The organism is Winogradskyella poriferorum, assembly GCF_036553625.1.
Taxonomy (GTDB): Bacteria; Bacteroidota; Bacteroidia; order Flavobacteriales; family Flavobacteriaceae; genus Winogradskyella; species Winogradskyella poriferorum.
On sequence record NZ_JAZHOU010000002.1, the window covers coordinates 519,043 to 576,713 of the forward strand.

Annotated in this window: 48 protein-coding genes (1 of these 48 running past the window's edge); 18 read left to right on the plus strand and 30 right to left on the minus strand. The window is 32.1% G+C overall.

Annotated elements, in window-relative coordinates; translation table 11 throughout:
• Both V1468_RS08520 and V1468_RS08525 read left to right on the plus strand, forming a co-directional pair.
• Positions 1-433 carry the 3' portion of a DUF3667 domain-containing protein gene (locus V1468_RS08520; RefSeq protein WP_331809817.1) on the plus strand. It extends 638 nt beyond the left edge of the window, so the window shows 433 of its 1,071 coding nt (coding positions 639-1,071); its start codon lies off the left edge, out of view; its stop codon occupies positions 431-433.
• 59 nt (positions 434-492) lie between these two features.
• Positions 493-873 carry a hypothetical protein gene (locus tag V1468_RS08525; protein ID WP_331809818.1) on the plus strand — a complete coding sequence of 127 codons (381 nt, stop codon included), beginning with the start codon at positions 493-495 and terminating at the stop codon, positions 871-873.
• 59 nt (positions 874-932) lie between these two features.
• Here the strand turns inward: V1468_RS08525 and V1468_RS08530 are convergent, their stop codons facing one another.
• Both V1468_RS08530 and uvrA read right to left on the minus strand, forming a co-directional pair.
• On the minus strand, positions 933-1,592 hold the full coding sequence (locus V1468_RS08530; protein ID WP_331809819.1) for a hypothetical protein: 660 nt from the start codon (positions 1,590-1,592) through the stop codon (positions 933-935).
• A 1-nt stretch (position 1,593) separates the two neighbouring features.
• Positions 1,594-4,383, minus strand: coding sequence for an excinuclease ABC subunit UvrA (gene uvrA, locus V1468_RS08535; protein WP_331809820.1), 2,790 nt, complete (start codon positions 4,381-4,383; stop codon positions 1,594-1,596).
• A 230-nt stretch (positions 4,384-4,613) separates the two neighbouring features.
• On the opposite strand from uvrA, the gene V1468_RS08540 reads away from it, so the two are divergent.
• Both V1468_RS08540 and V1468_RS08545 read left to right on the plus strand, forming a co-directional pair.
• Positions 4,614-5,198, plus strand: coding sequence for an RNA polymerase sigma factor (locus V1468_RS08540; protein WP_304140873.1), 585 nt, complete (start codon positions 4,614-4,616; stop codon positions 5,196-5,198).
• A 57-nt stretch (positions 5,199-5,255) separates the two neighbouring features.
• Complete coding sequence (locus V1468_RS08545; RefSeq protein WP_171032501.1) at positions 5,256-5,402, plus strand: hypothetical protein; 147 nt, start codon at positions 5,256-5,258, stop codon at positions 5,400-5,402.
• Between the two features lie 25 nt (positions 5,403-5,427).
• Here the strand turns inward: V1468_RS08545 and V1468_RS08550 are convergent, their stop codons facing one another.
• Together V1468_RS08550 and V1468_RS08555 are read right to left on the minus strand one after the other, a co-directional pair.
• Positions 5,428-5,982 carry a hypothetical protein gene (locus tag V1468_RS08550; RefSeq protein ID WP_331809821.1) on the minus strand — a complete coding sequence of 185 codons (555 nt, stop codon included), beginning with the start codon at positions 5,980-5,982 and terminating at the stop codon, positions 5,428-5,430.
• A gap of 47 nt (positions 5,983-6,029) precedes the next feature.
• The gene (locus tag V1468_RS08555) at positions 6,030-6,686 is read right to left on the minus strand and encodes an endonuclease III domain-containing protein (protein WP_331809822.1); all 657 of its coding nucleotides are present in this window, start codon (positions 6,684-6,686) and stop codon (positions 6,030-6,032) included.
• Positions 6,687-6,889: 203 nt separating this feature from the next.
• Here V1468_RS08555 and V1468_RS08560 point away from each other — a divergent pair, with 203 nt between their 5' ends.
• Positions 6,890-8,005, plus strand: coding sequence for a glycosyltransferase (locus V1468_RS08560; RefSeq protein ID WP_331809823.1), 1,116 nt, complete (start codon positions 6,890-6,892; stop codon positions 8,003-8,005).
• 79 nt (positions 8,006-8,084) lie between these two features.
• Complete coding sequence (gene bcp / locus V1468_RS08565; RefSeq protein WP_331809824.1) at positions 8,085-8,540, plus strand: thioredoxin-dependent thiol peroxidase; 456 nt, start codon at positions 8,085-8,087, stop codon at positions 8,538-8,540.
• Between the two features lie 81 nt (positions 8,541-8,621).
• Here the strand turns inward: bcp and V1468_RS08570 are convergent, their stop codons facing one another.
• Complete coding sequence (locus V1468_RS08570) at positions 8,622-10,073, minus strand: TonB-dependent receptor (RefSeq protein WP_331809825.1); 1,452 nt, start codon at positions 10,071-10,073, stop codon at positions 8,622-8,624.
• Positions 10,074-10,164: 91 nt separating this feature from the next.
• Between V1468_RS08570 and V1468_RS08575 the strand changes: the two genes are divergently transcribed.
• Complete coding sequence (locus tag V1468_RS08575; protein ID WP_331809826.1) at positions 10,165-10,926, plus strand: MBL fold metallo-hydrolase; 762 nt, start codon at positions 10,165-10,167, stop codon at positions 10,924-10,926.
• An 8-nt stretch (positions 10,927-10,934) separates the two neighbouring features.
• Positions 10,935-11,441: a hydrolase gene (locus V1468_RS08580; protein WP_331809827.1), complete on the plus strand. Its 507-nt coding sequence runs from the start codon at positions 10,935-10,937 to the stop codon at positions 11,439-11,441.
• On the opposite strand, the gene V1468_RS08585 is transcribed toward V1468_RS08580, so the two are convergent.
• From V1468_RS08585 to V1468_RS08610, 6 genes are all read right to left on the minus strand, one after another.
• Entirely contained in the window at positions 11,438-12,085 is a 648-nt protein-coding gene (locus V1468_RS08585) for an alpha/beta hydrolase (protein ID WP_331809828.1), read from the minus strand. The genes V1468_RS08580 and V1468_RS08585 overlap by 4 nt on opposite strands.
• Positions 12,086-12,092: 7 nt before the next feature.
• The gene (locus V1468_RS08590; RefSeq protein WP_331809829.1) at positions 12,093-12,419 is read right to left on the minus strand and encodes a hypothetical protein; all 327 of its coding nucleotides are present in this window, start codon (positions 12,417-12,419) and stop codon (positions 12,093-12,095) included.
• Positions 12,419-13,672 carry a dihydroorotase gene (locus V1468_RS08595; protein WP_331809830.1) on the minus strand — a complete coding sequence of 418 codons (1,254 nt, stop codon included), beginning with the start codon at positions 13,670-13,672 and terminating at the stop codon, positions 12,419-12,421. The genes V1468_RS08590 and V1468_RS08595 overlap by 1 nt, the downstream gene beginning before the upstream one ends.
• Positions 13,669-15,594 (minus strand): BatA domain-containing protein, encoded by a 1,926-nt coding sequence (locus tag V1468_RS08600; protein WP_331809831.1) that lies wholly within the window; start codon positions 15,592-15,594, stop codon positions 13,669-13,671. Before V1468_RS08600 ends, V1468_RS08595 begins: the two co-directional genes overlap by 4 nt.
• Positions 15,595-15,621: 27 nt before the next feature.
• Complete coding sequence (locus V1468_RS08605) at positions 15,622-16,368, minus strand: hypothetical protein (RefSeq protein ID WP_331809832.1); 747 nt, start codon at positions 16,366-16,368, stop codon at positions 15,622-15,624.
• Between the two features lie 67 nt (positions 16,369-16,435).
• Positions 16,436-17,443, minus strand: coding sequence for a glycosyltransferase family 2 protein (locus V1468_RS08610; protein ID WP_331809833.1), 1,008 nt, complete (start codon positions 17,441-17,443; stop codon positions 16,436-16,438).
• A gap of 85 nt (positions 17,444-17,528) precedes the next feature.
• Between V1468_RS08610 and V1468_RS08615 the strand changes: the two genes are divergently transcribed.
• Positions 17,529-19,418, plus strand: coding sequence for a M61 family metallopeptidase (locus V1468_RS08615; RefSeq protein WP_331809834.1), 1,890 nt, complete (start codon positions 17,529-17,531; stop codon positions 19,416-19,418).
• 176 nt (positions 19,419-19,594) lie between these two features.
• On the opposite strand, the gene V1468_RS08620 is transcribed toward V1468_RS08615, so the two are convergent.
• Positions 19,595-20,365: a TIGR02757 family protein gene (locus tag V1468_RS08620; protein ID WP_331809835.1), complete on the minus strand. Its 771-nt coding sequence runs from the start codon at positions 20,363-20,365 to the stop codon at positions 19,595-19,597.
• 148 nt (positions 20,366-20,513) lie between these two features.
• Here V1468_RS08620 and V1468_RS08625 point away from each other — a divergent pair, with 148 nt between their 5' ends.
• The 5 genes from V1468_RS08625 to V1468_RS08645 all read left to right on the plus strand — a co-directional run bounded on the left by V1468_RS08625 (position 20,514) and on the right by V1468_RS08645 (position 29,034).
• Positions 20,514-21,992 (plus strand): hypothetical protein, encoded by a 1,479-nt coding sequence (locus tag V1468_RS08625; RefSeq protein ID WP_331809836.1) that lies wholly within the window; start codon positions 20,514-20,516, stop codon positions 21,990-21,992.
• Positions 21,993-22,296: 304 nt separating this feature from the next.
• Entirely contained in the window at positions 22,297-23,391 is a 1,095-nt protein-coding gene (ychF, locus tag V1468_RS08630) for a redox-regulated ATPase YchF (RefSeq protein WP_331810012.1), read from the plus strand.
• 315 nt (positions 23,392-23,706) lie between these two features.
• On the plus strand, positions 23,707-24,168 hold the full coding sequence (locus V1468_RS08635; protein ID WP_331809837.1) for an SRPBCC family protein: 462 nt from the start codon (positions 23,707-23,709) through the stop codon (positions 24,166-24,168).
• 123 nt (positions 24,169-24,291) lie between these two features.
• Complete coding sequence (locus V1468_RS08640; RefSeq protein ID WP_331809838.1) at positions 24,292-26,142, plus strand: DNA topoisomerase IV subunit B; 1,851 nt, start codon at positions 24,292-24,294, stop codon at positions 26,140-26,142.
• Positions 26,143-26,346: 204 nt separating this feature from the next.
• The gene (locus V1468_RS08645) at positions 26,347-29,034 is read left to right on the plus strand and encodes a DNA gyrase/topoisomerase IV subunit A (RefSeq protein WP_331809839.1); all 2,688 of its coding nucleotides are present in this window, start codon (positions 26,347-26,349) and stop codon (positions 29,032-29,034) included.
• Between the two features lie 14 nt (positions 29,035-29,048).
• Here V1468_RS08645 and V1468_RS08650 read toward each other — a convergent pair whose 3' ends face one another.
• Genes V1468_RS08650 through V1468_RS08660 form a run of 3 tightly spaced genes read right to left on the minus strand, consistent with a single transcriptional unit; the run spans position 29,049 to position 30,646 of the window.
• On the minus strand, positions 29,049-29,843 hold the full coding sequence (locus V1468_RS08650; RefSeq protein ID WP_331809840.1) for a TerC family protein: 795 nt from the start codon (positions 29,841-29,843) through the stop codon (positions 29,049-29,051).
• Between the two features lie 5 nt (positions 29,844-29,848).
• Positions 29,849-30,238 carry a hypothetical protein gene (locus tag V1468_RS08655; protein ID WP_331809841.1) on the minus strand — a complete coding sequence of 130 codons (390 nt, stop codon included), beginning with the start codon at positions 30,236-30,238 and terminating at the stop codon, positions 29,849-29,851.
• Between the two features lie 39 nt (positions 30,239-30,277).
• Complete coding sequence (locus V1468_RS08660) at positions 30,278-30,646, minus strand: helix-turn-helix transcriptional regulator (RefSeq protein WP_331809842.1); 369 nt, start codon at positions 30,644-30,646, stop codon at positions 30,278-30,280.
• 304 nt (positions 30,647-30,950) lie between these two features.
• On the opposite strand from V1468_RS08660, the gene V1468_RS08665 reads away from it, so the two are divergent.
• Entirely contained in the window at positions 30,951-32,096 is a 1,146-nt protein-coding gene (locus tag V1468_RS08665) for a M14 family metallopeptidase (RefSeq protein WP_331809843.1), read from the plus strand.
• A 74-nt stretch (positions 32,097-32,170) separates the two neighbouring features.
• Positions 32,171-32,650, plus strand: a complete 480-nt coding sequence (locus V1468_RS08670; protein ID WP_278005086.1) for an Lrp/AsnC family transcriptional regulator — start codon at positions 32,171-32,173, stop codon at positions 32,648-32,650.
• Positions 32,651-32,714: 64 nt separating this feature from the next.
• On the opposite strand, the gene aroB is transcribed toward V1468_RS08670, so the two are convergent.
• On the minus strand, positions 32,715-33,785 hold the full coding sequence (gene aroB / locus V1468_RS08675; RefSeq protein WP_331809844.1) for a 3-dehydroquinate synthase: 1,071 nt from the start codon (positions 33,783-33,785) through the stop codon (positions 32,715-32,717).
• Between the two features lie 99 nt (positions 33,786-33,884).
• On the opposite strand from aroB, the gene V1468_RS08680 reads away from it, so the two are divergent.
• The gene (locus V1468_RS08680; protein ID WP_331809845.1) at positions 33,885-35,057 is read left to right on the plus strand and encodes a proline dehydrogenase family protein; all 1,173 of its coding nucleotides are present in this window, start codon (positions 33,885-33,887) and stop codon (positions 35,055-35,057) included.
• Positions 35,058-35,097: 40 nt separating this feature from the next.
• On the opposite strand, the gene V1468_RS08685 is transcribed toward V1468_RS08680, so the two are convergent.
• From V1468_RS08685 to V1468_RS08745, 13 genes are all read right to left on the minus strand, one after another.
• Complete coding sequence (locus V1468_RS08685; RefSeq protein WP_331809846.1) at positions 35,098-37,458, minus strand: GumC family protein; 2,361 nt, start codon at positions 37,456-37,458, stop codon at positions 35,098-35,100.
• 17 nt (positions 37,459-37,475) lie between these two features.
• Entirely contained in the window at positions 37,476-38,255 is a 780-nt protein-coding gene (locus tag V1468_RS08690) for a polysaccharide biosynthesis/export family protein (RefSeq protein ID WP_331809847.1), read from the minus strand.
• A 37-nt stretch (positions 38,256-38,292) separates the two neighbouring features.
• Complete coding sequence (locus V1468_RS08695; protein ID WP_331809848.1) at positions 38,293-40,188, minus strand: polysaccharide biosynthesis protein; 1,896 nt, start codon at positions 40,186-40,188, stop codon at positions 38,293-38,295.
• Positions 40,182-41,309 (minus strand): DegT/DnrJ/EryC1/StrS family aminotransferase, encoded by a 1,128-nt coding sequence (locus V1468_RS08700; protein WP_331809849.1) that lies wholly within the window; start codon positions 41,307-41,309, stop codon positions 40,182-40,184. The genes V1468_RS08695 and V1468_RS08700 overlap by 7 nt, the downstream gene beginning before the upstream one ends.
• A 220-nt stretch (positions 41,310-41,529) precedes the next feature.
• Positions 41,530-42,144 carry a sugar transferase gene (locus V1468_RS08705; protein ID WP_331809850.1) on the minus strand — a complete coding sequence of 205 codons (615 nt, stop codon included), beginning with the start codon at positions 42,142-42,144 and terminating at the stop codon, positions 41,530-41,532.
• A 71-nt stretch (positions 42,145-42,215) separates the two neighbouring features.
• Positions 42,216-43,346, minus strand: a complete 1,131-nt coding sequence (locus V1468_RS08710; protein WP_331809851.1) for a glycosyltransferase family 4 protein — start codon at positions 43,344-43,346, stop codon at positions 42,216-42,218.
• A gap of 4 nt (positions 43,347-43,350) precedes the next feature.
• Positions 43,351-45,255 (minus strand): asparagine synthase (glutamine-hydrolyzing), encoded by a 1,905-nt coding sequence (gene asnB, locus V1468_RS08715; RefSeq protein ID WP_331809852.1) that lies wholly within the window; start codon positions 45,253-45,255, stop codon positions 43,351-43,353.
• 5 nt (positions 45,256-45,260) lie between these two features.
• Positions 45,261-46,412, minus strand: coding sequence for a glycosyltransferase (locus V1468_RS08720; protein WP_331809853.1), 1,152 nt, complete (start codon positions 46,410-46,412; stop codon positions 45,261-45,263).
• Between the two features lie 114 nt (positions 46,413-46,526).
• Positions 46,527-47,606, minus strand: a complete 1,080-nt coding sequence (locus V1468_RS08725; RefSeq protein WP_331809854.1) for a glycosyltransferase — start codon at positions 47,604-47,606, stop codon at positions 46,527-46,529.
• 9 nt (positions 47,607-47,615) lie between these two features.
• Positions 47,616-48,197, minus strand: coding sequence for a serine O-acetyltransferase (locus V1468_RS08730; RefSeq protein ID WP_331809855.1), 582 nt, complete (start codon positions 48,195-48,197; stop codon positions 47,616-47,618).
• Positions 48,190-49,140, minus strand: a complete 951-nt coding sequence (locus tag V1468_RS08735) for a hypothetical protein (protein ID WP_331809856.1) — start codon at positions 49,138-49,140, stop codon at positions 48,190-48,192. Before V1468_RS08735 ends, V1468_RS08730 begins: the two co-directional genes overlap by 8 nt.
• A gap of 5 nt (positions 49,141-49,145) precedes the next feature.
• Positions 49,146-50,579 (minus strand): MBOAT family O-acyltransferase, encoded by a 1,434-nt coding sequence (locus V1468_RS08740; protein ID WP_331809857.1) that lies wholly within the window; start codon positions 50,577-50,579, stop codon positions 49,146-49,148.
• Between the two features lie 107 nt (positions 50,580-50,686).
• Entirely contained in the window at positions 50,687-52,237 is a 1,551-nt protein-coding gene (locus tag V1468_RS08745; protein WP_331809858.1) for a lipopolysaccharide biosynthesis protein, read from the minus strand.
• Positions 52,238-52,736: 499 nt separating this feature from the next.
• Here V1468_RS08745 and V1468_RS08750 point away from each other — a divergent pair, with 499 nt between their 5' ends.
• A complete protein-coding gene (locus V1468_RS08750; RefSeq protein ID WP_331809859.1) occupies positions 52,737-56,444 on the plus strand; it encodes an Ig-like domain-containing protein in 3,708 nt (1,235 codons plus the stop codon).
• A gap of 56 nt (positions 56,445-56,500) precedes the next feature.
• Here the strand turns inward: V1468_RS08750 and V1468_RS08755 are convergent, their stop codons facing one another.
• Positions 56,501-57,628: an O-antigen ligase family protein gene (locus V1468_RS08755; RefSeq protein WP_331809860.1), complete on the minus strand. Its 1,128-nt coding sequence runs from the start codon at positions 57,626-57,628 to the stop codon at positions 56,501-56,503.
• Positions 57,629-57,671: the final 43 nt, after the last annotated feature.

Below are 57,671 nucleotides of genomic sequence, written 5' to 3' on the forward strand. Positions count from 1 at the left end.
AAAATTTTATGCTCAAGGTTTAAAGTTTTATAAAAACATGGGATTAGGGCAAGTCTATCAAACATTTATAGATAGTATACCTCTGGCTATGTTTTTCTTGTTACCAATTTTTGCTTTTTTATTGAAGATTTTCTTCTTCAGAAAAGGACGATACGCACATCATTTGGTGTTTAGTTTCTATTACTTTTCGTTTCTTTTTGTGGTCTTTACTATCATTTTTGGTGTAAATAGATTTTGGCCAATACCAGATGTTATAGATTGGTTAATTGCGCTCTCTACATTTTTCTATTTGTTGGTAGCAATTATTAAATTTTATGGGCAAAATTGGTTTTTAAGTTTTATAAAGAGTGGTGTGGTAAGCTTTTTGTTTTTACTATTTGTACTACCCTTATCTTTTACCATTTTAGGGTTTATTTCATTCTTTTTTTATTAACTAAATAACCCTATTTCCTTGTTGTACACAATCATTATGATACATTAAGAACAAAAATTATGCTGAATTTAATTCTAATATTGTTACCACTGATTTCATTTGGGCAGCATTTGAAATGTTGTAAATCTGTAAATGAAGTTGAATTATATTTAAATGGAAATTGGATAGAGAAAAAAGCTGAAGCTAATACGGTTTATGAGTTTTGGTTTGAAAATGGTAAAGGTCATTTGTCGGAAAAGGAAATTACCGAAAATGGTGATGAATTAATTGAACTAGAAATTCAACCTTATGTTGAAGTAATTAAATATGAAGGTGGGTTTAAAATAAAATTTACTTACCCTTATGAAAGCTGGACTTCGGAATTGAAATATTTAAATTCCAATAAACTAATTTTAATAAGGGATGGTAAAGAAACGGAATATTATAGGTACAAGAAATAAAACTCTAAATATCATATCTTTTCTTCAGAAAGAAATATAATTGAAGTTTAGAAAAACATTTAAGTCTTGTTTGATTCTGCATGCCAAATAGGTACATTTAAAAACTCACTTACAATATGCGCATCATCAATAATAGTTTTAAGGTTGCCATGATCTACAACGTTTCGTCTTGTGCCATCTTCTAAAACTAAATTTAATTCGTAACTACCATAACAACCATCACTATCTCTAATGGTTTCACCTATAATTTGAACAGCAGCAATAGTATTTAGCTTAAACTGGTGTTCTAATTCTCGTTCGTTAGGTTTAAAATTATAGCCTTTGTAATAATAGCCTGATTGTTTATCAAAAACACGTGGCTTGTATAAATGATAAAGTATATAACCTCCTGCAAAGGCAAATATTAGCCCAAAAGCTAGACCAAACAAATTAAATAAAGATGGATTATACATAAGCCCATCTTCAAAAATCATGTTAAAGATTACAAACCCTAAACCAACTCCAAAAAATAAAAATCCAAAAAGTGCTCCTCCAACCGATGGTCTGTACCTCAATTGAGAAGAAGAGCTTTCAACAATTGCATGTGTTTTAAAATTAGACCCACCAGGTTTTAGAGGTGTGATTTCAACATTATTTTTTATAGAAGTTTCTGTAAAATCAACAGAATCAATATCTCTTTTGTCGATATCTTTTTGATTGAATCCGTTTGATTGATTCATCTTATAATTTTTCTTTAAGATAGTTTCCTGTAACAGAATTTTTATTGGCAACAATTTCTTCAGGCGTACCAAAAGCTACCAGTTGTCCACCTTGTTTTCCACCCTCAGGGCCTAAGTCTATAATGTGGTCAGCACATTTTATAAGATCTATATTATGCTCAATAACTATTATAGAGTGGCCTTTTGCTATTAATGCTCTAAAAGATTTTAATAACTTCTGAATGTCATGAAAATGAAGTCCTGTGGTTGGTTCATCAAAAATGAATAATGCGTTATCACTTTTGCTACCTTTTCCTAAAAACGTTGCTAATTTTATACGCTGTGCTTCGCCACCAGAAAGGGTAGAAGAGGACTGACCTAAGGTAACATAACCTAAGCCAACATCTTGTAGTGGTTGCAATTTACCTTGTATTTTGGTTTCGTTGTGTGATTGGAAAAATGCTATGGCATCATCAATCGTCATATTTAGAATATCATCGATTGATTTCCCTTCAAACTGAACTTCTAAAACTTCTTTCTTAAAACGTTTACCTCCACAAGTATCACAAGTGAGGTGCACATCTGCCATAAACTGCATTTCAATAGTAACTTCTCCTTCACCTTTACAGGTTTCACAACGTCCACCATCAACATTAAAACTAAAATGCTTGGCTTTGTAGTTTCTAATTTTACTTAGCTTTTGCGAGGCATATAGTGCTCTAATATCATCGTAAGCCTTAACATAAGTTACAGGATTAGAGCGGGATGAACGACCAATAGGATTTTGGTCTACAAACTCAATATGCTTTATATTGCTGAAATTTCCTTTCATCTCACTAAACTGACCAGCTTTATCACTAAAGCCTGTGAGTTTCTTTTGTATTGCAGGAAATAAAATTTTCTTTACCAATGTACTTTTTCCACTACCAGAAACACCAGTAACAACGGTAAGCATTTCTAATGGAAAAGTAACATCAATATTTTTTAAGTTATTTTCTCTGGCACCAACAATATCTACATGGTATTTTGATGTTTTACGCTTTTCAGGAACTTTAATTTCTAATTGTCCATTAAGATACTGCGCTGTTAATGAGTTTGAGGTTAAGATGTCTTTAAACGTTCCTGTAGCTACAACTTCACCACCAAACGTTCCTGCTTCTGGACCAATATCAATGATTTCGTCAGCAGCTTTCATGATGTCTTCATCGTGTTCTACCACAATTACGGTATTACCAAGATCACGTAAGGCTTTTAAAACATTAATTAGGCGTTCAGTGTCTTTTGGGTGTAAGCCAATACTCGGCTCATCGAGTATGTACATAGATCCTACAAGGCTACTTCCTAAAGATGTTGCCAAGTTAATACGCTGGCTTTCTCCACCAGATAAGGTATTTGATCTTCGGTTTAGAGTTAAGTAACTTAATCCAACGTTAGTTAAGAACTCTAAACGTGTGTTAATTTCGGTTAGTAGACGCTTGGCAATTTTTTCTTCGTATTCGTTTAATTTTAAATCCTTGAAAAATACAGTTAACTCATTAAGCGGTAAGTCTACTAAATCTGTAATGGTTGCTCCATTAATCTTTACATAGTTCGCTTCTTCACGTAAGCGCTTACCTTTACAAACATTACATTTTGTTTTTCCTCTGTAACGCGATAGCATTACACGATTCTGAATTTTATAAGCTTTTGATTCTAACTCGGCAAAGAAGCTGTCTAATCCTTCAAAGTATTTGTTGCCCTTCCAGATTAAATCTTTTTGCTCATCACTCAGTTCAAAATAAGGTTTGTGTATTGGAAAATCAAATTTATGTGAATTATTCACCAACTGATCTCTGTACCAACTCATGCTTTCGCCTCTCCATGGAAAAATAGCATTTTCGTAGATAGAAAGTGCTGTGTTAGGTATCACTAAATCCTCATCCAAGCCTATAACATCACCATAACCTTCACATTTTGGGCATGCTCCATAAGGATTGTTAAAACTGAATAGATGCACATTAGGTTCTAAAAACGTCATACCATCTATTTCAAACTTGTTATTAAAAACAGTTTGCTTGTTATCTGAAAGCGATTCTATAATACAAGTGCCTACACCTTCAAAAAAAGCAGTGTCTATGGCATCTGCAAGTCTGTTTAGAAAGTCTTCATCGTCTTTGTAAACAATTCTATCGACCACAAGGTACAGATCTTTGGAAGAGGCTATGTTTTCTTTTAAAGCATCATCAATTCTAAGCACATCGTCTTTGTACTTTATCCTTGCATATCCTTGTTGTAATAAGGTTTGAAGTTTGTTTTCAACAGTTCTACCTTCTTCTAAAATAATAGGTGAGAGCAGTAGTAGCTTAGCGCGCTCTTCAAACGTTTTTATAAATTCTATAACATCTGTAACGGTATGTTTTTTTACTTCATTACCAGAAATAGGTGAGTAGGTTTTGCCAATTCTGGCAAATAACAACTTTAAATAATCATAAATCTCTGTAGTTGTACCAACAGTTGAACGCGGATTTGTAGAGTTTACTTTTTGCTCAATGGCAATAGCAGGCGCAATACCTTTTATGTAATCTACTTTTGGTTTGTTTAATCTTCCCAAAAACTGACGTGCATAACTCGATAAACTTTCTACGTAACGACGTTGACCCTCAGCGTATAAGGTGTCGAAAGCTAAACTAGACTTACCAGAGCCAGATAGTCCTGTAATAACAACCAATTTGTTTCTAGGAATGACAACATCAATATTTTTTAGGTTGTGCAGTTTTGCACCTTTTATGATGATGTTTTCTTTTGGATTAACGTCTAAAACTGTAGTGTTCATAGGATTATTGAGCATATAACTTTGCAAAGATACGTTATCTATTTAAGCTGATAAAATGCATTATTGTTAGATGAAATGTTAAAATTTGGTGGAAAATTTTGTTTTTTCGGAATGATTGTTGTTATATTTACCACATAATCACTTAAAAACGACTGCGTATAGCATAATATTACTTTAACAAATTTAACCCCTTGCACAGAAGTTAGCTTCTGGCTACTAAGAGTAATATTATGAAAAGAGAACTTATCCAAGACGCAGAGTTGGTCAGCAACTATATTAGAGGAGACGAAAGTGCACTTTCGGTATTGATAGAAAGGCACAAGCAGAAAATCTACAGTTTTATTTATTCAAAAGTTTATGATAGAGACATTACTGAAGATATTTTTCAGGATACCTTTATTAAAGTCATTAGAACGTTAAAACGCGGAAAATATAACGAAGAAGGTAAATTTTTACCTTGGGTAATGCGAATTGCGCACAACCTTGTTATTGATCATTTTAGAAAAAACAGTCGTATGCCTAAGTTTGACAATGCAGGTGAGTTTAGTATTTTCTCGGTATTAAGTGACTCTAGTCTCAATGCTGAAAAAAGTATGATTAAAGACCAAGTAGAGTCAGACGTTAGACGTGTTATTGAAGAATTACCAGAAGATCAAAAACAAGTACTTTTAATGCGTATGTATCAAGATATGAGTTTTAAAGAAATATCTGAGCGTACAGGTGTAAGCATTAATACTGCGTTAGGAAGAATGCGTTATGCACTTATTAACATGCGTAAAGTAATAGAGCAGAACAATATTATTTTAACAAATTAATACAATAAAGTATTTTAAGTTGCGTTTTAGTCATATATAAACCCTAAAATTGGTAATATGGCAAACATTTACTTTAACGCTTCCCCAAAAAAGAATAATAACCTAAAACCAAAAGATGAAACGATAAGTTTCCTTTTGAATTACTCAAAGGCTTTAAGTGTTATACATTATAATAAATTGAAGTTTGAAGCACTTCAGAATTAAGTTGGAAGAAATCCTGATTGAAAAATCAGGATTTTTTTGTGAATAACAGTTCTTCGTAGTTGTGAGTTTTTAGATACTCCTGTTGCATATCTTTTAAATATTGAAGCACTTCTGCTTTGTTAGGATGTCGGTCTAGTAAGCAGTTTTTTAAATTTTGGTCATAAACTGTAATAACTATATACCAATGCCCTTTTCTGCTAGAATAGTTGTTTTCAAATGCTTTAACACCTAGTTTTTCATCTAAAACTAAATCTGTAACCACTAGACCAATATTTGCGGTTTGGTCTGATCGCTCAACTTCATGATAAGTAAAGAAGTATGTTTTGCCATTAATTTGAATAGGTGAGTTTAGCCCAACATTATTATGGTCTAAACTATATTTTGTGTTTATGTAATTATAAAATTCATAAGCGTCTTTTGGATCTTTAAAAATGAATGAAGTTTCTTTAGCAAGTTTTCTCTGAAACTTTTTAGCTTTCATTACCTTGTAATCTTCATTTTTAAATTTAGGCGCAAATTTATAAGGTATACAAGAAGTAGTAATTAGTAATGCTAAAGCAATGAGTAACCCTTTTTTCATTGATTGATAGTTTCAAAAAACGTATCAATAATTATACCAATCAACACCTATTTCTTCTTTTTGTAATAATCATCTAAAACTGATTTTCTGCCAATAGTTTTTGTGATGATATCTTTTTCTAAATCCCAACCACGTGCAGGCGAATATTCTCTGCCATACCAAATAATTTGAAGATGGAGGTTGTTCCACAATTCTTTAGGGAATAATCGTTTGGCGTCTTTTTCGGTTTGCACTACGTTTTTACCATTTGTTAAATTCCAGCGATACATTAATCTGTGAATGTGCGTATCAACAGGAAATGCAGGTATACCAAAAGCTTGCGATAATACTACAGCAGCCGTTTTATGACCAACTGCAGGCAATGCCTCAAGTTCTTCATAGGTTTTAGGGACTTCACCATTATGTTTGTCAATAAGAATTTGGGATAAACCATAAATACCCTTGCTCTTCATAGGAGATAAACCAACAGGTTTTATAATCTCTCTAATTTCTTCTACACTGAGCTTTACCATATCGTATGGATTATCAGCCTTTTCGAATAGAAGTGGTGTAATTTGATTAACACGTACATCTGTACTTTGTGCAGACATAAGTACAGCTATTAATAAAGTATATGGATCTTTATGGTCTAACGGAATAGGAATTTCAGGATAAAGTTTGTTCAATGTTTTTATAACAAAATCTACCTTTTCTTGTTTAGTCATTTGTAATTGGGTTAAGAATAACAAATTTAAATAAATGGTTTTGAAATCTTATGAAAACTAAAAATCAGGAAGCGTTTTAGTAATAATTAAACCCGGTTAATCCTTAATATTTCACTCTTTAACAAGTAATTAGATTATTATTTTGATAGTAATATCAAAATAATAAAATTTAATTGCAATTAGTTGAGTATTGAATAATTAAAGTGAAACTAGCCTATATAGTAAATAAAATCAATGGTACATCTGGTATTCAAAGGATGGTTGCATTTCAGATTAACTATTTTATAAAGAATTATAATTATAACGTTGATTTAATTCTTTTAAATCAGAATAAAAATGAGAAAAAAAGCTTTTATGAAGTTGATAGTGCTGTCAATTTTCATTTTCTAAAATCTTCTTCAAGTATTGTCAAAGACTATTATAATAAGATATTAGCTATTAATAAAGCCCTTAAAACTATAAATCCTGATATAGTTATGGTTTGTGAAAGTGATATCTTCAGTTTGTATTTACCATTATTTACAAAAGGGAAGTATAAAATGATTTACCAAAGACATGATCTAAAAGAGTTAAATCTAATAACAGGTGGAAAATCACTAAAAACAAAAGTTAAAAATCAAATAAAGAAACTATTCCTTTCTGGAGCAGGAAAGCATTATGACAAGTTTGTATTACTGTCCAAAGCACATCGTGTAGATTGGAAAGGGCTCAAAAATATTCATATTATAAGCAATCCTATTATAATTGACTCAAAGGGAAATAAAGCAAACTTAGACAGTAAAATTGTGTTAGCTGTTGGCAGACATGATCCAATTAAAGGGTTTGATATGCTGTTGAAAAGTTGGCAAAATGTTGTAGAACAGCATCCTGATTGGATACTGAAAATGGTAGGAAAGCAAACACATGATACTGATCTTAAAATTTTAGCCAAAAAACTAAATATTTCTAAATATGTAGATTTTAAAGAGTATGTTAGAGATATGTCTCCTATCTATCTGGAGTCATCAATTTTTGTATGTAGTTCTAGGGTAGAAGCTTTTCCATTAGTAGTTATAGAGGCAATGTCTTTTGGTATTCCGGTTGTGTCTTTTGATTGTGATTATGGTCCAAGAGAAATAATTAAGAATTCGGTTGATGGTATTCTTGTGTCACCGAATGATATCGATTTTTTAGCTGAATCAATATGTAGTTTAATTGAAAATGAAAATATCCGAAAGGAAATGGGTGAAAGAGCGAGTGAAAATATTAAGCGATACTCAGTAGATAAAATAATGAATCAATGGAAGTTATTATTTGAAGAAGTTACTTCAGATGCCTAGTTTAACGTATTTATAACAAAATCTACCTTTTCTTGCTTAGTCAATCATTGTATTTTTACAAAAAGAAATTTAAGCAATTATGACGCATTTAAAAGTAGGTGATAAAGCACCAGAATTTTCGGCAAAAGATCAAGATGGAAATATGATCTCATTATCAGATTATAAAGGAAAGAAATTAGTGGTATTCTTTTATCCAAAGGCAAGTACTCCAGGTTGTACTGCAGAAGCTTGTAATCTTAATGATAACTATGACAGGTTTAAAGCTCAAGGTTATGAGATTTTAGGTGTAAGTGCAGATAGTGCTAAACGTCAATCTAATTTTAAGAATAAGTACGGTTTTCAGTATCCTTTATTAGCAGATGAAGATAAAGCTGTTATTGAAGCATTTGGTGTTTGGGGACCAAAAAAGTTTATGGGTAGAGAATATGATGGTATTCATAGAACCACTTTTGTTATTGATGAAGAAGGTGTAATAGAAGATGTTATTACCAAAGTAAAAACCAAAGAACATACAGCTCAAATTTTAAGTGAGTAGTTACTAGAGTATAAAAAAAAAGCGACCTTTCGGTTACTGAGCGTAGTCGAAGTAGGTCGCTTTTTTTATGTGTGTTTTGTTTTACTTGTGAATTATTTCTTCAGATTCACATCCAAATAAGCTCTTTTCTTTTATAAGTTTAGCAACACCTTCTGGTAACATTTCCTCCCAATCATTATCTCCATTAGCAATTTTCTTAAGTACTTTTCTTGAGAAAACAGAGAGGTTTGACGCGTCAAAATCAGTAATGTCAACCACTTTACCATTGTATTTAAAGAACTTATAAAGCTCTTTCATTCGAGGATGAACTTTTAAGTTTTCACTTGTAGTTAAGCTACCATCTTCATTTTGCATTGGGTATAAGTACACTCTTAAATCCTTGTAGAAAAGTTTTCCAAAAGCTTCTAATATTCCTCCACTTAAATGACGATAGTATTTTTCATCAAAAATGTCTACCAAATTACTTACTCCCATGGTAAGACCCATTCTGTTTTTAGAATATTGAGAGAAGTACTCTACTAGTTTATAATACTCTTGGAAATTAGATATAAGTACAGTTTGACCAAGTGAGCAAAGAAGTTTAGCTCTATCCATAAAGTCTTGCTCGTCAATTTCTCCTTCTGCTCTAAGATTAGAAAGTGTAATTTCAAAAATAACCTGAGTTTTCTCTTTTTCTACCTTATTTTCCTTAATAAACATTTCGTATGATTTCTCATACATATCCATGTTTACCTTTGTAACAGGTCTAAAACTACCTCTTAAAGCTAAAATATTTTTTTTGTAGAGAACACGAGCTGGTAATACGTTATTTCCGTCAGGTGCAAACATTACAGCATCTGTCATTCCGTTTTTAACAAGTTGTAAACTCATTAATCGGTTATCAACATCTTTAAAAACTGGACCAGAGAAATTTATTGTATCAATTTCTAATTGGTCTTTATCTAAATGGTCATATAGGTATCTAAGTAATTTTCTAGGTTGATTGTATTTGTAAAAAGCACCATAAATTAAGTTAGTTCCTAACTTACCTAATGTTTCTTGTTGTAATCTGGCATCATTCTCCTTAAAACGAATATGTAAAACAATTTCACTGTATTCGCCTTCTGGCTCCACCTGAAACTTAATCCCAACCCAACCATGACCTTTGTATTTTTTGGCAAAGTCGATGGTAGCAACTGTATTGGCATAAGAAAAGAAAATCTTGTTAGGATTATCGTCTCTTGGTATACGTTGCTCCATGAGATTTACTTCGTGTATTAACATTTTACGAAGTCTAGCCTCTGTTACATAACGTTTATCATCCTCAATACCATAAATAGCATCACTAAAATGCTTATCGTATGCAGACATTGCTTTTGCTATGGTACCAGATGCACCACCAGCTCTAAAAAATTGACGTACAGTTTCTTGTCCAGCTCCAATTTCTGAAAAAGTGCCGTAGATGTCTTTATTAAGGTTAATACGTAAGGCCTTGTCTTTCAACGAAGGAATATTTTCTATTTCAAAGTCGCCCTTATACGTTATTTCTTCCATGGATATTGGGATTACATCGTTTTCGCAAAGGTATTAATTTACTATTGCAAACAAAAAAATAACCTTATTTTTGTTTCAAACTTAACACCGTTTGAAAGTAACATTTTTAGGCACTGGAACATCGCAAGGTATACCAATTATTGGTAGCACACATCCTGTTTGTTTAAGTGATAATCCAAAGGACAAACGTTTGCGTGTTTCTGTTTTGGTAGAGTGGGATGAATTCACCTATGTAGTAGATTGTGGCCCAGATTTTAGACAGCAAATGTTAAACGCCAATGTATCTAAAATTGATGGGATTATTTTTACTCATGAGCATGCGGATCATACTATGGGTTTAGATGACATTAGACCATTTTTCTTTAAGCAAGGCGATATAGATTTGTACGCTCATAAAAGAGTTTTTAAGTCATTAAAAAAGCGATTCGATTATATTTTTACTTCAAAGGAAAAATATCCAGGTGTCCCAAGTGTAACCGAACACGTTATAGATAACAAGCCATTTCAATTAGGAAACCTCAAAGTTGTACCAATAGATGGATTGCACTATAAGCTACAGGTTTTTGGGTTTAGATTTAAAGATTTTGCTTATTTAACAGATATGAAAACTGTTGATGATAAAGAGATAGAAAAACTAAAAAATCTTGATGTATTAGTTGTAAATGCACTAAGGGAGGAGCCACATATGTCTCATTTTAATCTGACTGAAGCACTTAGTTTTATAGAAAAAGTAAAACCGAAAAGAGCATTTTTAACACATATAAGCCATCATATGGGTTTTCATGATGAAGTACAACAAAAATTACCGGAAAACGTTTTTTTGGCATACGATAATTTAAAAATTACCATTTAAGATTTAATATGAAGAGTAGAATTTTTATGTATTTGTTTATTTTTTCAGCTTTAGCATTCATATTTCAATATGTGAACTCTAAAAATATACTAGACAAATATGAAAAGGATATAAAAAAGTTTAAAGCTACTATTGAGACTCAAGAAAAAACTATAGCCGATTTAGAGGACCAGAATTTTGATCTTAATTATTTTAATATAGACAGAAATGATAATGCTTTAGATTATTTTGTTGCCCAAGGCTATGATACAGATAAGCTTATCGATGCAATTACAGAAGGCTTATATGAAATGAATAATTATGAAGGGGATAATCATCCAATTGTGCCTTTTGTATCTATGACAGATTCTAAGTTAATCATCAATAAGATTCGAATTGTAAATCATAAGTGGATTTTAGCCAATTTTACAGATGGTGTATATTGGGGAGAAATTTTCGTAAAATATGATATTGACGAAAATAACGACCTTAAGTATAACTTGGTTGAATACTTTTTGTATCCTAAAATAGGCTAGAGGTAATTCTTAAGCCAATCTCTAAAATCATAAAAGTTTTGAGGTGCCACACCATGTCCAACAGGATATTCTTTATAGGTGTGGTTAATGTTTAAATTCTTAAGGTATTCTGGTGTTTTTCTGGCCCATTCTACAGGTATTACTTGGTCTGCGTAGCCATGAGAGCTGAAAATGTTTAAGTGAGAAACTTTGTTTTTATCAATACTCTCAGGTAAAATATCTTCATTAAGATAACCACTAAGGGCAACAACATTTTTTAGTTTTTCAGGATAATTCATTGCCACAGATAAACTTAAAATAGTTCCTTGACTAAAGCCTAAAAGCGTTACGTTATCTTTGTTTACAGGATAAATGTCACAAGCATAATCTATAAAATTAGCAATTAAATCTACCGATTGCCTTGCTTGTACGTTGTCGCTCCACTTTCCTTTTTCTGCATCAAAATTTATAGCATACCAGGCATTTCCGTAGGGTTGCATGGCATATGGTGCTCTCAAAGAAATAACAAAAAGTTCTTCTGGTAATTCTGAAGCAAAAGAGAACAAATCGTTTTCATCGCTTCCATAACCATGGCACATAATAAGTAAAGGTGCATTTTCTTTTAAAGTGCTTGGTCTTTTTATGTAATGTAGATCTGTGGTCATTTTTCTGTTATTTTAGGTTTTTAAACCAATCTTGAAAATACTGTCCTAATACAGGAAGTAATTTATACTCTCCAATAATAGCATATATTAAACAATAGAGCCAGGAAACAAAAGTTACAAACCATAGCGCTGTTCCAAACCAAGAGTTAACGTGCTTTTCGCATACATTAGAAAAAATCAGCATTATAATTAAGCCAATCATTTGTCTGGCATGAAAAAAGATATAAGGATTCTTTTTTTCTAGATTCAGAGAAATAGCAATAATTAAACCAAGTGGAGTTATATAAGCGACGGTTGCTAATGTTTTACCGTCTTTAATATCTGCGTTCTCCATTATTTAATAACTACTTTATTATTTGCAACAATACCGTAAACCTTTCCTTTTAATTCCATGCCAAGAAATGCACTGTTTTTGGATTTTGAAGTAATGTTTTCTTTGCTAAACTGGTATTTGCCTTCAGGATTAAACAAACTTAAATTAGCAACTTCACCAATGTTTATTGAACTTTCAGGCACACCAAATCTAGCTTTACCTTGCGTAAGTAAACTAACCGCTTTTTTTGTTGTAAATACAGTTTGTAAAGCACCAAAAGCTGACTCTAAACCTATGGTACCGTATTTTGCGTGGTCAAACTCTACCTTTTTATCTTCTATATCAATTGGGTTGTGGTCTGTGGTAACCATATCTATTGTTCCGTCCTTTAGTCCTTCAACTAAAGCATCACAATCGTTTTGGGTTCTTAGAGGAGGTAGAACCTTGTATCTTGTATCAAATCCCTCCAGACTTTCATCTGTTAACACTAAATTATGTATCGCAACACTACAAGTCACATTAAGTTTTTTAGCCTTTGCTTCTCTAATAAGTTCTACAGATTTAGCAGTAGATATCGTTGGTATATGTAGTTTGCCTTCGGTATATTCTAATAGGAATAAATCTCTGGCAACTTGCAATTCTTCTGCTAAACCAGGATTTCCTTTTAAGCCTAAACGTGTACTGTTTATATTTTCGTTTACCACACCAAGACCTGAAATCTTTGATTCTTGAGGAAAAGACAATACTAAGCCATCAAAATTACTCGCATATTGTAAGGCAATCTTTATAAGGTTTGGGTTGGAAATAGGTTTCTGATAATCATAGAATGCTACTGCTCCTGCGTTTTTCATATCAAACAACTCTGCCAAATCTGTACTATTGCTAGCTTTTGTTAAAGCACCAATAGGATAGAGGCTAGTTGCTTTGTTTTGGGCTTTTGCTTTAACTAGCGTAATATCTGCAAAACTATCGATTACAGGATTAGAATTTGCGTTTAGTGCTATGGCTGTAAAACCAGATTCCGCAGCTGTTTTAAGTCCGTTTTCTATGGTTTCGCGCTCTTCGTAACCTGGTTCTCCAAAAGAAACACTACTGTCAAACCAACCTTGAGAAACATGGAGGTTATCTAGTTTAATTTCTTTGTAATTATCAGGGTTAGAAATGCGTTTAGAAATCTTAGAAATGCGACCTTTTTCAATTAAAATATCTACTGTTTCGTTGTGAGATTCACTTTTAGAATCAACGATGGTGGCAGATTTTATGAGTGCGTTCATTTAAGATATTTTAGTAGAAGTATCTCTATTATTAAAAATACTAGTGCAAAAATAACAAACCATTTCCATAGTGCATTAATAGTTGAGCTACTTTTTATGTCGTTTATTGTTGTGGCTAAACTTTCGTTTACTGAAACATTAGTGTTGTTCTTTATGTCTAAATAACTTAAGTTGCTTTCTTCTCTATTATAGTTAAAGCTTAGATTTTGCAATACTTCAGATTCGTTTTTAACATTAAAGATACCAGCATTTACAGGGTAATCAGTAGTTTCTAAAACCACAGTTTTGCTAAACGTTTTTTGTAGCGGAATTACAGTATTCTCATCTGTGCCAAGGGTTAAGATGTCATCTTGTCCAAGCACAGCATTTATAGCAATTGTGTTTGGTTGACCTATAGAATAATAGAGTTGTGGCAGCTTTAAGCTTTGCTTGCCTATATTGTAAAGTACAGGAACTATTAAAGGTGAATTTTTAAAGTTAGAATTCTCATCATTTAAGGCACTAGAAAACGCATAAAATCCATTGGATCCAACTAAAAAAGCGTTGCCGTCTTCATATGATAAAACACTATTTGCATTGGAAGAAAAACTATATGAAGTTTCTACTTTTGGATACTGAAAATTACTAACTTTAGAATAAAATGCGTTAGCCAAAAGCGGATGATTATAGTTAATGGTTGTGATACGTTTTTGTTGACTGCTTAGAGAATTGTATTGAGGTGTATTAGAATTATTAAATATCTGATTATAAGTATTTAAATTTATTTCTTTTGAAGGAATAGTTAAGATGTATCCTCCGTCGTTTTTAAACGACACAAGAGTTGTTCTTAGAGCATCGGATATGCTTTCTAATTCATTTAAAACAATTAGATTTTGATCTGGAATAATATTGAAATTAAGATTGTTTATTTTAAAAGAATTATACTCAAATTCATCATCTGTATAGATGCGTTTTAAGAAATTGTCATCAGTATTTTCGTTTATGGCAAGAACCTTAATTTTTGGTTTAGAATTAATATTGAAATAAAAGCTATTATCGTATTGCAAACCTGCATCTTCAATTACTAATTTTCCATTAATTACAGCTTCGTTAGAAACGGAAAATGTAGCTTCAGAACTTTCAGTTATGTCAACAGCATTTTTTGCTAATAAAACGTCATCATTAAATAAGGAAACTGTAATATTCTCAATAGCTTCACCTTGATTAGACAGTTTTACATTTAAGTCTAAAGTTTCGGAATTAGAATTAGCAACATAAACACTATCAATACTCACATTAGAAACTAATGCAGATTTTGGTTGAACCAATTTAAGGTTAATCGTACTGTCGGTTTCAAACGTAACAGGATTATCTTTTTGTTGAAAATCTGAAATTAGAATAAGGTTTTTGGAAGACGATTTATCTTTAGAAAACAATTCTTTTCCCTTAATAAAAAGCGCATCATAATTTAGTTGCGTAGGTGAGTGCTCTAATTGAATTAAATCATTTTTTAAAGCCTTTAAACTTGTGTTTCTAAAAGTTTGTGTGTTTGTAAACAGACTTATCTTTTCATCCTCAGGAAAGTTGTTTATCATATCCTGAATGGCTTCATTTAACAGACTGCCGTTTTTGCCTGTGGCTTGCATACTGTATGAATTATCCAGATACACAACGGTTTCTTGTGTTTCATTAAAATCTTCAGTATTTGGTATAAATGGTTGTGCAAACGCAATAATGGCGCAAGCTAACAACAACATTCTGGTAAGTAATGTCAGCCACTTTTTTAGTTGAGAGCTTTTGCGGGTTTGTAGTTTTACGGCTTTTAGGAATTTGACGTTAGTAAACTGTACTTTCTGAAAACGACGTAACTGAAATAGATGAATAAGTATAGGAACTATCAGTAAAAAAAGTGCGTAAAGTAATTCGGGATGTTTAAACTGCATTCCTAGTGTTTAATTTTTTAAGTTAAATTATTTCTGGAGAACAAATTTATCATTTTCTAATAACCAGATTCTTATATTTCCTGTAGGTTTATAAAAGCCAACAGATGCGTCATATTCGTAATAATTATGTGATAGTTCCTTGGTTTCATAATTGTATTGTAAATCAATTCTACCAACTCTAGGAGCACCAACATGTAAATATTTCTCACCATCAAAAAAAGAATCACATAAGACGACTTCTTCATCTTTAATCTTATAAACTCTGGCTAAGCTATGATGAAGTCCTCCACCATGAGTTCCCCAACCTAGTAGCAAATAATAAGATTCATCTTTTATTCTAATATTGTGAATATCATAGATAATAACATCAGTAGGTTCTCCGGTTTCTCGTTCAATACCAGAGTCTAATCTTTTATATTTTATCTTTCCAGATTTGGTTTTAAATTGAAGATAAGACGCATTATCATGCCAGCTTCCACCACTAATTCTATCCCAACTGTAGGTTTTTACTAAGCTATCAGAAGATGTTTCTATAGAAATGTATTGTGATAATTTTTTAAAAGGGTTGTAAAAACTTGATGAGTCAGCCAAATCGGAGACTAGTCTTTCTTCAACAATTGGTGCAATACAATAGGCCATCTCAGTATCAACAGAATATAAAGTTTCAAAGATTGAAGAAAAATAGTCATCCGTAAAGTTAGATTCACTTTCTTGTCCGTAAGAAATATTTGCAAAAGCAAATAAAAGCATAATTAAGAGTGGAGCTTGTTTCATTTTCTTCATGTATGAGTAACAAATATAGATAACGAAGTCTTATTACTAGAGTTGGCTTTTGAGAAATTTAACAAAAGAAAAAATAATCAGTCATAGACTGCATTTTTAGCGTTTTATAATACTGTTTTATGTCTTTTTGTGCGTCTTCATTAGCCACAGTAATAATACTTTGAGGCTGATTGAGTTGTTCTATGTGATTGTATTTTAATAGCTCTTGTCCGTAAATTTCTTTGCCTATTTTCTTTTTGTTATTGCAAATCCAATGAAAAGGAATATCGTTTTTAATTAACAGTTTTGCTACTGTTTTGCCCTTATTTCCGGCTCCCCAAATGGCTAATGGTCTGTTTTTATCATAATCCAATTCTAAGAAGTAATGCACTTTAATATCCAAAAAGTAATTTATCGCATAATGCTCGTGTGTTCTTGAAGTTCGTGTACTGTAATCGCGCCAATGGAGTAGCACTTTATCACAAGGAATACATTTGTATTTTGCTCTGTAAAATCTAAACGTTAAATCATAATCTTCAGGATAACGATTAGGCTCAAAACCTTCACAGGCTACAAAATCATCACGATGTAGCATCCAACAAGGTGAAGGGATTACACACTCTTTGTAAATTTCAGAATAGTTATTGCCTTTTTCGGTAAGCTTATTAAGCCAACTTTCGTAGCGTGCATAACCATTGCTAATGCCGTCAGTTCTAAAATACTTTACTTGCCCAACAGCAAGATGATGTTTGCCGTGCTTTAAAAGACTATTCAGCATGACTTCAAGTCTGTTTTCGACCATTATATCATCGCTGTCCATTCTGGTGATATAAGTGCCTTTACAGTAGCTAAAGGCTGTTTGAAGTGCTGAAATTATACCTTTGTGTTTGTTGTTATAAAGTTGAATTCGGTCATCATTTTCTGAAAATTTTTCAACAATAGTGTAAGATGTATCATCAGAATGATCATCTACAAAAATGGCTTCCCAATTGGTGTAAGTCTGATCAATTATAGAAGTAACACATTCAGAAATAAAGGCTTCGGTATTTTTAAAAGGAATTAAAATGCTGATTAATGGCTGAGACATGCTACGAATTTAACAAAACCTTTAGACTTAAAGTGGTAACAGATTGTAGATTTGTGCGTCTCGTAAAAAAATTAAATAATTATTCATGAAGAACTATTTAGCCGTTTTGGGCTTAAGTGTAATTTTGGTAGGTTGTGGTTCAGCCAAGCCAAAAGTAGATGATTTAGCAGTTAATAATCCTATCGAAACTGCTTTAGATTTAACAGCAGTGGTAGATGATAAAGTGCCAGTAACTATTAATCCTGGTCGTTTTACCACAGAAATGGTAACGTACAGATTGCCTCGAGTAGTACAAGGAACATATTCTGTTAGTGATTTCGGAAAGTACATTGAAGGTATGAAAGCTTTAGACTATAAAGGGAATGAGCTCGAAGTAACTAAAGTAGATACCAACACTTGGACGGTTGCAGATGCTACCAATTTAGATAAATTAACCTACTACGTTAACGATACTTTTGATATTGAATCTACAGGAGGTATAGGTGGTGAAAATCCGTTTTCTCCAGCAGGTACTAACATCGAAGAAGACAACTATGTATTAAATCTTCATGGATTTATTGGTTATTTCGATTCTTTAAAAAACAATCAATACGCTTTAGATGTTACTGCACCAGCAACCTTTGTAAGAACTTCGGCTTTAGAAGACAGAGGAATGAAATCTAGCGCAGACGGAAAGTCTATAACCAGCAGTTATTTTGCACAACGTTATTTTGAAATTACCGACAATCCAATGATGTATGGTAAGCTAGATGTCGAAGAGTTTATGGTTGGTGACATTAAAATTGTACTGAGTGTATATTCACCAAACAAAGTGCATACTGCAGCGAGCCAAAAAGAAACGGTATATAAAATGATGCAGGCACAAAAGAAATATTTAGGTGATATTAACAGTACTGCACGTTACGACATCTATTTATACTTATCTGATGGTTCTGATACAGCACCAAAAGGTATGGGAGCTTTAGAACATCACACATCCACAGTGGTTGTATTACCAGAATCGTCTAGCAAAGAAGGTTTAGCGGCTTCGATTATAGATGTTGTCGCACATGAGTTCTTTCATATTGTAACTCCATTATCTGTACACTCAGAAGATGTACATTATTTCGATTATAACAAGCCAACATTCTCTAAGCATTTATGGATGTACGAAGGTGTAACGGAGTATTTTGCACAACACTTTCAGGTTTATGAAGGTTTAATTGAGCCAACAGATTTTTACAATACTATAATGACTAAAATAGCAACATCTAAAAATTTAGATGATGCAATGAGTTTCACAGTAATGAGTGAAAATGTATTAGAAGAGCCATATGCACACAATTACTATAATGTATATATGAAAGGTGCTTTAATTGGTATGTGCATCGATATTTTAATGCGAAAAGAAAGCGATGGTAACAGAAGTATGTTGTCTTTAATGAAAGAATTATCTGCTAAGTACGGTAAAGAAAAACCTTTTGATGATGATAAAATCATCGCAGAAATTACTGAAATGACTTACCCAACTGTTGGCGAGTTCTTAAAAACACATGTAGAAGGTGATGTGCCTATTAACTACAACGCGTTTTTTGAAATGGTTGGTTTAACAATGGGTGAAACTGAAGTACCAACAAACTACATTTTTGCAGGTGGACAAAACATCATTTTTGATGGTGATCCTAACAAAGGTATTTTCTTTTCGCCAATGGCATTACAGAATTCGTTCTGGGCATCTCAAGGAGTGCAAGCAGGTGATATCATTAAGAAAGTAAACGGAAAAGATTTAACGCTAGAAAACGCGCAGCAAGTTATTGGTGGCATGTATGGTTGGCAAGAAGGCCAGGAGTACAGCTTAGATTTAGAGCGTAATGGCGAAGCTGTTGTTTTAAAAGGAACTTTAGGTAAAGCAACTGCTAAAAGTGAATCTTTAGTAGAAGATGAAAACGCTACAGAAGCGCAAAAAGCTTTAAGACAAGCTTGGTTAAAAGGGTAACCCAAATTCCTGCGAAAGCAGGAATCTCATAATATAAAAAAAGGCTTCCAATTAGGAAGCCTTTTTTAATTATACGGTTTTGTCATTCTGAACTTGCCTGTGCTGAACTTGTTTCAGTATTTCAGAATCTAGTTGATTTAACTTTATATTTAAGAGATTCCTGCTTTCGCAGGAATTTAAAACCCCTCAAAAACACCCAAACCAAACAGTGCAAAATCATACTTCACAGGATCGTTAGGGTCTAACTTACGTAAGTTTGCATCCAATTCCGCTAAGGCTTTAGCATCATTCTGTTTACGCTTTAGCAAGCCTAATTTCCTGGCAACATTACCAGAATGCACATCCAACGGACAACTCAGTTGAGCAGGAGAGAGGCTATCCCAAATGCCAAAGTCTACACCTGCATTATCATTGCGTACCATCCAACGCAAATACATATTAATACGTTTTGCAGCAGACTTTTTAAGAGGATCGCTCACATGCTTTTTGGTACGCTCTAAATGCGGAATCTCAAAAAATAGTTTTTTAAACTCGTGGATACTTTGTTGTAATGAGTTAGGCTCAGCATGTTTTGAAAACACAGCTTCTAAACCATAATGCGCTTTATAAATATGTTGCAGACTTTTTATAAACTGTATAAAATCATCACCATTAAATGTTCTGTGTACAAACGACTGTAAAGCCTCTACATCTGAGTCTTGGTGTTGGGTCACAAACTCATAAGGAGCATGGTCTAACAGCACCATCATTTTATTGGCATTGTTAATAATGCTTTTACGATTTCCCCAAGCAATGGTAGCGGTTAAAAACCCAGCAATCTCAATATCCTCTTTTTTAGAAAATTGATGTGGCACTTGTATTGGGTCGCTCTCAATAAATTTTGGGTTATGGTATAGGTGGACTTTCTCGTCTAAAAAGGTTTTAAGTTCTGATGTTTTAAGTTTCAAAAAGCTAAGATTTAGACTGCAAAAATAAGGCTTTGTTAAAAATACGTAACGTTACGTATTGACTTCTTGGTTTAAAAATGCGAAATTGGCGGATAAAGTAATTACGACTTTTAACAAGATAAATCATAACATATAATCATACTTGAAAATGAAAAAAAAAATCACCTTTCTTTTGTTACTAACATGCCTAACATTAACTTATGGTCAGACAGAGTTTATCAAAGGTGAAGATAATGACGCCAAACAAAAAATAAACTATGTGTCAAATACAGCAATACTTGAAAATGGGGATATTATAGTTCTGACGATTGGGAAAAAACAAAGTCAATTATCCTTTAAACAATATCATGCTTTAAGTCATTATGATAAGGATATGAAGCTCATTAAACAAAAGGATATTTCAAAGGATTTTAAAGGTTCTGTTATGGGTTTCTCAGTAAAGAATAATAAAGTAAATATAATTGTAGCAAGTCCTCATGAATTAAGAATGAAAAGCATAAAAAGATACTTTTGTAACATAGATGATTTTAGTTTCGAAGAACAAACATTGTATAAAAGTGGAACTAAAGAAGCTTCACGTTTATCTTTTAATAAAGACTATTCTATAATGAGTTTAATTATTGGTGATAGGAACGAAAAAGGTTTTTCTGTTGGGCTAAATAAAGCAAAAAAACTTCTACAATATGATAGTGACTTTAAGCTAATGAGTAATATCGAACTTAATGATTTTTATAAAGGCAAAAGAAATATAAATTTTAATGATATTTATTCTCTAGATGATGGTACAATACTTTTATTAGTAAAAAAGTATAAAAATTCTAAACGATCGACATGTACATATGAGATGGTTAGAGTTACCAAAGATTCTCAAGAAATATTTAAAATTGATACCAAAAGCAAATATGTTGAAGATTTAAAAGCTTTTGTTGATACAAATAATATATTTTTTGCTGGACATTATAGTGAATTTACCAAAGAAGACGAAAAAAAGGGCTTTTACATTTCTAAATTTAATTTGTCAAACCTTAAACAAGAATCAATCAATATTTCACCTTTCGATTCTAAATATAAAGATGATTTAAACAAGCAAATTTTGAGGAAAAAATTTAAGCAATTAAATCATGTAGAAATTAGTGATTTTTTTGTAATCAAGAATTCATACTTTATCATTAATGAAACTACTTATTCTAACACAATGACAGCCGAACAGAGGGGTTTGTCTAATGGGCAAAGCATGACAATATTTTATTATGGTAATATAGGAATTAATAAGTTTGATTTTAACGGTAACCTAATAGATTACGACATCATTCATAAAGAAAAACCAAGCAATTATTTTTTGCCTAGAACTAGTTCGGCAATAAAAGTGAACAAAAATGATAACATATATATTTATTTTAACTCATCAAAAGTGGAGAGTGAAGATGGAGAAATATATAAATATAACGAAGATGCACCATATTTATGTTACGAATTTAAATATGACTACTCAATGAATAAACAGGTTAATTCTCAAGAAGACTTTTTCTTTAGGCATATTAACAGTTTTTTTTACAACAATGATTATTTAATTTTATTAAAGAGCAAAAAAAATAATATTGGTATTCAAAAGATTATTCCTAACTAATTACTTGTTGTTAGATAATGCGAAAGTTTAATGACTAATAACCATACTGGGCTAAAAAGGCTGGAAATTCCTATCAAAATGTCTAGTCTTTTTTGCTAATTTTATAGTGGAAATAAAATAGCTTTCATCTAACACTGGGTAATCGCTTCGCAACCAAAAACCACCCACAAACTTTTCAAAAAACTTAATCAAAACTATTCTAGTATTTAATTACATTTGCAATCTCTTAAAAAGAGAGAAGAAGTTTAATTAAAAAAGATTCCTGCAGCTTGTGCTGAGCGGAGTCGAAGTACAGGAAGTTAATATGAAAGCTGGAATAGTAGGATTACCAAACGTAGGAAAATCAACCTTATTTAACTGTTTATCTAACGCTAAAGCGCAAAGTGCAAACTTTCCGTTTTGTACCATAGAGCCAAACATTGGTGTGGTTAACGTGCCAGACCCAAGATTATCAAAACTAGAATCTTTGGTTAATCCAGAGCGTGTAATGCCTGCAACGGTAGAGATTGTAGATATCGCAGGTTTGGTAAAAGGCGCCAGCAAAGGTGAAGGTTTAGGAAACCAGTTCTTAGCCAATATTAGAGAAACCGATGCTATTTTGCACGTATTACGTTGTTTTGATAACGATAATATTGTTCACGTTGATGGTTCTGTAGATCCTATAAGAGACAAGGAAACCATTGACATGGAGCTTCAACTTAAAGATTTAGAAACTACTGAAAAGAAGTTAGATAAAGTAAAGCGTGCTGCTAAAACAGGTAACAAAGAGGCACAAGCAGAAGAAGCAGTGCTTTTAAAGATAAAAAACGGTTTAGAGTCTGGTGTATCTGTGAGAGCTTTAGAGTTTTCAGACGAAGATTATGCAGACTACGTAAAGCCATTACAATTTATTACAGACAAACCTGTAATGTATGTGTGTAATGTAGATGAGGGTGCTGCAAACACTGGTAATGCTTATGTGGATAAGGTGAGAGAAGCGGTTAAAGATGAGCACGCAGAAGTATTGGTGTTAGCTGTTGGTACAGAAGCTGATATTAATGAGTTAGAAGATTATGAAGAACGCCAAATGTTCTTAGATGATATAGGATTAGATGAGCCAGGTTCGGCAAAATTAATTAGAGCGGCTTATAAGCTTTTAAATCAGCAAACCTATTTTACGGCTGGTGTAAAAGAAGTAAGAGCGTGGACGGTAAATGTTGGTGCTACTGCCCCACAAGCTGCTGGAGTAATTCATACCGATTTTGAAAAAGGCTTTATTAGAGCAGAAGTTATTGCTTACGATGATTATGTAAGTTTTGGAAGCGAAGCCAAAGTAAAAGAAGCTGGTAAAATGCGTGTAGAAGGGAAGAATTACATTGTTAAAGATGGAGATGTGATGCATTTCTTATTTAACGTGTAATTAGGGCTGATTTGTTGATGCGTTGAATTGTAGATTTGGTTTTTCAATCTGACCTTTTCTGAGGGTAATTTTTATCAATTTTATAAAATCGTCATTTCGAGTGGTTTTGAATGGATACTGAGCGAAGTCGAAGTAGCGCGATAAATTGTATCGAGAACTTTTCGGGTAAAATTCGTCACTTCGAGTGAATTTTTCGATTGAAAATGAGAAAAATTAGTATCGAGAAGCAGAATTTTATCAAAATTTTTACAATGTGTAAGAACATTTTATTGTGACCTTTTTAAAATCATCGCGTCTTATTACTAAAGAAAAATTATGCCCCAAATAATTGAAGAAACTGAAATAGAATCAGACATTGAGATTTGCTTTAATCTAGCAAGAGATGTTGATTTTTATAAGCAGTCTCTAAAGCATAAAAATGAAATCCCAGTTATGGGAAAGATATCTGGTCTTGTAGAAGAAGGTGACTCTATCACTTGGGAAACCAATCATCTTGGTTTTGTACAGCACCTCACTTTAAAAGTTTCCGAGTTAAAAAAACCTTACGTATTTACAGATGAAATGACGGATGGTAGCTTTAAATCTTACAGGCGCGATCACATTTTTGAAAAGCGCAACGGTAAGACTGTAATGATAGATAAACTTCATTTTGCTTCTAAATACGGAATTCTGGGAAAAATTGTAGATCGCCTAATTTTGAAAAGGCATATTAGAGTTAATATGGTTACCAGAAATGCAATTTTAAAGCAAAAAGCTGAGGAATTAGCAAAACAATAAAAAATGTTAAGGTTCTCAACAATAACGGTACTTTATTGTTAATTACTTTACCAGAACCGTGTTTCATTTTTTAAGCTATAGTCTTATATTAGCGTTCTATCATTAACATCGTCCTTTTATTTTATGTCAGAACAAACTAACTATACTGAAGATAATATTCGTTCACTCGATTGGAAGGAACACATCAGGATGCGTCCTGGTATGTACATCGGAAAATTAGGTGATGGATCCTCTCCAGACGATGGTATTTATATTCTTGTAAAAGAAGTGCTCGATAACTCTATCGATGAGTTTGTAATGGGAGCAGGTAAGACCATTGAGATTTCTATACAAGGAGATCGTGTTATTGTACGAGATTATGGTCGTGGTATTCCATTAGGAAAGGTTGTAGATGTAGTGTCTAAGATGAATACTGGTGGTAAGTACGATTCTAAAGCCTTTAAAAAATCTGTAGGTCTTAATGGTGTAGGTACTAAAGCAGTTAATGCGTTGTCTACCTATTTTAGAGTAGAGTCTACCAGAGACGGAAAATCAGCTTCTGCTGAGTTTGCTTTAGGTGAGCTAACAGATCAGGAATTTTTAGACGATACATCAAGACGAAAAGGAACCAAAGTAACCTTTGTACCAGATGATAGCATTTTTAAAAACTACAAATTCAGAAATGAATATGTGGTAAAGATGTTAAAAAACTATGTATATCTAAACCCTGGATTGACCATAGTTTTTAATGGCGAAAAATATTATAGTGAAAATGGTTTAAAGGATTTACTTTCAGAAAATATCAATGAAAGTGATTTGCTTTATCCCATTATTCACTTACGTGGTGATGATATTGAAGTTGCTATTACGCACAGTAAAACACAGTATAGTGAAGAATACCATTCCTTTGTTAATGGTCAAAACACCACGCAAGGTGGAACACATTTAGCAGCTTTTAGAGAAGCTATTGTTAAAACTGTCAGAGAATTTTACGGAAAAAATTACGATGCCTCAGATATTAGAAAATCTATCGTTGCAGCTATTGCAATAAAGGTTATGGAACCTGTTTTTGAGAGTCAGACCAAAACCAAGTTAGGATCTACAGATATGGGAGGCGATTTGCCAACGGTAAGAACCTACATCAATGACTTTGTAAAAACATATCTTGATAATTTTCTTCATAAAAACCCAGAAACAGCAGAGAAGTTACAACGCAAAATTCTTCAGGCAGAACGCGAACGTAAAGAATTATCTGGGATACGAAAACTAGCGAAGGATCGCGCTAAAAAAGCAAGTCTGCATAATAAGAAACTGCGTGATTGTCGTATTCATTTTGGCGATACAAAAAAGGATGGCTACTTAGATACTACATTGTTTATTACAGAGGGAGATTCGGCTTCTGGTAGTATTACAAAATCAAGAAACGTTAATACGCAAGCAGTATTTAGTTTAAAAGGAAAGCCTTTAAATTCCTATGGTTTAAGCAAAAAAATTGTTTACGAAAATGAAGAATTCAATCTTTTGCAAGCGGCTTTAAATATAGAAGAATCAATAGAAGACCTTAGATATAACAACATCGTCATAGCAACTGATGCCGACGTAGATGGTATGCATATTAGGTTGTTGCTAATTACGTTTTTCTTACAGTTTTTTCCTGAGGTGATAAAAGAAGGGCATTTGTATATTCTTCAAACTCCGTTGTTTAGAGTGAGAAATAAAAAGAAAACAATTTATTGTTATTCTGACGAAGAACGAAAAAATGCGATTGAAGAATTAAAACCAAAGCCAGAAATTACGCGATTTAAAGGGCTTGGTGAAATTTCTCCAGATGAGTTTAAACATTTTATTGGTGAAGACATGCGTCTAGATCCTGTGATGCTAGACAAGGATATGTCTATTGAAGAGTTGTTGTCTTTTTATATGGGAAAAAACACACCATCACGTCAAGAATTCATTATTGAAAATCTTAAAGTAGAATTAGATGTCGTCGAATAAAAAAGGGCAAAAGTTTTTGAATTTGTGGCCTTTACTACTAATCATTGGTTGGTTATTTTTATTAGACTATTCCAACCTTTGGTCAATGAAAAATGTAGCAGGGTTTTTAGGGATTCTGGCAATAGTCCTATTAATGGCAGGACTAAAAAAGTTTAATAAGAATATTGAATAAAGTATAGCGATAAATTAGCATAGAGTATTTAAATGGCAGAAGATCAAAATGACGAATTATTAAATGAAGACAACGGTAATCAAGAAACGATTACCAAAGTCACCGGAATGTATAAAGACTGGTTCTTAGATTACGCTTCTTATGTAATCTTAGAGCGTGCTGTACCTGCAATAGAAGATGGTTTTAAACCAGTACAGCGTCGTATTATGCATTCTATGAAAGATTTAGATGATGGTCGTTATAACAAGGTGGCTAATATTGTTGGTCATACAATGCAGTACCATCCGCATGGTGATGCAAGTATTGCTGATGCCATGGTTCAAATTGGTCAAAAAGATCTTTTAATAGATACCCAAGGTAACTGGGGAAATATCCTAACAGGAGATAGAGCAGCGGCATCACGTTATATTGAAGCCAGATTATCAAAGTTTGCGCTAGACGTTGTTTATAATCCTAAAATAACAGAGTGGCAGGCTTCTTATGACGGTAGGCGAAAAGAGCCAATAAATCTGCCAGTTATGTTTCCATTGCTTTTAGCACAAGGAGGCGAAGGTATTGCTGTAGGTTTATCTACTAAAATTTTACCACATAACTTTATAGAGCTTATTGATGCTTCGGTAAAGCATTTAAAAGGTAAGCGCTTCACAATATATCCAGATTTCCCAACCGCAGGTATTGCAGACATCAGCAATTACAATGATGGAATGCGCGGCGGAAAGGTTAGGGTACGTGCTAAAATTTCGCAAGTCGATAAAAACACGCTTGCTATTACAGAGATTCCTTTTGGTACAACTACATCATCCTTGATAGATTCTATTTTAAAAGCGAATGATAAGGGTAAAATCAAAATAAAACGCATTGAGGATAATACAGCGGCTGAAGTTGAAATATTAATCCATTTGCCATCAGGTTTGTCGCCAGATAAAACGATTGATGCCCTTTATGCATTTACAGCTTGTGAAACATCAATTTCACCATTAGGATGTGTTATTGAAAATAATAAGCCATTCTTTGTTGGGGTTACTGAGATGTTGCGTCGTTCTACAGATAACACGGTTCAGCTTTTAAAACAAGAATTAGAAATAAAGCTGGGAGAGTTTGAAGAACAATGGCATTTTGCGTCTTTAGAGCGAATTTTTATTGAAAATAGAATCTATCGTGATATAGAAGAAGAGGAGACTTGGGAAGGAGTTATCCAGGCTATTGACAAAGGACTTCAGCCACATATTAAACATTTAAAGCGTGCGGTTACCGAAGACGATATTGTTCGCTTAACAGAAATAAGAATAAAGCGTATTTCTAAATTTGATATTGATAAAGCGCAACAAAAAATTGATGCTTTAGAAGATCAAATTGCAGAAGTGAAACACAATTTAGCCAATCTTATCGATTATTCGATTACTTATTTTGAGCGTTTAAAGAAAGATTATGGTGAAGGAAAAGAGCGTAAAACTGAATTACGAGCTTTTGAAGATGTAGATGCAACAAAGGTTGTTATCAGAAACACTAAGCTTTACGTCAATAGAGAAGAAGGATTTATCGGAACCTCATTAAGGCGAGATGAATATGTTTGTGATTGTAGTGATATAGATGATATCATTGTGTTTACCAAAGAAGGTAAAATGATGGTAACCAAGGTGGATTCTAAAACTTTTGTTGGTAAAAATATTATTCACGTTGCAGTTTTCAAGAAGAAAGACAAGCGTACTATCTACAACATGATTTATAGAGATGGTAAAAAAGGACCATCTTATGTAAAACGTTTTGCTGTTACCAGTATTACCAGAGACAGAGAGTACGACATGACCAACGGTAACAAGGGTTCTGTGGTGTGGTATTTCTCTGCAAATCCTAATGGCGAAGCCGAAGTTGTTACTGTATTACTGCGTCAAGTAGGTAGTATTAAAAAACTGAAGTGGGATTTAGATTTTGCTGATATTTTAATAAAGGGTCGTTCATCTAAAGGGAATCTTGTTACCAAGTATTCTGTAAAACGAATAGAACTTAAAGAAAAAGGAGTTTCAACCCTAAAACCACGCAAAATTTGGTTTGACGATACAGTACAGCGTCTTAATGTCGATGAAAGAGGTGAACTTATAGGTGAATTTAGAGGTGAGGACCGTTTGCTTATTATTACACAATCTGGAAATGTAAAAACTATTATCCCAGAATTAACAACACATTTTGATAGCGACATGATTGTGCTTGAAAAATGGATACCTAAAAAACCAATATCTGCCATCTATTATGATGGAGAAAAAGAACGCTATTATGTAAAGCGTTTTTTAATTGAGCAAGAAGGAAAAGAGGAGACATTTATTTCCAGTCATCCAGATTCGCAATTAGAAATTGTATCTACAGATTGGAGGCCAATGGCTGAGGTAGAATTTACCAAAGAGCGAGGTAAAGATCGTAAACCTAACATGGAAGTTAATCTTGAAGAATTTATTGCAGTAAAAGGTATTAATGCTCTTGGAAATCAGTTAACTAAGGAAAAAATAAATCAAATAAGTTTATTAGATCCTTTACCTTATGAGGCGCCAGAAGAAGTGCATGCAGATGATTTGGAGGTTGTAGACGAAGAAACCGTTTCTGTGGATTTAGATGTTGATAAAACGGAAGAAAAAACAGAACAGCCTAAAGATGATTCTTCAACTAAAGCGGATGATAAGGATGATGATTTAGATATAGATGATAAAGGTCAGGTGACGCTTTTCTAGTGTTTTAAATAGAATTAATTAGTCTTAGTCTTTTTCTTTGTTTTGAAATTCAAGAATTCCACGAACAATGAAAATGCAATTGCGAAGTATAAGTAGCCTTTTGGTATTGCGCCAACTGTTTTTCCAAAGAACTCTGTGTGAGATAGGTGAGCAGCTTCGGTAATAAGCATAAAACCTATGAGAATTAAAAAGGCTAGACCTAGTATTTGCATACTTGGATTTCGATCTATAAACTTTCGAATAGGATTAGCAAAACCTATCATTACAGCTATAGAAATAACAACAGCTATAATCATTAATATTAGAGTATAGTTATTATTTGGGTGCAGGCCATTGGTCATACCAACTGCAGTTAAGATAGAATCTACGGAGAATATAAAGTCAATGATTAGGATTTGTGTAATAGCTTGAGAAAGCGATTTAATCACTTTAGATTTTACGCCTTTTTCATCGTGACCTGGATCTTCTACCTTTTCTCTTATTTCAGACGTGCTTTTATAAATTAAAAAGAGTCCGCCAGCAAATAATATTATAGCTTGCCAACTTAGTGCTATTTTAAACCAGTCGTTCTCATATTTAAAAAAAGGTTCACTTAAGCCAATAAGAAATGTAACAAAAAATAGTAGAACTATGCGTTGAATCATTGCTAAAACCAAGCCGATATTGGTGGCTTTACTTCGTTGATGCTCAGGAAGCTTATTTGCGGCAATCGAAATAAATACGATATTATCTATTCCTAGAATAATTTCCAGAAATGTTAGCGTTACAAGCGCCATTATTGCATCGGATGTTAACAAGAACTCTAACATATTATCTATTTAATTCTATAGGCAACACCTCTTTGGGCTCGTAAAGGTTTGTTTCGCTTTTTTACTGCCAACTTATATTCAAAAGTATAAGATGATGTACCGTCTGTGGATAGTATTTTCATGTGCATATCATCTTTTTCGGCATTTGTCTTAGGGTTTATGGTTTTTAAGATAAACTCACAATCGTTTATCCAGCGCACTGATGAGGAGTCTATTTTTCCATCATAGTAATTGATGCTTAAGTCTTCGGTTCGAATAAATCTACCAGTCTTTTTTACTCCATCTATAATGTAGTCAAATTCAAATTCGCCGGTTTTAAAGTCAGCACAATTACGTTCTACTTCAAAACAACTTGTAAGCAGTAATAATATACAAAGCAAAAAAATGTTTTTCATTCTTATGGTTTGTGCAAAGATAGTTTAGTTAATTTAAAATTAAGGCTTGTAGCTTTTAAATGTACCGTCTTTGTAAAAGATGACTATTTTTTCAATTTCAGAATCAGATTCTTGGAAATTTTCAGTGTTCTCGGTTTTTAGATTTGGTTGAGGATTTGGAATATCTGAAATTTTAACTTCGGTTGTCGGAAAGTTTCCTTTACCATTTAATAGCCAATACAATTCTACTTCTGGATAGGAGTGAAGCACCTTCATTACAAAGTCTAAACTAGGTTTGTTTCTTCCGGAAAGAATATGTGAAATACTAGATCTCTGGACTCCAATTTTTTCAGCAAAACCAGACGCAGTTTCATCATAAAAATCTATGACTTTTTGTAGACGATTAGCAAAATCCGAAGAGTTTATCATTGTAAACAGATGTTTCGTTATAGTAACGATACAAATGTAAACAATAGTGTATTTTTAATCAATAGTTTAGTGTTAATCTTTTAAAATAACTTAAAGTTTTAGTTTTATTTTTTAGTTTAAATAACTGAAAAACAATTAAATAAAATTTAAAAAAGTTGTTTATTGAATTTTTTTCAATAATGGTTGGCTTCTGGGAATTGTTAAATTCTGAACTTGTATACAACTGTAACAAAAATGCAAATATATCTTGTTTACATTTGTAAAAAATCAAATAGTTACATTTGTAACATCTAAAAAATCATTAATGAAATTAGAGCACCTTAATAGTTTATATACACTAATTAAAACACCTGACTTATTTGGTAGGTACATTACCAATTCACACATCGAAAAATGCCTAAAGAAAATTCCAGGCTCTATGTATTCGGTTATTGGTTATTCTGTTGAAAATAGACCTATTTACAGTTTGAGATTGGGTAATGGATCTAAAAAGGTTTTGATGTGGTCTCAGATGCATGGTAATGAATCTACAACGACCAAGGCTCTTTTTGATTGTTTTAATTTATTTCTCACAAATAATGCTATTCCTAATTCTATTTTAGAGTCTTGTACGCTTTTAGTAATACCTATTTTAAACCCAGATGGTGCTGAACGCTACACTCGTTTAAATGCCAACAAAGTTGATTTAAATAGAGATGCGCAAGACTTATCTCAACCAGAGAGTAGGTTGTTGAGACAGATTTTTAATGATTTTAAACCAGATTATTGCTTCAATCTTCATGGGCAAAGAACAATTTATAATGTCGAAGGAACTAATAAATCATCCATACTTTCGTTTTTGTCACCATCTCAAGATGCAGAACGTTCTATAACGTTCAATAGAAAAAAGGCAATGTCTTTAATTGTTGCAATGAATTCTATCCTTCAGCAAAGGATACCTCATTGTGTAGCAAGATATGATGATGGTTTTAATCTTAACTGTGTTGGCGATACATTTCAAAGTCTAAATGTACCAACAATATTGTTTGAAGCTGGTCATTATCCAAATGATTATAATAGAGAAGAAGTACGGTACTTAATCTTTTTATCTATCCTTAAGGCTTTAGAATCAATTTCTAAAGGGTTTGAAATTGACGACTTTAATGAATATTTTTCAATTCCTGAAAATGCAAAGAAATTTTATGATGTAATTATAAGAAATGCAAGATTAGAAGAAGATATTGATGGAATAATTGATTTAGGTATTCAATATGATGAACGATTAGTTGATGGTAAAATTGAATTTATTCCAGTTTTTGAAGAAATTTTAAATTCAAATATCTTTTATGGTCATAAAGAGATAGATGCAAAAGGGCAAGTGGTAAAAACTCAACATAATACAACCCTAAAAGTTACTAACGAAAACGATTTCGTATTGATAAATAATGAAAAAACTTCACTAAAACCTTAAAAAAACTTGCTTTTGGTGAGTAATTGATAATAAAAATACTTTATTTTTGCATAAAGTTTAAAGATTATACAATTATGGCAAAATTTAAATTAGACGAAGTTGACCACCAAATATTGGATATGCTTATAGATAATACGCGTATTCCTTTTACAGATATAGCAAAAAAATTATTGATTTCTGCAGGTACAGTTCATGTTCGTGTTAAGAAAATGGAAGAAGCAGGAATCATTAAAGGTTCTTCGCTTACTTTAGATTACAAAAAGCTAGGATATTCATTTATAGCCTACATTGGTGTGTTTCTGCAAAATACGTCACAAACTAAATTCGTTTTAGAGCGTATCGAGAGTATTCCTTATGTTACAGTAGCTCATATTACTACTGGTAAGTTTAATATTTTCTGTAAAATTAGAGCAAAAAACACAATGCATGCTAAGGAAATCATTTTTAAAATTGATGATATAGAAGGTGTTTACAGAACTGAAACAATGATATCTCTAGAAGAGAGTATTAATGATAAGAAACGTCTAATGCACACTATTTTTAACGAGTTGTAGTGAATAATTAATGTAAATAGAAATAAAAAAACCTTAGCAAGTGCTAAGGTTTTTTGTTTTTATATTAAGCATTGTAGTGCTTAAATGCTTCTAACAAAATATCATTATTTACTTCGCAATTGATTTTTGGTTTACCAATGGCATCTAATAAAACAAACTTCACTTTGCCATGACTGTTTTTCTTGTCGTATTGCAATAGATTTATGATTACTTTTTGATCGTTTTCATTGATTTCAACTTTTGTAAAGGTTTTTAAAATTCCTTCTTCAATTTCTTTTAACTCTTCATTAGACAAACCAGCTGTTTTTGTTGAAATATAAGCTTCTAAAAGCATTCCTATTGCAATTGCCTCTCCATGTAATAAAGGAACTTTATCTGCATTGCCTAAAAAATAACTTTCTATAGCATGACCCAATGTATGACCAAAATTTAAAATTTTTCTCAACCCTTGCTCTGTTGGGTCTTCAGAAACTATCTTATTTTTTATAACAACAGAATCATAAATCATTTCATTAAGAGCTGAGGCATCTAAACTCTCAAAATTAATAAGCGTATTCCAATAAGACTTATCTTTTATTAATCCGTGCTTCAACATTTCTGCATAACCAGAAACCATATGGTTGTTCGGTAAAGTTTCTAAAAAAGATGTATCGATTAAGACCATACTGCCTTCGCTTATAATACCTATTTGATTCTTTAGATTACCAAGATCTACACCTGTTTTACCTCCAACTGAAGCATCTACCATGGCTAATAAGGATGTAGGAACATTGATGTAGTCTATACCTCGCATATAAGTACTAGCAACAAAACCACCAAGGTCTGTTACAACACCACCGCCTAAGTTTATCATAAGACTTTTTCTGTCTGCATAATATTCAGACATTGCTTCCCACACACCAGTACATATGTCTATAGTTTTATGATCTTCACCTTCTGGCATTTCCATAACTTCAACTACGATGTCACCAGACTCAACCTGAGACAAAAATTTTGGAAGACAAGCATCGTGTGTATTGGTGTCAACCAGAATGAATATTTTTGATGGATTGGATGATTTTATATATGCATTAAGCTCCTTATATACGTTGTCATTAAAGTGAACAATTGCATTATTTGTCTTTATAGATTTCATTTTTGTTGATTCCTCAATTTACGGTGTGAAAATACTCCCTTTTTTTAGAAAAAAATACGCTTAGGATTAAATATATTTGCAATATTATATTAAAGATTTATGATTAATCGGTCTCTGTTTGAAAACACTTCAACTGCTTTTGCACTAAAATCTGACTCTGAGTTAGAACGTGCTTACTTTTTATTTAAAATGATTTCATCTCAACCTTTGGTGAGAATAGGTACTGCTGCAACTAATTTTGCATTAAAGGCTAATTTACCAGTAGAGGGTTTAATTCGTTCAACTGTTTTTGATCATTTCTGTGGTGGTGTGAGTGAAGAGGATTGTTTATCTGTTATAGATAAACTATATACTAAAGGTGTTAGTTCTGTGCTAGATTATTCTGTAGAAGGTAAAGAAATAGAGGAGGATTTTGATAATGCGTTAAAAAAAATATTGAAGATTATTCATTTTTGTGAAGAGCGAGATGCTATGCCAATAGTAGTTTTTAAGCCTACAGGATTTGGACGCTTTTTACTATACCAAAAGAAGACTGAAGGTAAGGAGCTTTCCGCTTCGGAAAATGAAGAATGGAATAGGGTTGTAGCGCGTTTTGATGCTGTATGCAAACTGGCAAAAGAAAAAGACGTTGAAGTTTTAATAGATGCCGAGGAAAGTTGGATGCAAGATGCAGCTGATGATTTGGTAGAAGATATGATGCGGAAATATAACAAAGGCAAAACCATTGTTTATAATACGCTACAATGCTATCGTTGGGATAGGTTAGATTATTTAAAAGAATTACATGAGCGCGGAAAGAAAGATGGTTTTAATATTGGGATGAAAATTGTTCGTGGCGCTTATATGGAAAAAGAGCGTAATAGGGCTGAAGAAAAAGGATATAAGTCTCCTATCTGTGAAAATAAGAAAGAAACCGATGATACTTTTAATAATTCGCTTATTTACATTTTAGAGAACTTAAGTGATATCTCTGTATTTATTGGGACGCACAATGAAGCTAGCTGTTATCTAGCTATGGAATTGATGGAAAAATATAACATTCACAAAGAGGATAACAATGTTTGGTTTGGGCAATTGTATGGTATGAGTGATCATATTAGTTATAACTTAGCAGAAGAAGGCTATAATGTAGCTAAGTATATCCCTTTTGGTCCAGTTAAGGATGTAATGCCGTACCTTATAAGAAGGGCAGAGGAGAATACTTCTGTAGCAGGACAAACCAATAGAGAATTAACTTTATTAAAAACGGAGAGGAAAAGACGAAAACTATAAACGCCTTATTTTCTTAAGGCGTCTATTTGAATCTGTTCTTTTATGAAAAACTATACCATTTTTTCTTTTTGGTAGGATTATTACCGTATCCGTATCCATACCCATATCCTTTTTTACCAGGCTTAACACCATTTAACAACATGGTCATGTTAGGAAGTCGTTTATCATCGTATAAGGGTTGTGCTACATTTACAAGTCGTCTTTTGTCTACATTATCAGCGCTAACTACATAGATAAATAGGTCTGCAAGTTCAGATATCAGTAATGTATCACTTACCAACCCAACAGCAGAAGTATCTGCTACTATGTAATCATATTTATTCTCAAAATGTTTAAAAAGTTCATTCACCCTGGGATTCATCAATAATTCTGAGGGATTAGGTGGAATCGTACCTGACGGAATAATATCTAAAAATTTATTTTCAGGATGTTTTACAACAATTTCTTGGGATTTAATTGATTCATCAGCTATAAAATCTGATAAACCTTTTTTAGGTTTTTCTTCAATTCCTAAGTAATCTAAAATTTTAGGTACACGAATATCCATTTCAACCAACAGCACAGACTTTTCAGAAAATGATATTGAGCTAGCTAAATTGGTACTTGTATGCGATTTTCCCTCTTGAGCTTTTGTTGATGTAATAAATATTCTCTTTTGCTGACTCTTTAAATTTCTAAGTATGAAGTCAATGTTTGAGCGTACTATTCTAAAAGCCTCAGCTTTAGGCGAATAGTCAACTCTTTTGATTAGCTTTTGTTTTTTTGATGTTTTAGGTATATCCCCTAAATAAGGTATATCTAAAATGTTGACTAGATCATTTTTATTGTAAACCTTAGAATCTAGAAGATTTATTAGATATATGATTCCAATTGGAATCATGAGTCCAAGAATAAGAGAAGCCAAATAAATAATTGTTGGCTTTGGTGCAATAGGCATGTTAGAAGTATAGGCATTCTCTATAATTTTTGCATTTGGAGTATACATGCCAAGTCTGATAGCTGATTCCTCACGTTTCTCTAAAAGATATAAGTATAAAGATTCCTTAATGTCTTGCTGTCTTTTAATATCTCTAAATTGTCTTGCTTTTGTTGGAGCAGCATAAAGTTGACCTCTAATTCTTGAATTTTCCTTATTTAGGTTATTTAAGGTAAGTTCAGAAGTTTGTTTCATGTTGCTTAACGAACGCTCTATGTTTGATTTGATGGCGTTTATTTGGTCATTTAAATTAATTATGACAGGGTTTTTTGGACTTGAATTTTTTAAGATTCTATTTCGTTCAGCAACCAGTTCGTTATGACTGGCAATCATTTGAGCTGTAGAAGCATCTCCAATACCAACATCTGCGGGTAACATGTCACTACTTCTATCTTCAGCCTGAATCTCTTCCTGTAAGTAATTGATTTTTTCAATATCTATGGATGTACTTACTATTTGTTGTTCTAATTGTTTATTTGCCTGTAAGTTGAGATCAGTTTGTGATCCTAAAGATGTAATATTTCTGCTTTTTTGAAGTTCTTCAGCAGTATAATCTACTTCTTCTAGTTCTTTTGAGACTTTTTGTAATCTATTAGTAATAAAATCTGATGTCACTTTGACAACTTCTTCTTTGTCTTTAAGTACATCGTTATTATACTCTTTAATCAATTCATCCAAATAATCAACGGCTCTTTTGGCTACAGTTTCTTTTAATTCCAAGCCTATAACACTAGAGCCTTTTTCTGTTGTAATCGCTAAGTTACGTGAATATGAATTGACTAGCTTTCGTACAGGTATGATAGCAATTTTTATACTTGTACCTTTTTTTGGTGTGTTTTTAACATCATTAGGTACAATGTAAAAGCCTCCATAAGGTGTTTCAACTTTTTCACCAAAATCATATAAAGTGCCTTCTGTGTCTTCTCTGTCGTCAAATAATGATTGGTCTTTATCCTTGAAAAGTAGATATTGAGTGGGTGATTTAACTTTAATGTATAGAGTCTTACTGACTTTGTCTATTATAGAGTCACTTTCAAAAAAATTTATTTTAATTGGAGAATTTTTATAAAATTCTTTTTCTTTAATTTTACCATCAGCAAAGTATCTGATATTAAGATCTAGCTTTTTAATTATATTTTCTGCAATTTCTCTAGATCTAATAACTCTGATTTCATCTTTAATTTTATCTGCACCACCCGAAAATAGACCATTTGTTTTGACATCGTCTAAACTAGGTAATTTTTGAGATTGTTCCTCGTCTCTAATTTTTATGGTAGCATTTGCTTTATATTCATAGTCTGCATAACGAAGATGTGTAAATCCAAGTACTAGGGCTATGATTACGCAAAGGAGAATCCATTTCCAATAAGAAAGAAATAATTCTAAGGTTTGTTTTAAGTCTACAGTGGATGTTTTGGATTTCATAAATTGTAATTACCTTCTTAATTTCTTACTAAGAATACAGCAATAATCGTTGTTAATGTACCAATTGCTGATATAAGAACGCTGTTGTTTTGATTGTATGATGAAGCTCTAATTTTTGCATTATTTGGTTCAACGTAGATAACATCATTTTGTTGAAGATAGTATACGGGTGAATTTACAGCGTTAACTGAGGTCAAATCTATTTTAGCAAATTTCTTTTTACCATCTACCTCTCTGATAAGTAAAACATTTTTACGTTTTCCAAATATAGTTAGGTCATCTGCAAGTCCTAAGGCTTCTAAAACAGTAATTCTTTCGTCTTGTATAGTAAATGTTCCTGGATTTCTAACTTCTCCTAAAATAGTAATTGTAAAGTTTGATAATCTAACATTAACAATTGGATTATTAGCGTACTCACTTATTTTTTCAACTAACATTGCGGTTAATTCTGTCCGATTCAAACCAGCAACTTTTAATTTGCCAAGTACAGGGAAATCTATATTTCCGTCATAATCTATTAGGTAAGATTGAAATTGTTGGCGCCCTCCAGCATTTAATAAATTCGAATCGTTATTAGACACGACCATAAGATTAAATGGTTTCACGGTATCAGGGTCTAATGCAGATACATTGATTGTTAAGATATCATCTGGTTTATATATTATAGGCTTTGGTTCTGAAACTAAAACACCATCTTCTATGGGCTCATCTTGAAAATAGACAATGTTTTTTCTAGATCCACAAGACGTCAAAATTAATATAGTAATTAATTGAAGTATGATTTTGTGTGTTTTCATTTTTCTGATTTTAGGAGTAGTTTTTTGGTGTTGTTGATTATTTTTTTGAATCTAAAACCTCATATGTAGAGTTGTTAGATATATATTCTGGGATTAATGCTTTAATGTGTGATACAATTTCTAACGGTTGTGTTAAGGAATTGATGCCAGTCAATGTATTGATTTGTTTTTCAACTGCTTCTGTGTCAACATGTCTGGTTTTAGCTATCATTATTTTTTCATGGTAGGTTTTCTTTGTGTTTTCACCATCTGCTAGTAGTTCTTCATAGATTTTTTCACCTGGACGTAAACCAGTAATTTTAATATCGATATCTTCTGGATAACGAAGTCCAGAAAGAATAATCATGTTTTTCGCTAGATTGAAAATTTTAATAGGTTCACCCATGTCAAAAACAAATATCTCACCACCATTACCCATAGCTGCAGCTTCTAATACAAGTTGACAAGCTTCAGGGATTGTCATGAAATAACGAGTAATTTCCTTGTGAGTTACCGTCAGAGGTCCACCTTTTTCAATTTGCTTTTTAAACAATGGAATAACAGATCCATTAGATCCTAATACATTTCCAAAACGTGTGGTTATAAACTTGGTATGGCCTTTACCTTTTAAGCAAGACACATATAACTCAGCAATGCGTTTTGTCGCACCCATTACATTTGTTGGATTAACCGCTTTATCTGTAGAAATCAAAACAAATTTATCGACACTGTGTTTAACAGCTACATCAACTACGTTTTTAGTACCACCTATATTAACACTAACAGCTTCATAAGGATTATTTTCCATTAATGGTACATGCTTATATGCAGCCGCATGAAATACTATTTTAGGTTTGTAAAGGTTGAAAATTTGATCAATTCTGGTTTTATTTCTTACATCTGCAACAATAGCAGTGATATTATCTAAGCCCTGTTGTCTAAACTCTTGTTGAATATCATAAAGTGCGGATTCTGCATTATCTACAAGTATTAGTTTTTTATAGTTATAAAGGCTCGCTTTTCTGCAAATTTCGCTACCAATAGATCCTGCAGCTCCTGTGATTAGTATAACCTTGTTATCGTAGAGGTCGATTAAATCTGGGTTTTTTATATGAATAGGATCTCTTCCAAGTAAATCTTCAATTTTAACCTCTTTTATTTGACCAACACTTAAATCTCCATCTATCCAACTTTGTACAGGTGGAACAATTTTTACTTTTAGTCCAAGATTAAATAAGTTCCCTGTTATTTGAAGTAACCTTGTAGGGTCAATATTCTGAATTGAGATTATTACATCTTCAACTTTATTTTTTTTGATGAATGCTTCGTCAATATCTGAAAGACCATAAACAGTAACTAAGTTGATTTTCTTACCAATCTTTCTTTCATCATCGTCTATAAAACCTACTACTTCAAAACCATTTTTAGTGTCATTTTCAATGGCATCATAGGTTAACATTCCAGAATTACCTGCCCCAAAAATAAGCACATTTGCAGTCTTATGGACATCTTGTGTGATTTGGTTATATAATGACTTGATGAAAAGCTTAGCGCCAATTAAGAATAGAATATTTAATAATAAATGGATATAAATTATTGATCCAGAAATATTAAAAATACTGTTCTCGCCCAATAACTTTCGACTTAAAAATGTACAGCAAATAAGTATTGTGGCTAAGATATTAGCACCAATTATAACGTTGATTATATCCTTAAATCCTGTAAATCTTACAACACCTTTATAAGCTCCAACAGCGATTAGGCTTATGGCAGCAACTAGCATAACATAAGGTATCTGCACTAAAAGAGTAGAAAAATCAAAATCTAATGTAAAGTTATATCTTATTAAGTATGCCAAGAAAAAAGTAGCAGCAACAACTATAATGTCGAATAGTAGTACTAGCCACTTAGAAGCATATCTCTGAGATATTTTATTTAGAAAATTTTCTAACATACTGCAAAATACATATTTATAGCTGAAATTACTCTATCTAATTCTTCATTGCTTAGATTTGATCCACTTGGTAAGCATAACCCTCTATTAAAAAGATCATCTGAAATGCCATTTAGGTAACTTGGAGCATCTTTAAAAATAGGTTGCTGATGCATTGGTTTCCAAAGTGGTCTAGACTCTATATTTTCTTTCTCTAAAGCTAATCTTAATCCTTCTCTTGTTTCAAAAGAATCTAAAAGAATACAAGATAACCAACGATTAGAAAAATGACCTTCAGGTTCTAGTAGAAAGGTTATCTTATTATTGTCTTTAAATGTATTGTAATATAAATCATGATTAGAACGACGTTTTTCAACGTGACTATCTAAAATAGTCATTTGTCCTCTTCCTATACCAGCAACAATATTAGACATTCTGTAGTTGTAACCAATATGTGTATGCTGGTAATGAGGCGCATTATCTCTGGCTTGAGTAGCTAAAAAAACGGCCTTCTTTTTTTGATCTTCAGTTCTAGTTACTAAAGCACCACCACCAGAAGTGGTTATAATTTTATTTCCGTTGAAAGATAAAATTGATAAATTACCAAACGTACCACAGTTCTGACCTTTATAATGGCTTCCTAAAGATTCTGCACTATCTTCTATAACGGGAATTTCATATTTTTCAGCAATGCTATGAATTTCATCTGCTTTATACGGCATTCCATAGAGATGTACGGCAATTATAGCTTTAGGCTTTTTACCTTTTGTTATTCTGTCTTTAATTGCAATTTCTAATTGAATAGGGCAGATGTTCCATGTGTCTGCTTCACTGTCTACGAAAATAGGTGTGGCACCTTGATAGACAATAGGATTAGCTGAAGCTGAGAATGTTTTACTTTGGCAGATAACTTCATCACCATTTGTAACTCCTAAAAGTATTAAGCTTAAATGAAGAGCAGAAGTACCTGAAGCCAATGCTGCAACATATCTGTCTTCATTTAGGTAAGACTCTAAATCTTTTTCAAATCCATTAACATTAGGACCTAATGGAGCCACCCAATTGGTATCAAAAGCTTCTTTTATGTAAGTCTGTTCTGCACCACTCATGTGAGGTGAAGACAACCATATTTTCGGTTTCATAAGTAAAAATTGTTTAAGTAATTAATTATTACTCTATCAATTTCATGTCTTAGAGGGATTTGGGACACGATCTAAAATCGATTTAAAGATGCGTTATTATTCTTGCTCATCCCAAATAAAGACGATAAAAGGTAAATATTTACGTTGTTAAATTTTAGATCCAATAGTTTAGATACTAAAGATTTAAGCTCTATTTAAATAATAGAAATATTTTATGGTGTTAGGCTTTACCTTCAGTACCCATAAATTCTGGCATCGGTTGGTTGGTAGAAGAATTTATATCCTTTTTGCCAATGACATTTTGAATGGTCTTAAAGAAGATTTTACAATCTAAAATAAAAGATTGATTATCTACATAATAAGTGTCTAGCTTAAACTTTTCTTCCCAGCTTATGGCATTTCTACCATTAACTTGTGCCCAACCTGTAATTCCTGGTGTTACGTTATGCCTTCTAAACTGTTCTTTTGTGTAGCGTGGAAGGTATTTTGGAAGTAGGGGACGAGGGCCAATTAAACTCATATCTCCCTTTAGCATATTAAATAGCTGAGGAATTTCGTCTAAAGAGTAGCGTCTACAAATATCGCCAACTTTGGTAATTCTAACATGGTCTGGTAAAAGATTGCCATCCGCATCTTTTTTGTCGTTCATGGTTTTTAGTTTCACGATGGTGAATATTTTTCCACCCTTTCCTGTTCTTTTTTGATAGAAAAATGGTTTACCATTGTTAGCTATAGCTAATAAAATTATAATAGTGATTATGATTGGAGAAAGAATTAATAGTCCAATCAAAGCAATCATAAAATCGATTAGTCTTTTGAAAAATAACTTATACATAATTGGTTGATTATTTGTTTGTTATTTATGTTTAATTGTTTTTTGACTTTAATTTCTGTTGTTGGTGTTTTTTAAAGGGATTTATTGATAAGTTCAATTAAATCATTATTGATAATATCCACATCAAAACGTTCTTCAGCGTACTTACGACTATTCATTCCCATTTCCTTTATTTTATCAGGATTTGTAGTGAAGAATTCCATCGCATCAATTAAGGCTTCTAAATTTTGGGGCTCTATTAACTTTCCGTTTATACCTTCTTTTACAGATTCTCTACATCCTACAGAATCTGTTGTAATTATTGGATTTCCACAAGCGAGCGCTTCAAGAGTTGTTCTTGGTATGCCTTCCCTGTAGTAACTTGGCAGTACAAAAACATCTCTTTGATGAAGATGTTTGTCAACATCCATTTGCCTACCGTGAAAAACGATAATATTTTTCTCGTGTAATTCGTGTAATTCATCTTCACTAATAGCGCTAGGTGAGGTTTCTAAAGCTCCAATAACATGAAATTCAGCATTTGGATATTTTGGCTTCAATGTTCTTGCAGCATCCATGTATAGTGCAATACCTTTTTCCTTGATTAATCTGGCAATAAGTAAAAAACTTACTTTATCTGTCGGATTTTTTTCTTTGAAAGTGAATTCATTCAGATTAACACCAGAGCCACTCACAAACGCTACAGGCTGTTTTTTCGAAATTACTTTACGATCTAAAAACAGTTGATAATCATCCTTATTTTGAAAAACTATAAACTTATTTTTTCTAATTGAAAGCTTGTATAAAGTTTCATTAAAACGTTGTAAAATCCTTGCTTTTCGTGTAAGTCCTGTAAACGCAAAGCCTAATCCTGTAATTAATGAAATTACCGGAACTTTACTCATATTAGCTGCTAAAGAACCATAGATTACAGGTTTTACCGTATAAGGAAACACTAAGTCTATTTTGTTTTCCTTCATGATAGATTTTAATTCTAATATGGATTTAAAATCCTTAAAAGGATTTAAACCTGTACGTTGTAAATTAAATTCTATAGGATGTGCACCTCGTTCTTTTATTAATTGTAAGTCCTCTTCGGTATAACTTGGTGATGCTGTAAAAACCTCAAAACCATTAGCAACTAAGCTTTTGATAAAGTCGCCTCTAAACCGAATTAAAGAACCAGCAAAGGATGCTATAATAAGTACTCTCTTCTTTTGCATTGTATTAGTTTTCATTTAGAAAATTAAATTTGTACCACTTTTGAAAACAGTAGTAAGACCATACTCTAAACGTACTATCTTTCTTACTGTCAAGATGATCTTGAACCAATTTGGTTATAACGTCTACTTTAAAAATGCCTTGTTTTTTCAGCATTTCTGGCTCTATATAACTTTCTAATTCTTGTCGCAGACTTTGTCTTAGCCAATCTCCTGTTGGTGAGCCAAATCCGCTTTTTCCTTTTTCTAAAAAGTCTTGTGGAAATTGATCTCTAAAAGCTTCTTTTAGAATATACTTTTTATTCCAACCTTTCATTAGATAGCTCTCTGGTAATGTGTTGGTGAATTCCCAAATAGATTTGTTTAAAAATGGTGCTCTACATTCTAAAGAGGTTAGCATACTGGTTCTGTCTACCTTTGCTAACATACCACCTTCAAGACTTAAAATCTTGTCAACAAGCCTAAAATCTGTAAGACTTTCAATCTTTTGTTTACCTAAAACTTCTTTATACTCTTGAAATAAATCACTATCGTAATAATCGTCTTGCATTATTTCTGATAGCAGTTTACTGGTATTGGCTAACGAAATGATATCCCAGTAAAAATCTCCTTCATAATTAATAGCATTTAGTAGCTTATTAATTTGAAATCTTTTACCACGCGTATCATCTTTATTGATTAAGTATTTATTACTTAATTTGGCAATAGTTTTATGAAGCGCTTTTGGTACCACACTGGTGTACCTTTTGTTCATTTTACCAATGTAATATTTGTTGTAACCTCCAAATACTTCATCACCACCATCACCAGTTAAAGCAACAGTAACGTGCTCTCTGGTTTTTTCTGAAAGTAGGTGCGTAGGTAAGGCTGCAGTATCTGAGAAAGGCTCATCAAAATTAACGAGTATCTCATGTATATTGTGCTTTAAATCATCTTCATCTATAATAAATTCATGATGATTACTGTCTAACATTTTAGCAACCACACGAGATTTATCGGTTTCGTCATAAGATGCTTTTTTAAAACCTATTGAAAAAGTATCAATCTTTTTGTCTGTTGCTTGCGATAAACAAAGAGAAACAATAGATGAATCTACACCGCCAGATAAAAATGTACCTAAGCCTACATCTGCAATAGATCTGCTATCTACACTGTTGTAAACCAGTTCTTTTGTTTTTGCCTTAGCATCTTCAAAAGAAATATCTGCTGTTTTTGGTGCTGGTTCGTGGTTGATTTTATGAATGCTATATTGAAATGACTCAAAATTATATTCTAAATAATGATTAGCCTCTAACTTGTGAATGCCTTCATAAATGGTATGTGGAGCAGGAATGTAGGTGAGTCTAAAATAAAGATTCAATCCTTTTTTTGAAATATTTGGCTTATAGTCAATAGTTTTTATGATAGACTTTAATTCTGAAGCCCATAAAAACTGATTATCATTTTGTGTGTAGTATAATGGTTTTTCACCAAAGAAATCTCTAGCAATGAAAAGCTTGTTTATCTTTTTGTCATATATGCTGAAACCGTACATGCCATCTAACCATTGGAATGACTCAACACCATATTTTTCGTAAGCTTTTAAGATAACTTCAGTGTCACTTGTGGTGTTGAAGGTTACACCTTCAGACACTAATCTAGATTTAATAGTTCTGTAATTGTAGATTTCACCATTAAAAACAATAACAATCTGCTTATCATCAGAAAAAATTGGTTGCTTTCCTGATGACAAATCAATAATTGATAAACGACGCATTGCCATGCCAACAGTACAATTATCATTCTGATCTGCAAAAACACCATCCTCGTCAGGTCCTCTATGAATGATAAGATTATTCATGGCATTGAGTACAGAAGACATTTTGTCTTCACTCATCTTGGTTTTATCTATAAGTCCGTTAATTCCGCACATATACTTTAGCTTTTAATAAATTGGTTGAATTGGCTGTAAATAGATTTTAGCTCATAAGCTTTTGCACGTTCTAAGCTTAGACGACTAAAGCGTTCTCTTTCAGCTGGATTTTGATGGTAATAATCTAAAGCTTTACTTAGTCCGATATGATCGTCGTTATTAACCAACAAACCATATTTTCCTATATGAAACTCGCCATTTTTTATGTTAATTGGTTCGTTTTCGTTAAGTAATTCTAACGGACCAGACAAGCAATTGGTAGATACACTTGGTAAACCAATAGCCATAGCTTCTATTAATGCATTTGGGAAACCTTCCGTAAAGGATGATAACACAAAACATTGATTATTTATAAGATACTCATTTACTTTTTTTACTCTTCCTTTGAGTGTAATTTGATCTTCTAATTTAAACTTTGCTATTTCTTCTGTTAGATAAGTTCTTAAATCGCCATCACCGAGGATAGAAAAATCGTAATATAATTTAGATTCCTTTATGGCTCTAACAACCATGATTTGATTTTTTCTCTTATTGATGGTGCCTGCTGTAATAAGCTTTAACTTGTTTGTGTTGTTGTTTAGGCTTTCAGGATGTATTGTTTTGCTTGGTAATTCTATTGGATTATAGATAACTTCCATAGGAATTTTTATACCAAAATTATCTTTTAAATCTTCATTTATATAAACCGAATTAGAAAACAACTTATCACATTTATTATACAAAATAGGGTAGAAGATCTTAGAAATATAAAAGGATAGTTTGCTAGTTACATTGTCTGAAGGAAAACCTCTTTCGCTAATAATTGTTTTTACTTTTTTATTGAAAGTAGACACAATTCCATTTATTAAATTAGGAAACGCTAAAAACGAAATAGAGATTTCAATATTATTCTTTTTAATAAATCGGTAATATCTAAAAATAAAGCTAATTGAATCAAAAAACTTCTTGTAGAAAGGTCTGTTAGCATGTTTATCGCTCATAGCGAAAACCTCTACACCTTCAGGAACTGGAAAGTGCAAAACTTTATGAAAAAGGACTAAAGTAACATTGTAATCATGTCTTAATTCTTTTAAGAGTAAGCTAATGACTTTTTCTGCACCACCACTTGCAAGTGATATGCTTAAGATGGCAATATTTTTTTTCTGATTTGGGGTCATAAAATTAATATCTTGTTGATATTATGCATATTAGTGTCAAACATAGCAACAATTAATAGACTAAACTTATTTTATCGATAATTGTAGATTTTCTATGTTAAAAAGAAAAATGAATTATTTCTTCATCACCTCTAAAAAAAGATCTTCATATTCTTTTAAAATCTTTTCACTATTAAACTTTTTGTATACAGAATCTCTGATAACACTAGGACTCCAGTTACTTTTGTTGACAGCTCTAACTATATTTTCAAGATATTCTTTTTCTTCTTTAGCAATAAGTCCATTTATTCCAGGCTCTATTATTTCATTTAATCCACCTGGTGCATTAAATGCCAAAACAGGTGTGCCAACAGCACAGCTTTCAATTAGAGAATTAGGGAAGCCCTCAACATAAGATCCTTGAAGAAAAAAGTCATGTTCTGCCAAATACTTAGATACTTCGTTTGTATATGGGATATGTTGTATCTTATCCTTAAGATTGAGCTGTTCAATTAATCTTAATAATGGTTCCTTTTCGCCACCATTTCCTATAATAGTGTACTTAAACGGTATATTTAATTTAGCTAAAACTCTTAATATACGTTCATGCCCTTTCTGCTTTTTAAGTGCTGCAACAGAAATGAATTTAGTTTCATCTTTATTAATTTTATAATTATTTTTTAAATCAAATTTATCCGTAATAGGGTTATTAATCACTCTAAGTTTATTCTCAGGGATTTTATAATTGTTAAGCATGTCTTGATACATATCATTTGATTGACATATAATCATATCAAGTAGTTTATAGCTTTTACTTGGTGAAATAATATTGCCTAATCTTTTGGATTGTTTTTTATAGTTTTTAACCACACTTAATACATTAGCTTCGCGACCAATAAACTTGGTTTTTGGAAAGATTAAGGAAATTATTGCCATAACAGAATTGATATGAGCTATAGAGCTTAAGACAATATCAGGATTAAGTTTTCTTAATATCTTTATAAGAGACGGAATTGAAGAAGCAACCCTATTCTTATTCAAAAAATAAACAGGTATATTTTTAATCTCGTATTTACTATTCTTTTCATACCCAACAACAACAAGACTGCTGGTAAATTTTGTTTGATCTATATTTTCTGATAAAAAAGACATTACTCTTTCAGCACCACCAGCGTGTAATGTAGGTAAGACAAAAACAATCTTAACTTTTTTCATAATATGGTTTTAAATGTGAGTGATAATAGATTTGATATCTACGTCACCAATAATTTTTGCAGGAACTCCTGCTATTGATTTTGATTGTTCTAAGAAAGTTTTATTGACTACAGCATTAGCCCCTATTGCACAATTATCGGCAATTTCTATATCCCCATAAATTTTAGCTCCAGGGCCAATGTAGACATTATTACCTATAATTGGGGCTTTTTTACTACCTCCGGATGCACCAATGTTAACACCAGCATGCATTCTACAATTCTCACCAACTTCTGTAGCAATATTTACTACAATAGTTCCATAATGTACAATAGCTAAACCAGGACCAAAAACGTTTGGAGGGATTGAAAAACCTAATTTAACAGAAGTTTTTTTGAATAAATACTTTAGGTAATAAACATATAGTTTTAGAACTCCATTGTTTTTGCAGTTACTATAATATTCAAACTTTCTAAGTCGTTTCTGAAAAGTCCAGATAGGATTTGGCGAAATAAATTGAATTATTCTACTTTCAATATTTGTAGATTTTATGCCTAAAGCAATTTTATCTTTTTTAAGATAATTTTTATAATCCGATTTAGATTTAATCATTTTGTAGAATTCTTAGATTAAAATATTTGTTCAACCCAATGGAAACTTGATTAGCTACTTGTTCATGACCATAGCATGTCCAATGAGAATCATAATCGAATGTCCAGGACTTATCGTGGCTTGAATCAAGAACAATGGTGTTGAACCCGTACTCTATAGCTAATTTAATAAATGTATCATTAGTCTTTGGGTGGAAAATTAAAGTTTTATCAGATGTTTTGTAATTATCAGTTATATATTTAAAAAGTTTAGTTAATTCAATTAGATACTTCTTATGCTGGTCATTTTCATGTTGTTTATCAGGTAAAGACTCTTCTTCTGATTTATTACCAGTAGTATTGTTTATCGGGTACCTATTGTAAAAATAATATAATAACTTCCAATTGTAAAGAACCTTTTTTAGACCAGGTGATTTCATTACACCATATATTATTTGATTTTTGTTAAGATTTAATTGAGTGATGTCTGACATTTTTTTTATTTCACTTATACTTTCATAAAAATCATTATCGTTAACATATATTAAAGTTTGTACTGGTTGTAAAGTGTCTAAGTCTTTACTAATCTCCATTGCCTCTATAAACGAAACACCAGATCTTCCTGCTTCTAAAAAATTATATTTTGTCATTTTTTGCTTTAATAAAGCTCCTTGATGACATTCATTTGGGTTCATGAAATTTTCTATATATGAATCACCTATAATAGTTATTAGATTTTCATAAGAATTTGGTAAATCTCCAGGCCACCCTAAGTCATTAATTTTCCATTTATGATTTCCACCTTTCCAATAACCTGTCTGATTTGTAAGATATTTTTGAATGCCTGAATTGTCTATTGTTCTTTGTGGAATATCTGAAACAGAATGAGTTATTCTAACAACTAATTCCCCAACTATGATTAGAAATAGAACAAATAGTAAAAAAGTTTTAATAAATTTCTTCATCAATTTTAAAATTGAAAATAAATAAACTCTTGTTGTTCACCGGTAAAGCTAAATATTAGGATTACCAGAAAAAAGTAGAAGCTCCATCGAATAGGTTTTTTCAAAAAGTCTACTTTTTGGATTGCATACTCACCAGATCTTCCTAACCATTCAATAGCTAAGAAGAAGATTAGCAGTCCTAAGATGGTCATAGGTAAAATCTCAGGTTTGGTAAATAGGTTAGCTGTAAACATGTTTTTTATATATATAAATGCATTGGTCACATTGTCTGCTCTAAAAAATATCCAAGCGATAAGGGTTATAAAAAAAGTTGTTGTCATCTGGAATAATTCTCTGAACGAAGGAAAATATTTTCCTTCAGCGACTAAATTGGTATTAACTCTATTTTTATTTAATAAAAGTAATGGTAAAAAATAAAGAGCATTCAACGCTCCCCAAACAACAAAGGTCCAATTGGCACCATGCCAAAATCCACTAACAATAAAAATAATGAAGGTGTTTCTTATCTTCATTTTAATACCTCCTCTACTGCCTCCCAAAGGGATGTATAGGTAGTCCCTAAACCAAGTTGATAGTGATATGTGCCAACGCCTCCAAAACTCAGCGATATCTCTCGAAAAATAAGGAAATGCAAAATTTCGCTTAAGGTTAAATCCAAACAAACGAGAAATACCAATAGCAATATCTGAATAACCAGAGAAATCACCATAGATTTGAAAAGCAAAGAAAAAGGCACCTATTAAAAGTGTGCTTCCTGAATAGTCATCTTGATTGTTAAAAATTGTATTGGCATAAACCGCGCAATTATCTGCAATAACGACTTTTTTGAACAACCCCCAAAGTACTTGGCGCAATCCATCTACGGCATGTTCATACACAAATTGTCTTTTTTTATGAAATTGAGGTAGTAGGTTAGTGGCTCTCTCAATTGGCCCGGCAACTAACTGGGGAAAGAAACTGACAAAAGCCATGAATCCTAAGAAATCTTTAGTAGGCTCCAATTTTTTATTGTATACATCAATAGTGTAACTTAAGGTTTGAAATGTATAAAAACTAATTCCGACCGGAAGTATTATATTAAGCGTGTTAATACTCAGTTGTCCACCAAAAAACGTAAATGATTCAACTAAGCTATCCACAAAGAAGTTATAATACTTAAAGAATCCTAAAAAGCCAAGGTTAACACAAATGCTAACCCATAAAAACACCTTGCGCTTGGATTGTTTATCTTCTGAATTGAGCTTTAGGCCAATGGTATAATCTACCAAAGAGCTAAATAGTATTAAAAATAAAAACCGCCAATCCCACCAGCCGTAGAATACATAGCTCGCAACGGCAATCAGTAAGTTTTGTTGCTTTATGCGATTATTACCAATAAGCCAATACAAAGTAAAGACAATTGGCAAAAAAATGAAAAATTCTAGTGAATTGAAAAGCATAAATTAAAATTACTGTAGGTTATTATCTTTTTTTAGTAAAAATGTTTCAACTTAATATGTTAGACAAAATTATTCTTTGAAATACATTTATTTAGCTATCATAAACATTATGATTTTTTGTGAGTTTTATTTACTAATAAGTTTGTAACTCTTAAACAGAAAACTTTAAAGCCAGGCACAAATAAATACAATAAGGTTCCATATGTAAATGTGACAGCTATAGTAACTTGAAGTGCATATAAAATCCAGTTTATAAGATTAATATTTTCAGAATCATATATAAAGAAATCTTTAACAAAATTTATTGTAAAAACTGATACTGCAAAAACCAACATCATAGGGAGTAATCCCTTCCAATAAAGAAAAACACTTTTCTTAAACCCATTTTTATATAAGAAATAAGGTTTCCATAAAACAGCAATTAAAAATAAGCTTACAACCGTTCCTAGAACAATACCAGATATACCAAATATTATTCCGAAGGTAAATGATATTGCTAGGTTTATTAACGCTTCTGTTATTGCTGCCCATGTATCTGAGTATAAACCATATGCATTTTTAAAACGTTCTATTGGTGAGCTAATTTGTATCATAAAGAAATTAGCTATCATCAATAATAATATTGTGTCAGATAAAATATATTTTTCACCTAACCATAATAAAATAAAAGCGTCCATTGTGTGGTAAATAATAATACTAAAAAAACCAGCGATAAAGAATTGAATAGCAATAAGTTCCCAAAGTACTTTTTTTATGTTCTCTTCATCATCTTCTGCAATTAAATTACCAACCGCTGAACCTGTACCAGCAAAAGCCATTTTTACAAGCCCAATAAGCTTAAGGAATATTAATTGGTAGTTACCAAAAAAAGCAACGCTTTGTAAATTAACCAAAGCATAAATTAGAAGGTTATCCGTGCCATTTTTTACAAAAGCACTCATTTTATGAAAAAAAACTTGTTTAATTTTTATAATTATTTCTGGGTACTCTTTAATAATCTCAGTTTTCTGCGAAGAATTAATAATTAGCCAAGGATATTCTTGTTTTATTTTATAGCGCACTACAATACTATACATTATACTAAATAATAATTCTAGTGTAATGTATAAGTAGAAACTTTTAAAATATAGAGCAACAATAACCTGAAGAATAACACGAGATATATTGAAAGTTTGAAAATATTGCTGAACGATGTAGCCTTTCTGGTCAGCACCCAATAGGCTAATATGGTAATTGACAAAATAGCTAAGAAGTACCGATATTAATAATGAATAAAAGACATAGTATATCAGAGTCAATGAAAAAGGAGTTTGTTCAAAAATCAAAGGAAAGAAAATAGAAATTAGAAAACCAACTCCAAAAATAACATATCCAATTTTTTTGTAGAGTACACCTAAGAGCGCTATAATTTTATTTATTTCTTTATGGTTTTTGTCAAAGATAGGCTTGTAAAGAGTAAAGCCAATGGCTGTTCCAATACCCAATTCAGCCAAATTTAAAAAGCTAAGAATACTCCTTAGAGTAGTTTCTAATCCAATAAACTCATCTCCGAGATTATCTAAAAAAATCTTTCTAGAAAAGAATTGTACAAAAATTGATAGTATAAAGAAAAACACACCAACTTTTGCATTTTTTAAAGATTTGGAGACTCTAGACATTTATGCATTATTATGATAGACAATAATATAAAATGATTAGTACAATTATTAATTTTTATGATAATTTACCGTAAAAACCGTCAAAAGTGCAAATAGGTAACAGTCAAACAACATATAATTTACTTAATTCATACTTTCCGTCATTAAAGTCAATTTTTTTATTCTACTACTATATTGTTAATAAGCTTGTTATAACTTTCATATATTCAAAACATTCTCATTGTTAATAAGCCTTTTATATTTTATAATTTCGAATTTTTACGACGTAAGTTATTTTTTTGTAGGAAAAAACCATGTATTGTTAAAAAAAATATATATGTAATCTATTTTAGTGTTTTTAAACGTATTTATTTGAGTTTTATAGATAAAATGAAAAAATAATAGTATTTTCTTACAAAAAAAAGACTTTAATCGAATTTTAGTGTATTTAGACTTTGTGATAGATTTTAAATAGTTAATATTGTTATACCCCAAATAATTGATTAATAGAAGAATGAAAATGAAACCCTTAGAAAACCTACTTAATTGCAAAAAACCTTATGCAATATTTTTACTAATAATTACACTTTCTCTAACCAATTTATACAGTCAACAATTAGCCTTTCCTTCGGCTAATGGAGCTGGTTCATATACGACAGGAGGCAGAGGACTTGGTGTTTATCATGTTACTAATTTAAATAACAGTGGTGCAGGTAGCTTACGACAAGCGGTTATTGATGCAGATAACGCTGGAGGTGGTACCATTGTTTTTGATATAAGTGGTGTTATAAATATAACTTCTACTTTAGGTTTTACAGATAATCTTACCGTTGCCGGACAAACAGCACCCGAAGGTGGAATAACGATTGATGGTGAAAGAGTTTTTGTTTCGGGAGTAGACAATCTTATTGTAAGATATATACGATTTAAAGGTGGTATAGATGGAGGAGATGATAGTGTAACTGTTAGAGGAGATGTTACCAACCAGATTTGGGATCATTGTTCTTTTTCATTTGGCGATGATGAAGCTGCAAGTTGGTATGAGACACAAAGTAATAAAACTGTTGATAATCTAACTGTACAACGTTGTTTATTTGGTGAAAATTCTAAAGGTTCTATCGTAGGTGGGCAAACAGGTGGTGCAACAACAGGTAATATCAGTTTTAACAAAAACTTATTTTATAATACGAGTCATAGATTTCCAAATGCTTCAGGTGTAAACGCAAATATTGAAGTAATAAACAATATAGTTTGGGGTGTAGGAAGTAGGCTTGTTAGAGTTAATGGTGAAAATCAAAATTTGAATCATATTGGAAATTATTATGATTTTGGAGAAAGAGGTATGATTGATGATAGATTACATATGTTTAGCTATGAAACGGGTTACCCAAATATTTATACTTATGGTAATAAGATAGTAGGGCAAAGTCCATCAAATCCACTTACATATTCGTTAACAGAAATGAATGCCGACAATACGCTTTCCTGGAAGCATTTTATTGACGGAACAAATACACCTTTGGGAACAAGAAACAAAGGTGATCAGTTAGAATCTCAGTATTTTTCAAATACTCAACACCCATTGTTAGGAAATACTGTAACAATTACGACTGCTGATGAAGCTTTGGTTGATGTGAGAGAGAATGTAGGTTGTAATGCGAGATTAAATGAAGACGGAAGCATAAGTGACAATTTAGATGTCCTAGACCAAGAATGGTTGAATAATGTAAATCAAAACATTCATACTACATTTTTAACTACAACAAATTATACGGTTCCTGAAATTATTTCAATAAATAGAGAAAATAATTTCTACCAATCGAATCCTCATATACCAGAAGTGTGGTTTAGTGCCAATGTTCCTAGTGGTCAAGATCATAATGATATTGCTCCAAGTGGCTATACTTGGTTAGAAGAATATTTAAATCAAGTAGATAATACAGCTCCAATTCCTGTTGTTAACATAACAGGTGTAAATATAACACCAGACACTGCTGAGATTTTAACTTCAGAAACGGTTACACTATCAGTGACAGTAACACCCAGTGATGCCACTGATCAATCGGGTGTATGGTCAAGTAGTGATGAAACTATAGCTACTGTGGATGAAAATGGTGTCGTTACTCCTGTTTCAGAAGGCGAAGTTACCATTACATTCATCACTAATGATGGTGGATTTTCTGATTCATCTGTTATAACGGTTTTGCCAGAAGCGTTCGAGGCGAACGCAGGACTAGACCAAACTATTTGCCAAGGGGAGTCCGTTGTGCTCTTAGCATCTGGTGGAACAACTTATTTATGGAGTAATGGTGAAACTACAGATTCAATTGAAGTTGCTCCAACTGTTACAACTACCTACACCGTTACAGCATTTGACGATTTTGGAAATAGCGATGACGACAGTGTAACTGTAACAGTCAACGAATTACCAAATGCCGAGGCTGGTGATAATCAAACAATTTGTTTGGGGGAAATAGTAACACTTACAGCAAGTGGTGGTAATGATTATCTTTGGAGTAATGGCGAAACCACAGCATCTATTTCTGTTTCACCAACCTCTAGCACAGTTTATACAGTAGAAGTAACGACTAATGGTTGTTCAAGTACTGATGATGTAACAGTGTTTGTTAATACTATACCTGAGATAACTATTAGTGATAACGTTACTATTATGAATGGTGAGACAACAACACTTACTGCTACAGGCGGTGACAATTATATATGGAGTACAGGAGAAACAACACCTTCTATAGAAGTAAGCCCAATAGAAACAACAACTTATACTGTTACTTCTAGTAACGGAAATTGCGAAGCGACTGCACAAGTTACAGTAACTGTAATACCAGAACTTGTAGTAGATGCTGGAGAAGATGTGGTAATATGTAATGGAGAAGAAGTTGTATTAACAGCTTCAGGTGGTGTAAGTTATACTTGGAGTACAGGTGAGACTTCGTCTCAAATAACAGTAAGTCCTGCCACGACGACAACCTATACAGTAACAGCTGAGGATAATTTTGGAAATTCAGATTCAGATACGGTGACTGTAACGGTTAATGAATTACCGATATTAACAATAACCGAAGATTTAACAATTATTGAAGGTGAAACTGTTCAGTTGAATGTTTCTGGTGCATCCACATACGAATGGAGCACAGGTGAAACTGGAGATACAATTACTGTGAATCCAAATACAACAACAACATATTTTGTTATCGGTACAACAGAAACATGCTCATCACAAGCTCAGGTAACGGTAACGGTTGAAGAGGTATTAATTGTGTCTGCTGGTCAAGATGAGAATGTTTGTGAAGATGATAGTTATGATGTTGTTTTAACAGCAAGTCCTGGAGATAGTTATTTGTGGAGTACAGGTGCTACGACTCAAAGTATTATTGTTAGTCCATTATCTACAACAACTTATAGTGTAACAGTTACTTCAGGTATACAAGAAGATACAGATGATGTTACTGTCTTTGTAAACCCTAATCCAGATGTTGTAATATTAAATGGAGAAAGTGTTGATATAATGAGTGGTGATTTTGTTACATTATCAGCATCGGGCGCAAACACCTATGAATGGAATAATGGAGCTACACAACCAAATATCGCTGTTAGCCCTTCTCAAACTACAACATATGAAGTAAGAGGTTATATAGGTGATTGTTACGATGAAAAGCAAGTAACTGTTAATGTTATACCAGAAGTAGAGGCAGATGCTGGTGAAGACCAAGAGATTTGCTTAGGTGATGTAGTAACTTTGGTAGCGAGCGGAGGAGATGAATATGTTTGGAGTACAGGTGAAACAACACAATCTATTCAAGTATCTCCAGCAGAGACAACAGAATATACTGTCACAGTATTCAATGCACTTGATTTTGATGAAGATACTGTAACTGTATTTGTTGATACCAACTGTAATGACGTTGGGGTAATTGATGATCCTATTGATGACCCTGTTGATGGCGCGCCCTTAGAGTTTGAGTTTTCGGTATTTCCTAATCCAGCCAATGAATACGTAGATATAAAACTTTCAGGAAGTGATCAATTAACAAGTTTTTATATTTATGATTTAACAGGAAAGCTTATATATCAACGAAAAGTTGAAAATGAAAGTTTAAGTGTCTCTTCTACAACTAGAGTAGATGTCAGTAGTTTAAGACCTGGTATATATTTGGTTAAATTAGTCGATATAAAAAGAGATTTGTACAAAAGACTAATTGTAAAATAAAATAAGTCAACAAGCAATATTAAAAAGTAGATAAGTTTAAAACTTGTCTACTTTTTTTATCCAATAGCCAGAGTGTTTTCTTCTTCAATTTTATCGGTTTTAATATCATTTTTAGCTACCTCAATTTGGTATTGAATCCACATTGCAGCAAAGGATACATAATAAAATGTAAAAAAGTTATGATTAGCCAACAAAAAGAGTGATAACGCAATTGACTGCATTATCAAATTAGGTTTTTTATTAAAATAGAAAATACTCATGACTAGAAGATATCCAATATATAACACAAATAAAATAAATGGTAAAATACCAGCTTCACCAAGTACCATAAGATAAGAATTATGTACACCTAAACCATGACCTTCTTTTCCAGAAAAAGAACCATAACCATTTCCAATTATTGGGGATTCTAGTATCTTATCATAAAATCTTGCCCAAGTGTCGGCTCTTGAATCTTCATTTATCTCCTCAGTATCTACGCCTTCATTATTTACTATACTTTTTAATTGTTCGAATCTAGGGTTGTTGAGACCTACAACTTCATCAATAAAAAAAAGTGTTCCAATAATTAAAAACCCTAGACCAAATATTCTGATATTTTTTATACTTATTTTTAGAGAAATAACGTTGATTAATAGCCAAATTACTATAAAAGTTCTTGAAAAGGTTAACAATCCAGCCAGCGTAAACAAAAACTGACCAATAAGCTTTGCTGTTACGTTTTTTAACCCGTACGTAGTAGCATAGCCTGTGATACAAATAAAACCAGCAACATTAGGGTTAATGTAAAACCCTGCGTATCTACCATAATCACTCGTTAAAAAAAGAGCTTCTAATGGAATAGTAAGAGCACCAATTAAAAAAAATATATTAAATTCTGCTATGCTGGTATTCTTTACTAATTCGTAAGCACTAATAAGATATATAAAATACTTTATGGTGTCGAATATAAACCCTGATGTCAACCCAATAAATTGGAACCCACCAATCATAAAGAACAATATTGAAATAATTATCAACCACCAATTAGGACGTGTTTTTTTTTCAAAAAAATAATAAATTGCAAGAAAAAGAATTGTTAAATAACTTAATAAACTACCTAAAGCTGGACCAAAACTAAATAATACTACTGACGGGATATTCAATAATACTAAACTGAAAGTAACATACTTTAGTAATTTCATTTAATAGTTAGTTTTTTTTTTTTAAATTGAAAGTTTAAAATTA

Coding starts and splice junctions, on each gene's coding strand:
- V1468_RS08550 (WP_331809821.1), bottom strand. CDS start 5,982: ATGAAAAAAGGGTTACTCATTGCTTTAGCATTACTAATTACTACTTCT.
- V1468_RS08615 (WP_331809834.1), top strand. CDS start 17,529: ATGAAGAACTATTTAGCCGTTTTGGGCTTAAGTGTAATTTTGGTAGGT.
- V1468_RS08610 (WP_331809833.1), bottom strand. CDS start 17,443: ATGTCTCAGCCATTAATCAGCATTTTAATTCCTTTTAAAAATACCGAA.
- V1468_RS08545 (WP_171032501.1), top strand. CDS start 5,256: ATGGCAAACATTTACTTTAACGCTTCCCCAAAAAAGAATAATAACCTA.
- bcp (WP_331809824.1), top strand. CDS start 8,085: ATGACGCATTTAAAAGTAGGTGATAAAGCACCAGAATTTTCGGCAAAA.
- V1468_RS08655 (WP_331809841.1), bottom strand. CDS start 30,238: ATGAAAAACATTTTTTTGCTTTGTATATTATTACTGCTTACAAGTTGT.
- V1468_RS08730 (WP_331809855.1), bottom strand. CDS start 48,197: ATGATTAAATCTAAATCGGATTATAAAAATTATCTTAAAAAAGATAAA.
- V1468_RS08750 (WP_331809859.1), top strand. CDS start 52,737: ATGAAACCCTTAGAAAACCTACTTAATTGCAAAAAACCTTATGCAATA.
- V1468_RS08755 (WP_331809860.1), bottom strand. CDS start 57,628: ATGAAATTACTAAAGTATGTTACTTTCAGTTTAGTATTATTGAATATC.
- V1468_RS08710 (WP_331809851.1), bottom strand. CDS start 43,346: ATGCAAAAGAAGAGAGTACTTATTATAGCATCCTTTGCTGGTTCTTTA.
- V1468_RS08590 (WP_331809829.1), bottom strand. CDS start 12,419: ATGGAGAACGCAGATATTAAAGACGGTAAAACATTAGCAACCGTCGCT.
- V1468_RS08680 (WP_331809845.1), top strand. CDS start 33,885: ATGATTAATCGGTCTCTGTTTGAAAACACTTCAACTGCTTTTGCACTA.
- V1468_RS08705 (WP_331809850.1), bottom strand. CDS start 42,144: ATGTATAAGTTATTTTTCAAAAGACTAATCGATTTTATGATTGCTTTG.
- V1468_RS08650 (WP_331809840.1), bottom strand. CDS start 29,843: ATGTTAGAGTTCTTGTTAACATCCGATGCAATAATGGCGCTTGTAACG.
- aroB (WP_331809844.1), bottom strand. CDS start 33,785: ATGAAATCTATAAAGACAAATAATGCAATTGTTCACTTTAATGACAAC.
- V1468_RS08580 (WP_331809827.1), top strand. CDS start 10,935: ATGAAGAGTAGAATTTTTATGTATTTGTTTATTTTTTCAGCTTTAGCA.
- V1468_RS08665 (WP_331809843.1), top strand. CDS start 30,951: ATGAAATTAGAGCACCTTAATAGTTTATATACACTAATTAAAACACCT.
- V1468_RS08695 (WP_331809848.1), bottom strand. CDS start 40,188: ATGTTAGAAAATTTTCTAAATAAAATATCTCAGAGATATGCTTCTAAG.
- V1468_RS08640 (WP_331809838.1), top strand. CDS start 24,292: ATGTCAGAACAAACTAACTATACTGAAGATAATATTCGTTCACTCGAT.
- V1468_RS08605 (WP_331809832.1), bottom strand. CDS start 16,368: ATGAAACAAGCTCCACTCTTAATTATGCTTTTATTTGCTTTTGCAAAT.
- V1468_RS08670 (WP_278005086.1), top strand. CDS start 32,171: ATGGCAAAATTTAAATTAGACGAAGTTGACCACCAAATATTGGATATG.
- V1468_RS08720 (WP_331809853.1), bottom strand. CDS start 46,412: ATGACCCCAAATCAGAAAAAAAATATTGCCATCTTAAGCATATCACTT.
- V1468_RS08685 (WP_331809846.1), bottom strand. CDS start 37,458: ATGAAATCCAAAACATCCACTGTAGACTTAAAACAAACCTTAGAATTA.
- V1468_RS08700 (WP_331809849.1), bottom strand. CDS start 41,309: ATGAAACCGAAAATATGGTTGTCTTCACCTCACATGAGTGGTGCAGAA.
- ychF (WP_331810012.1), top strand. CDS start 22,297: ATGAAAGCTGGAATAGTAGGATTACCAAACGTAGGAAAATCAACCTTA.
- V1468_RS08625 (WP_331809836.1), top strand. CDS start 20,514: ATGAAAAAAAAAATCACCTTTCTTTTGTTACTAACATGCCTAACATTA.
- V1468_RS08555 (WP_331809822.1), bottom strand. CDS start 6,686: ATGACTAAACAAGAAAAGGTAGATTTTGTTATAAAAACATTGAACAAA.
- V1468_RS08745 (WP_331809858.1), bottom strand. CDS start 52,237: ATGTCTAGAGTCTCCAAATCTTTAAAAAATGCAAAAGTTGGTGTGTTT.
- V1468_RS08660 (WP_331809842.1), bottom strand. CDS start 30,646: ATGATAAACTCTTCGGATTTTGCTAATCGTCTACAAAAAGTCATAGAT.
- V1468_RS08725 (WP_331809854.1), bottom strand. CDS start 47,606: ATGAAAAAAGTTAAGATTGTTTTTGTCTTACCTACATTACACGCTGGT.
- V1468_RS08635 (WP_331809837.1), top strand. CDS start 23,707: ATGCCCCAAATAATTGAAGAAACTGAAATAGAATCAGACATTGAGATT.
- asnB (WP_331809852.1), bottom strand. CDS start 45,255: ATGTGCGGAATTAACGGACTTATAGATAAAACCAAGATGAGTGAAGAC.
- V1468_RS08585 (WP_331809828.1), bottom strand. CDS start 12,085: ATGACCACAGATCTACATTACATAAAAAGACCAAGCACTTTAAAAGAA.
- V1468_RS08735 (WP_331809856.1), bottom strand. CDS start 49,140: ATGAAGAAATTTATTAAAACTTTTTTACTATTTGTTCTATTTCTAATC.
- V1468_RS08600 (WP_331809831.1), bottom strand. CDS start 15,594: ATGCAGTTTAAACATCCCGAATTACTTTACGCACTTTTTTTACTGATA.
- V1468_RS08530 (WP_331809819.1), bottom strand. CDS start 1,592: ATGAATCAATCAAACGGATTCAATCAAAAAGATATCGACAAAAGAGAT.
- V1468_RS08540 (WP_304140873.1), top strand. CDS start 4,614: ATGAAAAGAGAACTTATCCAAGACGCAGAGTTGGTCAGCAACTATATT.
- V1468_RS08570 (WP_331809825.1), bottom strand. CDS start 10,073: ATGGAAGAAATAACGTATAAGGGCGACTTTGAAATAGAAAATATTCCT.
- V1468_RS08690 (WP_331809847.1), bottom strand. CDS start 38,255: ATGAAAACACACAAAATCATACTTCAATTAATTACTATATTAATTTTG.
- V1468_RS08595 (WP_331809830.1), bottom strand. CDS start 13,672: ATGAACGCACTCATAAAATCTGCCACCATCGTTGATTCTAAAAGTGAA.
- V1468_RS08645 (WP_331809839.1), top strand. CDS start 26,347: ATGGCAGAAGATCAAAATGACGAATTATTAAATGAAGACAACGGTAAT.
- V1468_RS08525 (WP_331809818.1), top strand. CDS start 493: ATGCTGAATTTAATTCTAATATTGTTACCACTGATTTCATTTGGGCAG.
- uvrA (WP_331809820.1), bottom strand. CDS start 4,383: ATGAACACTACAGTTTTAGACGTTAATCCAAAAGAAAACATCATCATA.
- V1468_RS08740 (WP_331809857.1), bottom strand. CDS start 50,579: ATGCTTTTCAATTCACTAGAATTTTTCATTTTTTTGCCAATTGTCTTT.